Raw genomic sequence first — 56116 nt, 5'->3', positions numbered from 1 at the left:
GCACCGTCTACTACCGACCGGGCACCGCCGAGCAGGCCTCGGCGCAACGCCTGGCGGACGAGTTCGGCCTGCGGGTCGAACCGCGGTTCCAGGGGATACAGGACGCGAGCCCGGGCCTGATCGTGATCGTGACGCGCGACTTCAAGGGCGCCTAGGAACCGTTCCGCTCCCCAGCGACGGCGCGCCCCGGTTCTCCGGGGCGCGCCGTTCGTCTGTCGCCTGCCCCGTGCACGTTTCGTGCTGTCAGCGCGGCATGATCGCTGATTCCGTGCTCTCAGCGCGGGTCGCACAGCGCTCTCAGCACGAAACGTGCACTACCGGCCGGCGTCAGTCCGACGACCGTCGCGCCGCGTAGGCCTCCAGCTCGGCGACCTGGACCGGGTCCAGGCTCGGCGGGACGGTGCGGCGGGCCTTCTCCAGGTGCGCCGCGGTGACCTCCGCGGCGTCGAGGGACTCCCGCATGGCCGTCAGCGCCGCCTCGCGCAGGATCGCGGCGCAGTCCGCGGCCGAGTAGCCGTCGAGCTCCCCGGCGAGCGCGTCGAGGTCCACATCGGAGGCGAGCGGGGTGTTGCGGCTCGACGCGCGGAGGATGTCCGCGCGGGCCGCGGCGTCCGGCGGCGGCACGAACACCAGCCGCTCCAGACGACCGGGGCGCAGCAGCGCCGGATCGACCAGCTCGGGCCGGTTGGTCGCCCCCACCACGACGACGTCGCGCAGCGGGGTGGCCCCGTCCAGCTCGGTGAGCAGCGCCGCGACCACCCGGTCGGCCACACCGGAGTCCGTGGACCCGCCCCGCCGGGGCGCCAGCGCGTCGACCTCGTCGAGGAAGATCAGCGCGGGCGCGGCGTCCGCGGCCTTGCGGAACAGCTCCCGCACCGCCCGCTCGGACTCTCCCACGTACTTGTCCAGCAGCTCGGCGCCCTTCACCGAGAACACGTTGAGCTGCCCCGATCCCGCGAGGGCGCGCAGCAGGAAGGTCTTGCCACCGCCGGGCGGACCGTAGAGCAGCACGCCGCGCGGGGCCTGGACGCCGAGCCGCGCGAACGAGTCCGGGTAGCGCAGCGGCCAGAGCACGGCCTCGGTGAGCGCCTGCTTGACCTCGGTCATGTCGCCGACCTGGTCGAGGGTGAGGCCGCCGGTCTGCAGCGTGCCGGTCGAGGACATCGAGATCGGGCGGACGGAGCCGACGGCGTCGAGCAGGTCGCCGTTCTCGATCTTCGGGTCCTCGTGCTTGCGCAGGGCCGCGTTCACCGCGGCCTCCCGACGCACCGCGGCGAGGTCCGCCACCACGAACCCGGGCGTGCGGGCGGCGATCTCGGTGAGATCGACCTCCTCGGCCAACGGGACCTCCGCCAGCAGCCTGCGCAGCAGGTCGGCCCGCACGGCCTGGTCCGGCAGGCCGAGGCCCAGCTCACGGTCGACCAGCTCCGGCGCCCGCAGCCGGGGATCGACGTTCTCCGGCTCGGCGGTCGTCGCGACGAGGGCGAGGTTCGGGGTCCCCACCGCCTCCTTCAGCGAGTCCAGCACCAGCGTGGCGAGCGGCGGCGGCGTCGCGGCGGGGAGCAGGGCGTCGACGTCCGTGACCAGCAGGACCGTCGGTCGTCCGGCGGCGGCCTGGTCGCGGGCGGCGGCGAGTGACTCCTGCACGCGCGCGGCGGCCGAGGCAGGCTCGAGCGCGGCCGCCGCCGGCCCGGCCAGCTCCACGCACCGCGCCTCGACGGCGGCGGCCACGCTGCGGACCAGCGTCGCCTTCCCGACCCCCTCCGGCCCGGTCACCAGCACGCCCAGCCGGGGCGAGCCGCCCAGCCGGACCAACAGCTCCGGCCGCGAGAAGGTCAGCTCCAGCCACTCGACCAGGCGGCGGGCGGCGGCGGTGTTGCCGACCAGGGCGTCGAGCGGAAGGGGCGGTTCCTCGACGGCCTCGGGGGCGCTCGACCCCCAGGACGCCTGTGCGCTCGCGGCGCCGGTCGACCGCACAGCCGCACCCGCACTCGCTCCGACACCGAACGAGCCCTGCCCCTGAGCGGACCCCGCCCCCGAGACCGCGGCGCGACCCTGCGCGTCCGGACCGCCCCCGGGCGCGCCGACGCCGGAGGTGCGACCGCCCTGCGCCGTCGGGGAGTCGGCGGTGGTCGGCCCGTCCAGCCAGCCCACGATGGTCGTCGGCTGCACGGCGACCGGACCGGCGGGCTCCACCCGCGCCACCGTGACCAGCTCACTCGTCCATGCCCCGCCGATCGCCGCCGACAGCGCCCGGCGGGCCCGGGGCACGTCCGCGCCGGGCGGCGGAGCGATGTCCTGCGGGAGCAGGGACACCGCGTCCCCCGCGGTGAGCACCTTCCCGAGCAGCGCCAGCCGCGCGGTGGCGGGTGTGACCGTGGCCCGGACCAGCTGAGAGCCCGCGAGGACCACCCGCCGGGCGGACTGGACCGCGACCGGCCCGACGACGACCTCGGCCCCGTCCTTCAGGCCCACGTTGGACAGCGTGACGTCGTCCAGCAGGGCCTGCCCCGGGGACGCGGCGGCATCCCCGGCGACGGCGAGCGCTGTGGTGGCGCGGGACCCGGTCAGCGTGACGGCGTCCCAGCTGCGCAGGTGCAGGGCGTCGAGCACTTCGGGGTGCAACCGGACCACCCCGCGGCGGGCGTCGACGGCGGAGGTGGCGAGTCGGGCGACCAAGGTGATCACGGGCACCCGCCCACCGTATCGGCCGCCCGGATGTCCGACTCGCACGCCGAAACCGGGGAACCCGCGAGTCCGACCACAACCCGCGAGTCCGACACCGAAGCCCGCGAGTCCGACACCGGGGCGCGCGTGTGTGACGGCGGGTGGGGGCGGGCGCGGGTCAGCGGCGGCGCAGGCCCAGGCGGCGGCGGTCTCGGCTCGGGAGGCGACGGTTGGGGCCCAGCGGGCCCAGGGACCGGCTGGGGCGGGCGGGGCCGTGCTCCAGCTCGCCCTCGCCCCCGCGCCGACGCCCCATCCCCGCCATCCCGCGCGCGACGGCGGTGGCCCGCCCCGCGACCCGACGGCGCAGCGGGGGGCGCAGCCCCAGCCTGCGCGCCGAGCGGGCGGCCCGGGCCACGGCCCGGCGCTCCCGTACCGGCACGCCCCACGCCTCGGGATGCCGGGAGAGCCACAGGTAGCGGTAGACGGTGTACGGGATCAGCAGCAGGTAGCCGAGCGCGATCAGCGCCATGCCGAGGAAGGGTGCCGTGAGCAGGATGGCCGCGCCGAGACCGACCAGCACCAGCAGCGGCGCGATCCACCGCGGCCGCACCCGCGCCGTCTTGAACGACAGGGTGGGGATGCGGCTGACCATCAGGCCCGCGGTGAACAGCGCCCACAGCCCGACCGCCACCGGCGAGGACCACCATCCCGGCCCGAAGTGCAGGAACAGGTAGAGCGGCAGGCCCGCGGTGAGCGCCGCGGCGGGCGCCGGGACGCCGACGAAGAACTCCTTGGCGAACGGGGGCTGGTCCTCGTCGTCGATCAGGGTGTTGAAGCGGGCCAGTCGCAGCGCCATGCAGACCGCGAAGATCAGCGCCACGACCCAGCCGAGCCGGGTCCCCTCCAGCGCCCAGATGTAGAGGACGAGCGCGGGCGCCACCCCGAACGACACCAGGTCGGACAGCGAGTCCAGCTCCTGGCCGATCCGGGAGGAGGCATCGAGCAGGCGGGCGAGGCCGCCGTCCAGCGCGTCGCACAGCGCGGCACCGAACGCGGCCGCGATGCACAGCTCGAACCGCCCGGCCAGCGCGAAGTTGACCGCGGAGAGCCCCAGGCACAGCGCCAGGACGGTGACCGCGTTGGGCAGCAGCCGGATGCCGGCCTGGTAGGGGTTCACGACACCGCTCGCGACAGCACGGCCAGCGGGGTCTCGCCCCCGATGGTGCGCTGGCCGACCGCGACCTCGGGCGCGACGCCGGGGGGCAGGTAGGTGTCCACCCGCGAGCCGAAGCGGATCAGCCCGTAGGTCTCCCCCGCCGCGACCTCGTCCCCCGCCCGCACGTCGCAGACGATCCGCCGGGCGAGCAGGCCCGCGATCTGCACGACGCCGAGCGCATGCCCGGTCTGGGTCTCCAGGACCAGCGCGTTCCGCTCGTTGTCGGTGCTCGCCTTGTCCAGGTCCGCGGACAGGAAGACCCCGGGGACGTACCTCACCGAGCGGATCCGCCCGTGCATGGGGATGCGCTGCACGTGGACGTCCAGCACCGAGAGGAAGACGCTGACCCGGCTGACCGGCTCCCGGGGCAGGTCCAGCTCGGGCGGCGGCACGACCTCCTCGATCAGCGCGACGGTCCCGTCCGCCGGAGCCAGGACCGCGCCGACCCGCGGCGGCGGCACCCGCGTGGGCGCCCGGAAGAAGGCGGCGGTCGCGGCCGTGGCCAGCAGCCCGAGCCCGGTCCCGCGGCCGGTCAGCAGCCGGATCCCGGCCGCGGCCGCGGCGACGGAGGCGATGACGGGGCGGCCACCGGGATGGATCGGGGGCACCGAGTCGCGGACGAGCTTGGCGGCGTGCAGGACTGCCCCGTCGCCTTCAGAGGTCGCGGCCATGGTCGCGGGTCGGCTCCTCGTCCGCGCCCGGTCGGCGACCCCGGTCCCGACGGGTGCCGGGCGGGTCGGGCGCGTTGGCGCCACGCTACCGACAGTGGGTGACGGAACGGCCGGCGACCGCCGACTCATCCACAGGACGCAAAGGGCCGGGGCCACCATCCCCCGAGACGGTGACCCCGGCCTTGGAACCGCTCGTCCGCTCCCCAGCGACGGGCGGTAGGTCCTGTGCGTCGAAGGGTGGGTACCCCTTCTTCCTCAAAGTATCCCCAGCGCTCGACAGATCGTCCAGAACAATCAGTCCGGAACCCGATGATCTGCACCGATCGGCCGAACGCTCACTGGATAAGACGTCGAGACGGCCCAGAGTGTTGCACCCTGTGCATGTGACCCGTACCACTTTTCGAGTGACAGGGGCCCCGAGCAACCCCTAAAGGGGCGAGTCCAGCAACCAGACGTCGAGGACGTCCCCGACCGCCACCCGGGTCACGTCCTCCGGCACGACGAACAGACAGTCCGCCCTGGCCAGAGACGCGAGCATGTGCGAGGCGGGCGAGCCGACCTCGCCGACGGTCCCGTCCCGGGCGTCGAGGCTGCCGCGGCGGTACTGCCGCCTACCGGCCGGGGACGACAGCTCGTCCCGGGACCGGGCGGCCACGATGGCCCGATCGGGGTGCGGGTGCCCCATCGCGCGCCGCAGGACGGGCCGGACGAACACCTCGAAGGACACCTGGGAGCTGACCGGGTTGCCCGGCAACGTCACCACGGGGCAGGCGACCTCGCCGAACTCGACGATCCCGGCCCCCTGCGGCCCGCCGGGCTGCATGCCGACCTTGACGAACTCCACCCCGTGCCCGGTCAGCGCGTCCTTGACCACCTCGTAGGCCCCGGCGGACACCCCGCCCGAGGTCACGACCAGGTCGACGCCCGCGACGATCCGCTCGCCGAGGACCTTCCGGAACTGCTCGACGTCGTCCGGGACGAAGCGGAGCTGCTCGGCGGTGGCGCCCGCGTCCCGCGCCGCGGCGGCGAGCATCGCGCCGTTCGACTCGTAGATCTGCCCGGGCAGCAGTGGCTCCCCCGGCGCGACGAGCTCGGAACCGGTGGACAGCACCAGCACGTGCGGCGGGCGGCGGACCGGCAGCGTGGCCCGCCCGACGGCGGCCGCCACCCCGATCTGCGCCGCGGTGAGCACGGTGCCCGCGGCGAGCACCTCGTCACCCGCCCGGACGTCCTCCCCCACGGTCCGCAGGTGCCTGCCGACCTCCGGGGCCAGCCGGATCGCCACGGTCTCGGTGCCGCCGTCCGTCAGCTCGACGGGGACGATCGCGTCCGCGCCCTCCGGCATCGGCGCGCCGGTCATGATCCGCGCCGCGGTGCCCGGCGCCAGCGCGGGCACGTCCGTGCGGCCTGCCGGGATGTCGGTGGCGACGGGCAGCGTGACGGGCGAGCCCTCGGACGCGGCGGCCAGCTCGGCGGCCCGCACGGCGTACCCGTCCATCGCGGAGTTGTCGAAGGGCGGCAGCGAGATGGCGGCCGTGACCGCTTCGGCCAGCACCTTCCCGCGGGCCTCGGCCAGCGGGAGCTCGACGATCTCGGTCGGCCCGAGCAACGCCGCGACGACGGCCCGGTGTTCCTCCACTGTCCGCGGCATGACACCACCCTAGTCTCGGTTGCACTCGCCTACCCCGAGTGCTAAAAACGGCATTGGCACTCGCCTGTGGTGAGTGCCAGTTCGAGCCCGGTGAGATCGGCGCAGGGTTGCCGGTCGTCCGTCGCGGGCGCTGAGCTCGAGCAGACGAGTCATCCCAATCGGAGGACCACACCCCCATGGCGAAGCAGATCGCGTTCGACGAGGAGGCGCGCCGAGGGCTCGAGCGTGGCATGAACACCCTCGCCGACGCCGTCAAGGTGACGCTCGGCCCGCGTGGCCGCAACGTCGTCCTGGAGAAGAAGTGGGGCGCGCCCACCATCACGAACGATGGTGTGTCGATCGCCAAGGAGATCGAGCTCGAGGACCCCTGGGAGAAGATCGGGGCCGAGCTCGTCAAGGAAGTTGCGAAGAAGACCGACGACATCGCGGGTGACGGCACCACCACCGCGACCGTCCTCGCGCAGGCGCTGGTCCGCGAGGGTCTCCGCAACGTGGCCGCGGGTGCGAACCCGATGAGCCTCAAGCGCGGCATCGAGAAGGCCGTCGAGGCCGTCTCCCAGCAGCTGCTCAAGTCCGCCAAGGAGATCGAGACCAAGGAGCAGATCGCTGCCACGGCCTCCATCTCGGCCGCCGACCCGCAGATCGGCGAGCTCATCGCCGAGGCGATGGACAAGGTCGGCAAGGAGGGCGTGATCACGGTCGAGGAGAGCCAGACCTTCGGTCTGGAGCTCGAGCTGACCGAGGGCATGCGCTTCGACAAGGGCTACATCTCCCCGTACTTCGTGACCGACGCGGAGCGCATGGAGGTCGAGCTCGAGGACCCGTACGTGCTCCTCGTGTCGTCGAAGATCTCGACGGTGAAGGACCTGCTCCCGCTGCTGGAGAAGGTCATGCAGGGCGGCAAGCCGCTCGCGATCATCGCCGAGGACGTCGAGGGCGAGGCCCTGGCGACCCTGGTCGTCAACAAGATCCGTGGCACCTTCAAGTCCGTCGCCATCAAGGCGCCGGGCTTCGGTGACCGCCGCGAGGCCATGCTCACCGACATGGGCATCCTGACCGGTGGCGAGGTCATCTCGGAGAAGGTCGGCCTCAAGCTGGAGAACGCCGACCTGTCGCTGCTCGGCCGGGCGCGCAAGGTCGTCGTCACCAAGGACGAGACCACCATCGTCGACGGTGCGGGCGACGCCGACCAGATCGCCGGTCGCGTCAACCAGATCCGCGCGGAGATCGAGCGCACGGACTCGGACTACGACCGCGAGAAGCTGCAGGAGCGCCTGGCCAAGCTGGCAGGCGGTGTTGCGGTCATCAAGGCCGGAGCCGCGACCGAGGTCGAGCTCAAGGAGCGCAAGCACCGCATCGAGGACGCCGTTCGCAACGCGAAGGCGGCCGTCGAGGAGGGCATCGTCGCCGGTGGCGGCGTCGCGCTCATCCAGGCCGGTGCGGGCCTGTTCGAGGGCCTCGGCCTGGACGGCGACGAAGCGACCGGGGCGAACATCGTCAAGGTCGCGCTCGAGGCGCCGCTCAAGCAGATCGCCATCAACGCAGGCCTCGAGGGCGGCGTCGTCGCGGAGAAGGTGCGCAACCTCCCCGCGGGCGAGGGCCTCGACGCGGCCACCGGCGAGTACAAGGACCTGGTCAAGGCCGGCATCATCGACCCGGCCAAGGTCACCCGGTCCGCGCTGCAGAACGCGGCCTCCATCGCCGCGCTCTTCCTCACCACCGAGGCGGTCATCGCCGACAAGCCGGAGAAGAACGCCGCTCCGGCAGGCGACCCGACCGGCGGCATGGGCGGCATGGACTTCTGAGAGAAGCCTGCGTAACGAGGCATCTGTTCTGATCCACGCCTCCTCGCACTGCCTGAGAGGGGCGGTGGGCTCCGGCCCACCGCCCCTCTTCGCCGTCTGGAGTTCCGAGACCCGGCGCGGATGGTCGTCGGGCCGCCGGAGATCGAGGCCGCGCCCGGCGGGTGGGCCCACCACGACGACGCGCCCACCTCGCGCGGCCGGCGTAGCTGAACCCGCGGTCAGGGCGGCTCCGCGCTTCCTCCCGCCGGCCCGGGATCTCCAGGCCGCTAGCCCGAGATGACCAGGAACAGGGTCCAGCCCGCCGTCACCACCGTCGGGACCAGCGCGACCAGCACCGGCCGGACCCGCCGCGCCCGGCTCGTCGCGAACCAGAAGGCCACGGGCCAGCCGATCGCCAGCACCGCCACGACCACCCCGACGAGGATCCCGGCCAGGTTCTCCATGCCGAGGCCGAAGGCCAGCGCGATCAGCGCGAAGAAGGCGGGCCAGAGTGCGGCGAGGATCGTGGCGATCAAGCCGACGATCCGGGTGGCCAGCACGCTCGACGGCTGCGGCCGCCGCGCCGTCGGGAAGGTCAGGTAGGGCTGGGCCTGGTCCGGCGTCCGCGGGTAGGGGAACTGAACGCCGGGCAGGCCGGTCCAGGGATCACCCTGCCCGGGGTAGGGGGTGCCGAGGCCTGCGGGGGCGTCGAGATCGGCGCGGTACCGCGCCGCGGCGCCGTCGTGGTGCGGTGTCGTGGTCATGGCTCCACCGTAGGAACGCGCAGGTCAGCGCACAGTGGTGCTGCCACCACCCCACCCCGGCGCCACCACGTGAACCCGCCGGTGATCCGTCCTCGGGGAGCGCGGCGGTCGATCTCCGACCCGTCCGCTCCCCGGGTGTGGATCACGAGTGGGCGGTGGCGACCTGCTCGGCGCGGGCGCGGAGGGCGGTGACCAGTTCCGGAGGGTGCAGTGCCACGGCGTCGGGGGCGAGGGACCACACCACCCGCTCGGCGTGCCGGAGGTCGCCGAAGGCGGCCACGACGACCTCCCAGTCCCCGTCGGGCTCGACGGACGTCACGGTCCCCGCGGTCCGGACCAGTTCCTCCCGACGCTGCCCGCGCACCCGGATCCGCGCGGGCGTTCCCGGCATCCGGCGCCGGAACTCCGCGCGCCTGCGCTGCCAGAGCGCCTCCAGGTCGACGCCGGACGGGCGTTGCGCGGGCTCCGCGAGCTGCTCGGTCGCCTCGATCCGGGACACGCGGTAGGTGCGGTCGGCGCCGCCGTCGAGTGCGAGCAGGTACCAGTGTCCGGCCGCCTCGACCAGGCCGAGCGGGTCCACCGTCCGCCACCTCGGTTCCGCGGTCGCCGAGCCGTAGAGGATCCGCACCCGGATGCCCGCGAACACCGCACGCTGGATCGCCGCGAGCTCGCCGACGCCGGGTTCGGCGGCGTCCCGCAGCCAGCCGCCGCGCCGGACCAGCACGCGTCCGGCTGCGTCGGTGGCGGCGTCCCGAGCGGTCTCCGGCATCGCCGCGACCACTTTGCGGATCGCCGACGAGAACGCGCCGCCCAGGCCCAACGCATCGGACGTGCTGCGCGCCGGCGAGGTCAACAGGGCGACCGCCTCGTCCGGGGTCAGGCCGGTCAGGTCGGTCGAGAAGCCCGGGAGCAGCGCGAAGCCGCCGGTCCGGCCGCGCTCGGCGTAGACCGGGATGCCCGCCGCGGACAGCGCCTCGACGTCCCGTAGCACGGTGCGGGTGGAGACCTCGAGCTCCTTCGCCAGCGCGCGTGCCGTCATCAGGCCGCGATGGCGCAGCAGGAGGACGAGTGAGAGCAACCGGTCCGCACGCATTCGGAAAACATGACACAAGGTGTCGTGATTCGACGAGAGAGTTCCCCCATGACGACCACCGAGATCGACCCCCGCACCTCCTACGCCGGCGCCCTGGACTGGGCCGCGACCGTCGTCGACGGCGTCCGCCCGGACCAGCGCGGCCTCCCCACCCCGTGCCCGGAACTCGACGTCGACGGCCTGCTCCGCCACCTCGTCGCGACGGTCCACAAGATCGCCGCGATCGGCGACGGCGCCGACCCGACGACCCTGCCGTTCCAGGTGCCGACCGGGGACTGCCCCGCACTCGCCGCCGCTCGCGCCGAGATGGAACGGGTCTGGTCCGCCGACGACGCCCTCGCCCGCGAGGTCCGCGTCCCCTGGGGGACCGCGCCGGGCGCGGTGGCGCTGTGGGGCTACGTCAACGAGCTGCTCGTGCACACCTGGGACGTCGCCGTCGCGACCGGTCAGCACCCGGAGGCGCCCGCCGGGCTGGTCGAGCCGGTGCTGGGCGCGGCGCAGCGGCTCATCCCCGAGCAGCGCGACGGCTCCCCCTTCGCCCCCGCGGTCACCCCCCGCCCCGAGGCGGGCCCGACGGAGCGCCTGGCGAACTGGTCCGGCCACCGCTGGTGACGACGGCCGCGGTCCGACTCGAGAGCCGTGGCGTCGGACTCCTCGGAGGGTGGGAGTGGGGGACTCGCGAACTCTCCGCGAGTCCCCCACTTCCGGCGGGTGAGTCGGGACGTCAGCCCTGCTGGTGCGGGGCCTTGTACTCCGCCGCGTCGGGGGCCGTGAACAACGGCGCCACCTCCGTCAGGCCGCCCTCGGCGTTCTGGTCGACCTTGGCGATGTACACGCCGCGGGTCGGCGGGGCGCCCGGGGAGCTGTAGTCCAGGGGCGCGACCAGGTCCTCCGTCGTGACCGAGGTCAGCGACTTCAGCGCGGTCTGGATGCCGGCCCGCGACAGGTCACCGTTCTGGCAGGCCTTCTCCAGCACCGCCTGCCAGACCAGTCCCTCGACGTACCCGGCCTGCGCGCCCGCGTTCTCGGGGCTGGTCGGGTACTTCTGCTTGTACTCCGTGGCCACCTCGACCGCCTTGGGCGTCTTCGACGAGAACGGTGCGCTCGACGCCGCCACGTACAGCTTGTCCAGCGCCGCCGCGGCCGGGCTCTGCAGCAGGGCCGGGTCGAAGGTCGGGTTGTTGCCCAGCACCGGGACGTTCAGACCGAGGGCTGCGTTGTTCGCCATCGCGGACGCGGTCTGGCCGGGGGTCGTGGTCAGCACGATCGCCTTCACGCCCTGGCCCTTGAGCCCGGTGACGATGTTGGCCAGGTCGTTGTCCGTCGAGGTGATCTTGGCCTCGGCGATCGTCATGCCGTGCTTCTCGGCGTAGAACTTCGAGCCGCGCAGGCCGTTGCCGCCGTACTCGCCGTCGATGTAGATGTGCCCGATCGTGTCGCCCTGCTTGATCAGACCCTGCTGCTGCAGGTACGAGAGCCCGTCGATGATCTCGACGTCGTACGTGGTCCCGATCATCATGATGTTCGGGTTGCTCAGGATCTCCGACGACCACGACGCCGGGGCCGCGGACACGTTGTCGTCGATCAGGTTCTGCTTCAGCGCCGCCAGCACCGGGGAGCCCAGCAGCTGCACGATGCCGAGAATCTTCGGTTCCAGCTGCGGGTAGAGCGTCTTGGCGGTGTCCGCCTTGTACCCGTGGTCGACGATCTCGAGCGCCAGCTGGCGGCCGCAGATGCCGCCCGCGGCGTTGACGTCGGAGACCCAGAGCTCGTTGCCGCCGATCAGGGCGTCGCCGAGGTTCTTGAACACGCCGGTCCGGTCACCCATCACGCCCAGGGTGATCGTCGTGTCGGTGACGCCCTTGTCCGTCTTCACCCCGCCCGCGCCGCTCGACCCGCCGCCCGACCCGCTGTCGGCGGTGCTGCCGCACGCCGCGAGCAGCAGCGCCGACACCCCCACGAGGGCCGCCCGGCCCCAGTTCTTGATCATCATCGATCTCCTTGTCGGGAGGTGAGCCTGCGGCCGATCGCCGCCAGCCCGCCGGGTTCGAACAACACGACCAGCACGATCGCGGCGCCGTAGACGAACGCGCTGATCAGGACGGGGGACAGGGTCCCGATGGACCACCCGAACTCGGTGGCGCCGAGGGTGAGCAGCTGCGGCAGGCCGTTGACCACGACCGCACCGGCGACGGCCCCGGGGATCGAGCCGAGCCCGCCGATCAGCACCATGGCCAGGAAGCCGATGGCCACGGTGATCGAGTAGGTGCCGACGAACTCGTTCTCGTCCGGTTTGACCAGGTCCAGCCACAGGGCCGTCATCACCCCGGCCGTCCCGGCGAAGGCCGACGAGACGGTGAAGGCCTGGGCCTTCGCCCGCGTGACGTGCACACCCATGGCGGTGGCGGCGGCCTCGTTGTCCCGCACCGCCCGCCACGCCCGCCCGACGCGGCTGCGCACGGCCCCGCGGGCCAGCAGGTAGGCGCCCAGAGCGAGGACGAGGAACAGGTACCAGAGCCGCTGCTGCTTCTGGATCGCGACGCCCAGGACCGTCGGCGCAGGCTCGGTGTTGGCGAAGCGGAAGCCGAACAGGTCGAACGTGGGCGGCGGGCGGCCGGTCGAGGTGCCACCGGAGAACATGTCCAGCGACTGCCCCAGGTAGAGCCCCAGGAAGACCAGCGACAGCGACGCGACACCGAGGTAGATGCCGCGCAGCCGTCCCGCGACGGGCGCGAACGCCAGCCCCACGAGCGCGCAGATCGCGATGGCCCCGATCATCGCGACCAGCGGCGGCAGCCCGAGCCCGACGAGGTCGCCGGAGTCCCCCGAGTCCCCGGCCAGCACGGCGTAGCTCACCGCCCCGACCAGCAGGAAGAACGGGTGGGCCAACGACAGCTGCCCGGCCTGGCCGACCAGCAGCGTCAGCCCGACGGCCCCGACCACGCCGATCAGCACGTACTGCCCGGCCTTGAGGTAGGCGACCTCGGTGCCGGTGATCACCGGGAACAGCACCAGCACGATCAGCAGGAGCGCGACGCCTGCGATCTTCAGCCAGTTCCGGCGGGGCTTCGGGGTCGGCTGCAACTCGGACACGGGGGCCTCGACGACCGCGTTAGACACGACTGAGCTCCCTCGTCCCGAACAGTCCGTTGGGCCGGAACACCAGGATCACCAGCATCACCAGGAAGACCGCGCTCTTGGAGAACTCGAAGGACACGTACTGCGCGCAGAGCGCCTCGGTGAGCCCCACGACCAGGCCCCCGACGACCGCACCGACCGTCGAGTCCAGCCCGCCGAGGATCGCGGCGGGGAAGGCGATCAGGGCGATCGCGTGCGTGCCGCGCCCCAGCCCGGCCCCGGAGAAGTCCTGCGTGGCCATGAACAGCACCGCGACACCGGCGAGCGCGCCCGCGATCAGCCACGCCGTGGCGGTGACCCGTGCGCTGCGGATCCCCATCAGCGCGGCCGCCTCCTTGTTCTCCGCCTGGGCCCGCATCGCGACGCCCCAGGTGGAGAACCGGAAGGCCAGGAAGAACGCGGTGATCAGCACGATCCCGACGACCAGCGCGACGAGCTGGGTGCGGAACACCGTCAGCCCCGCGACCTGGATCGACTGGGCGTCGTACGGGTCCCCGATGAAGGGGATGTCCGCGCCGAGCCTGCGCACCACCTCCTCGGTGACGATCACGTCGACACCGATGGTGAGCAGCGCCAGGCTGTTGACGTCCGCGTTGCGCGCGTTGGCGACGAGCAGACGCTCGATCAGCAGCGCGGCGACCGCGGCGGAGACGATGCCCAGCGCCGCCGCCCCGACCCAGCCGAGCGTGTCCTTGGTGGCGTAGACGAAGTAGCCGCCGATCAGCACCAGCGAGCCGTGGGCGAAGTTCACCACCTCGGTCGCTTTGAAGATGATGACGAAGCCGAGCGCCAGCAGGGCGTAGACCGCGCCCTTGCCCAGTCCGTTGAGGACCAGCTGCAGGAACGTGTTCACTCCTCGTCCTCCCCGCCGGTCCCGAGGTAGGCCTTGATCACCTGGGGGTCGGACTGCACCTCCGCGGGCGGTCCGTCGGCGATCAACCGACCGAAGTCCAGCACGCTCACCCGGTCCGCGATGCCCATCACCAGTCCCATGTCGTGTTCCACCAGCAGCACGGAGATCCCCAGGGCGTCCCGCAGGTCGCGGATGGTCACGCCCATCTCGGCGGTCTCGGTCGCGTTCAGGCCCGCGGCGGGCTCGTCGAGCAGCAGGATCGTCGGCTCGACGGCGAGGGCGCGGGCGATGTCGACCCGTTTCGCGTCGCCGTAGGGCAGCGCCGCGACGGGGGTGTCGAGCCGGTCGGCGACGCCGAGGAACGCGCAGATCTCCTCGACCCGGGCCAGGTGCCTGCGCTCGGTCCGCACGGTGCGCGGCAGCCGCAGCCCGCCCGTCACGAACCCGCCCCGGGTCAGCACGTGCCTGCCCAGCATCACGTTGTCCCGCACCGTGCTGTGCGGGGAGAGCGCGATGTTCTGGAAGGACCGTCCGACGCCGAGGCCCGCCAGCTTGTGTGGCGAGGTCCCGGTCAGCTCGCGGTCGCCGAGCCGGACCCGGCCCTCGGTCGGCGTGTAGAGCCCGCTGATCACGTTGAAGCAGCTGGACTTGCCCGCGCCGTTCGGCCCGATCAGGGCGTGCACGGTGCCGGGGGCGACGGTGAACGACACCTCGGACAGGGCCGTGATCCCCCCGAACCGCAGGGTGACCGCCTCGACCGACAGCGCGACGACGCCCTCGCGGATGTCCGTGGCCGCGGTCATCCGACCCACCTCGACAGTGTCCGGCCGCGGCGGTGTTCCAGCGCCTCGGCCTGCTCCGCCTCGGCCTGCTCGGCGGACTCGGCGTGCCCGCCGAGGTAGAGGCGCTGGACGTCGTCGCTCGCGGCGAGCTCGGCGGCGCTGCCGGTCAGCGCGACCCGCCCCACCTCGAGCACGACCGCGGTGTCCGCGACGTCGAGGGCCATGGTGGCGTTCTGTTCCACCAGCACCACCGCGGTCCCCTGCGCGTGGATCTCGCCGATGATCCGCGCGATCCGGCCGACCATCTGCGGGGCCAGACCGAGCGACGGCTCGTCCAGCAGCAACAGCTCGGGTCCGCTCATCAGCGCGCGGCCGATCGCGAGCATCTGCTGTTCGCCGCCGGAGAGCAGCCCCGCCCGCTGGCCCGACCGTTCGCCCAGCACCGGGAACAGCTCCGCCACCCGTTCCCTTGCCCGGGCGCGGACCTCCGCCGACCGGGCGCCGAGACCGCCTGCGCGCAGGTTCTCCTCCACGGTCATCCGGGCGAACACCTGCCTGCCCTCCGGCACAGCGACGATCCCGTGGCGGACGATCCGAGCGGGATCGAGCCGGTCGATGCGCTCGTCCCGGAACCGGATCTCCCCACCGGCGACCGCCCCGCCGTGCAGTCCGAGGGTGCCGGAGACCGCGCGGAGCAGCGTGGACTTCCCGGCGCCGTTACCGCCGAGGACGGCGAGCACGCTGTCCGCCCCGACCTCCAGGTCGACGCCTTCCAGGGCCCGCACGGACCTGCCGTATCGGACATTCAGCCCGCGAACGCTCAGCACGCGCACATCGTGGTGGGGCTCACACTCCCCCTGCACCCCCACGTGGAGACCCCGATCACAACAATCCCGCCTCGCTCGCCTTGCCGATGGCCTCGACCCGGTTGCGCGCGCCGAGCTTGTGCAGCGCGGACTGCAGGTAGGTCTTCACGGTGTTCCTGGTCAGGCCGGTGGCCTCGGCGATCTCGGGGTTGGTGCGGCCCTGCGCCGCGAGCCGCAGCACCTCGTACTCGCGCCGCGTCAGGCCGCTGCGCTCCAGGGCGCTCGCCGCCGCCTCGCCCGCGGGCAGCATCCGCTGGTCGACGATCCGCTCCCCGCGCAGCACGGCTCGCAGGGCGGCGACGAGGTCGGTCGCGGCGGCATCCTTGACCAGACAACCGTGGGCGCCGGCGTCGAGCGCGGCCTGGATGCCGTGGTGGTCGCCGTGCGCGGTGAACACGACCACCCGCGCGGACGGACAGGCGGCCCGCAGCCCGGTGACGACCTCGGGCGCGAGCATGTCCGGCAGCCGCAGGTCCAGCAGGACGAGATCGGGGCGCAGCCCGGGAGCGCGCTCCAACGCCGTCCGGCCGGACTCCGCGGACCCCACCACGATCAGCGACGGGTCGCCCCGCAACAGCAGGGCCACACCGTCACGCACCACGGGATGGTCGTCGACGACCATCACCCGCGCGGGGCTCACGGCGCGGCCGGGAGCACGAGCCGCAGGGTGCAGCCGTCCTCGTCGTGCACGAGCCGGACGCTGCCGCCGAGCAGCGCGGCGCGGTTCGCGAGCATCTTGACCCCGAGCCCGGTCCCGGCGGCGGGCGGTGTCTCGCCCGCGCCGTCGTCCGCGACGGCGAGCTGGACCCCGCCGGACTCCTCGGGCGCCAGGCTGACGATCACCGTGCCCGCCCCGGCGTGCTTCTCCGCGTTGACCAGCCCCTCCCGCGCGACGGCGACGAGGATCGCGGTGCGCTCGGCGTCCAGAGGGGCGACCGGGCCGAGCTGGACGAACCGGCAGCTCACCCCGGTCCGCGCGGCGAAGCTGCGGCAGTGCTCGGCCAGCTCGACCGGCAGCGCGCGCTCCGGCGAGCTGTCCGACAACGCCAGCAGGGCCTCCCGCAGCGCACGGGAGGCCTCGGAGACGTCCGACTCGATCCGAGTGAGGCGGGCGGCCAGCAAGGGGTTGTCGGTGCGCAGGTCACGGACCTGCGCACCGATGGAGAAGAGCATCGCGCCGACCGAGTCGTGCAGGCTGGCCTGCATCCGACGGCGTTCGGCGGCGACGGCGCCGTCCGCCTGGGCCGCCGCGGCGTCGGCCAGCCGCAGGGCCGGGACCGCCTGCTCGGCGGCGCGGCGCAGGTCGTCGACGGCGGAGTCGCCGAAGGTCCCGGGCCCGTGCAGGCCCGCGTAGGCCACCGCGAGGGTGCAGCCGCGGTCCAGGATCGGCACCGCGATCATCGCGCCGAGCCGCTCGCGGCGGACCCGCTCGTCGTAGTCGTGGGTGATCGTCTCCGCGGAGACGTAGTCGCTGACCCGCACCGGCTCGCCGAGCGCGATGGCGCGGCCGCCGATCCCTCGGCCGTGCTCGACCGCGAGATCCTGCAGCGCATCCGTCCGGGTGCCCGCGGTCCAGCGGATCACGGTGCCGGTCCCGGAGCGTTCACCGAGGAAGCCGGTGTCCGCCCCGGCGGCCTCCTTGATCAGCCGGGCGGTGCCGCGCAGGGCCAGCACCCGGTCGAGAACCGAGAGCAGTCCCTCCCGCTCGGCCAGCAGCAGGTCGAGGAGATGGGCGTGCTCGGCGGCACGGTCGGTCGATCGCACCCGGGGACGATGTCACGAACCCAGTGATCGGCGACACACCCGTTTGCAGAGGGGTGTCTCTAGCCCTCGGGGGCCAGCAGCCAGGCCGCGACGTAGAGCACGACGCCGATCCCGGCACCGAGCACGGTCAGAGCGACCAGGCCGATCCGGATCAGGGCCGCGTCCACGCCGAGGCTCTCGGCGAGGCCGCCGCAGACACCGCCGATCATGCGGTCGGTGCGGCTGCGGTGGAGCCGGAACGCCGGGGCCGGGGCGGGCTCGAGGGTCCGGGGCTGCTCGATCGTCTGCTGTTCCATGACCACGAGCCTGCCCGCGCGGGGGGCCCGCGTCCTCCGGGCGGAACCCGGAACGGACCCCGGGATCAGCCCCGGGGACGTCGGGGTTCGGGGGTCCGGGGCGTGCCGTGCGGCCAGGCGGAGTCCGACTCGGCCGGGCGCGTGGGACGGGGCATCGGGTCCGCGGGGACCTGCCGGTCCCGCATGCGCACCATGCGTCCGACGAGCACAGCGACCAGCAGGGCGATGGCGACCCACGCCACCACCCCGACGGCGATCCATCCCCCGACGGACACTCTCGGCCTCCCGTAACGCTGTGACCACGAGTGTCCACGAACGCAGCGGCCTGCGCACCCAGGCATCGGAGTGAGCGCGTACCCCTTCTCGGGGACGCGCGGTCACCCTCCGATCAGTCGACCTCGGGTACGGCCGGTCCGAGTAGGTCGTCTGCGTCCACGATGCGGTACGCGTACCCCTGTTCGGCCAGGAAACGTTGACGGTGCGCCGCGTACTCGGTGTCCAGGGTGTCCCGGGACACGACCGAGTAGAAGTGCGCCTGCCGCCCGTCCCCCTTGGGCCGCAGCAGCCTGCCGAGCCGCTGGGCCTCCTCCTGCCGGGAACCGAACGTGCCGCTCACCTGGATCGCCACCGTGGCCTCGGGGAGGTCGATGGAGAAGTTCGCGACCTTGCTGACCACCAGGCGCTTGATCTCGCCCTTGCGGAAGGCGTCGAAGAGGGCCTCCCGCTCCTTGTTCCTGGTCGAACCCTGGATGACGGGGCTGTCGAGGGCCTCCCCCAGCTCGTCCAGCTGGTCGAGGTAGGCCCCGATGACCAGCGTGGGCTCGTCCGGATGGCGCTCCAGGATGGCCTTGACGACGGGCAGCTTGGTCCGCGCCGTGGAGGCCATCCGGTACCGCTCGTCCGGCTCCGAGGTGGCGTAGACGATCCGCTCGTTCTCGGTCAGCGTGACCCGGACCTCGGTGCACTCCGCGGGCGCGATCCAGCCCTGGTCCTCGATGTCCCGCCACGGCGCGTCGTACCGCTTGGGCCCGATCAGGGAGAAGACGTCCCCCTCCCGGCCGTCCTCGCGGACCAGGGTCGCGGTCAGCCCGAGGCGGCGGCGGGACTGCAGGTCCGCCGTCATCCGGAAGACGGGGGCGGGCAGCAGGTGCACCTCGTCGTAGACGACCAGGCCCCAGTCCCGGGAGTCGAACAGCTCCAGGTGCTTGTACTCGCCCTTGGTGCGCCGGGTGATCACCTGGTAGGTCGCGATGGTGACCGGGCGGATCTCCTTCTTCTCCCCGGAGTACTCGCCGATCTCCTCCTCGGTCAGGCTAGTGCGCGCGATCAGCTCGCGCTTCCACTGCCTGCCGCTCACCGTGTTGGTGACGAGGATCAGGGTGGTGGCCTTGGCCCGGGCCATCGCGGCCGCGCCGACCAGCGTCTTGCCCGCCCCGCAGGGCAGGACGACGACGCCGGAGCCGCCCGCCCAGAACCCCTCGACGGCCTGGGCCTGGTAGTCCCGCAGCTCCCAGCCGTCCTGGACGAGGTCGATGGCGTGCGCCTCGCCGTCCACGTACCCGGCGAGGTCCTCGGCGGGCCAGCCGACCTTGAGCAGCAGCTGCTTGAGGTTCCCGCGCTCCGACGGGTGCACGATCACGGTGTCCGGGTCGATCCGGGCGCCGAGCAGCGGGGCGATCTTCTTCTGGCGCAGCACCTCCTCCAGCACCGCGCGGTCCGTGGAGCTCATGACCAGGCCGTGGGCGGGGTGGTTGGCCAGCGTGAGGCGGCCGTAGCGGCCCATGGTGTCGACGACGTCCACCAGCAGCGGCTGCGGGACGGCGTAGCGGGAGAAGCGGACCAGCGCGTCGACGACCTGCTCGGCGTCGTGGCCCGCGGCGCGCGCGTTCCAGAGCGCGAGCGGGGTCACGCGGTAGGTGTGGACGTGCTCGGGAGCACGCTCGAGCTCGGCGAACGGGGCGATCGCCGTACGGGCGTCCGCCGCAGCGGGGTGGTCCACCTCGAGCAGCAGCGTCTTGTCGGACTGGACGATGAGTGGTCCGTCGGTCACGCAGGGGTCCCTTCTGGTTCCGGTCACGAGGAGCCGGACGGCTGTCCACGCACGGTGAGCGGTCGAGGTGGGCGCCACCCCGTCGGGGTGGGGGCGCGTCGCCCGTCCGGGGTGGTCGGAGAGCGACCTCCGACTATGCTTGCCCGGCACTGCCCGCAGCACGTACGTGTGCCGAGACGATCCTATCCCCGCCGCCCGGTCGGCGGCTCGTCACGGCGAGCGCGTGTCGCGGAAACCGCTGGACGAGCGGCGGACCGGCCCGGGGAACCGACGGTCCGGGCCGCCGGCACCCCGTCAGGAAGGCCCGAACGATCACCGCCGTGTGCACACCCGAACCGCCCCCGCGCTCCCCGCCCGCTCCCCCGCACCGCCCCCGATCTCGCCGAACACCCGTGCGAGCCGCTCGGCCACTGGTCGCTGGTGGCCCGCACCTCGGCTCGCACAACCGCACACGGGGCGCGAATCGTCGGTGGGGCGTGTCAAGGTCGGTCAGGTCGTCGCGAGCCACACCAGGGAGACGTTGACGTGACCAGCACCGAACGCGACCCCGCGTGGTCGGAGCGGCTGAACCCCCGCAACTGGAGCCTCGCCGCCAAGCTCGTGGCGGTGGGCCTCGTGCCCACGCTGTTGGCGCTGGTGCTGGGTGTGCTGCGGATCTCCGACCAGGCGGGCGTCGCCGCCCGGCTCGGCGAGGACAACCGGCTGCTCGACATCCGCCAGGGCGTGACCACCACGTCCCAGGCGCTGCAGGCCGAGCGGAACGCGGCGGTGCTGTTCGTGGCCGGAGGCCGCCAGGGCGACCGCGGGCCGCTGGACCAGGCCGTCGCCGCGAGCGACGGCGCGCTGGACGCGGTCCGGACCGGGCTGGCGGACCCCACCCTACTGGACGCGTCCGGTACCACCGCGTTGCAGAACGCCGAGGGCGGCTTCACCCAGCTCTCCGTGCTGCGCAGCGAGGTCGGCAACTCCCTCGTCCCGACGGACGCGGTCAACCAGCGCTACACCGCGATCATCCAGCGGGCGGGTGTGCTGGAGCGCGCGCTGGTGCGGCAGGCCGCGAGCGCGGACACCGCCGGGCTGGGGGACGCGGTCACCGCGACCTCGGAGGCCCGCGAGGCGCTCGCCCTGCAGCACACCACGATCGCGGGCGCCATCGTGTCGCGTGAGCTGCGCGAGGCGGACCGCATCACGGTCACGGGCACCGACGCGGCGTTCACCTCGGCCTTCGCCGACTACCAGGTGGCGCTCACCCCCGAGCAGCTCGGCCGGTACGGCAACTTCGCCACGAACGGCGCGAACGTCGAGCGCGAGCGGATGCGCACCGAGATCATGGCCACCCCGCCCGGGCGGCCCGTCGTGGCGGACCCCGCGGCGTGGGACGCGGCCTACGCCAGCTCGGTCGCGGTGGTGGACCGCTCGGCCGCGGGCGTCGGCGAGGAGCTGACGGCGTCCTCGGTGGCCGCGCAGGAGAGCGCGAGCAACCAGGCGGGCGTCAACTCCGTCGTGCTGATGCTGGGCGTGCTGCTCGGCATCGCGATCATCGTGCTGCTGGCCCGCACCCTGATCCGCTCGCTGCGCATCCTGCGGCGCTCCGCGCTGGACGTGGCGGAGCGCAAGCTGCCCGCCGCCGTCGAGAGCATGCGGAGCGGGCAGCCGCTGAACGCGATGGTCGAGCCGGTGCCGCTCACCGGGAGAGACGAGGTCGGCCAGGTGGCCAGGGCGTTCGACGCCGTGCACGGCCAGGCGATCCGGCTGGCCGCCGACCAGGCGGCCCTGCAGGCGAACGTGTCCAACATGTTCGTCAACCTCTCGCGCCGGTCGCAGGCGCTGGTCGAGCGCCAGCTGCAGCTGATCGAGCAGCTGGAGAGCAACGAGCAGGACCCGGACCAGCTGTCGAACCTCTTCCAGCTGGACCACCTGGCCACCCGTATGCGGCGCAACAGCGAGAACCTGCTGGTCCTCGCGGGCACCGACCTGGCGAAGCGGAACGTCGCGCCGGTCCCGGTGGTGGACGTGCTGCGGGCCGCGGTGTCCGAGATCGAGCAGTACCAGCGCGTCGTCGTGCAGCCGCCGCCCGTGGCCACCGTGGCCGGGCGCGCGGCGTCCGACCTCGTACACCTCATCGCCGAGCTGCTGGACAACGCCACCAACTTCTCCCCGCCGGACTCGCAGGTCGTCATGGCGACCACGCGGGCGAACGACGGGTCGCTGATCGTCGAGATCGCGGACCGCGGCGTCGGCATGGCCGACCACGAGCTGTCGGAGGCCAACCAGCGCCTCGGCCAGCCCGCGGCGGTGGACGTGTCCGCCTCGCGGCGGATGGGCCTGTTCGTGGTCGGTCGGCTGGCCAACCGGCACGGGCTGGGCATCCGGCTCGGCGGCGGCTCCGCGGGCGGCACCGGTGGCGGCCTCACGGCCACGGTCACCGTGCCGTCGGTGCTCGTGCCCTCGGCGGAGCCCGTCGACCGGCGACCCGCCCGGGCGGGCGCGGTCCCGGCCTCGGCCTACAGCGGCGCCCCGGCGGCGCCCGCCGCCTCGCCGAGCCTGCCCGCCCAGCGCCCCGGCTCGAACGGGCGCTCGCTGTCCTCGCTGGTCGCGGGGGACGACGGGCCGATGAGCCCGGCCCCCGCCTTCGGTGGCGGACGGCCCCCGGCCGCCCCGCCGCTCAACGGCAACGGGCTGCCCCAGCGGCGGCCGGGGCCGGTCCCCTCCGAGGACGAGCCCGAGGCCCGTCCCGCGGTGGACGGGTCCGAGGCCACCGCGGGGGACGTGCCGCGGCCCGCCGGGCCGGAGCGGGGCCCTTGGCCGGTGGAGAGCCTGCGCCGCCCGCCGAACGGCGGCGTCGTGCCGACCCGGCAGACGAACGGGTTCACCCCGGGCGAGGCGGGCCCGCTGCCCAAGCGGACCCCGCGCGGGGTCGACGGCAGCGCGCCGTCCGAGACGGGCACGTCCGGCAACACCACGTCCGGCACCTTCGGGGCGGCCGCCGGTGCGGCCGGTCTGATCGGCGCCGCGGGGGCGTCCGCGCTGCGGCGCTCCACGGACGGTCCGACCACCCCGGAGACCACGGAGCCCGGCGACAGCCGTTCCGGCGCCGACCAGGCCCCGGCCGCGGCCGAGGGCGGCGCCCGGGACCGCGCCCGCAACGCCGACGACCGGACGGACACCCACGGGCCCGCCGGACTCCCCGTCCGCAGCCCGTCGCGGGGCGGCCGCGGAGTGGCCCCTCAGGCGCCCACCGGTCCGGAGACCACCGAGACCTCGAAGACGGACGCACCTGCCGACGCTTCCGTGGGTACCGAAGCGGACACCCCCGCGACGGGCAGCGCGGTCGACGGCACCGCGGTCGACGGCACCGCGGTCGACGGCACCGCGGTCGACGGCACCGCGGTCGACGGCACCGCGGCCGACGGCACCGCAGCCGAGAGCACTGCGCTAGAGAGCACCGCGGTGGACGGTGGCGCTCCCGCGAGCGGCGCGGCGGACGATCTCCGCTCCCGCACCACGCAGGACACCTCGGCAGCGGACGCCGAGGACGAGGGTGAGGGCGACGCACCCGCGCGCCCGGCCGCGGACCGCTCCGCGCCGCGGCCGATGTTCCCCTCGGGGCTGCCCCGCCGCACCCCCACGGTCAACGGCGCGAGGTCGGCTGCCTCGTCCCCGCCCCGCCGCACTCCCGATACCGCCGCTCCCGAACAGGGCGGTTCGCCGACCCGGAGCCCGGCGGACCTGCCGGTGGCGGCCGAGACCGAGACGGGCGAGCCGACCACGGCCCTGCCCGTGGTGAACGGCACCGCGCCGGAGCAGGAGACGGTCGGCGGGTCCCCCACCGACGAGTCCTCCGCAGCCGGCGAGAACCCGGCCGGCGCTCCGCGGACCGAGGGAGTGGCGGCGCAGGACATCGCGGCCACCGAGTCCACGACGAGCCCGGTGGGCACATCCGCCGACTCGTCCTCCGGCGCCGACCGGGGCCGGGACGAGCAGTCGTCGACCGGGCGCGTCGAGGCCGGTGCCCTGGGGGCACTCGGTGGCGTCGCGCTCGGCGCCGCCGCACTGGGCGCCGACGGCCGGGGCACCGGGACCGAGAGCGACGCCTCCCGCTCGGACTCCGGGGACGGGCGGCAGGAGGGTCTGCCGCAGCGGCGCCCGCTGCCGAGCCGGGCGGCGGACCAGACGGTGGCGAGCAGACCGCCCGAGCAGGTCGGCGGGCTACCCAGGCGGGCCCCCGACACCCCGGCGGCCGATCTCCCGCACCGCGGTCCGGTGGCGCGCGAGGCCCCGCCCACGGGCCCCGCCGGGTTGCCGCAGCGCACCCCGCGGCGCCCCAAGCAGGCGGAGACCACCGGGACGGAGACCCTGTTCGCAGCCTCCACCCCGGGCGACTCCCAGACGACCGGTCAGCTCCGCCGCCCCGGCGGGTTCGCCTCCCGCAGGCCCACCCGCGGTGGCGCCCCGACCGCGCCGGGCGCGCTCGGTTCCACGGACCACACCGCGTCGGGCGACGCGGACGTCTCGGCCGAGGCCTTCGGCACGGGAGCCCCGGCGGAGCCGGGCGCAGGGACGAACGGCGCCGGTCTCTCCGCAGGCCAGGACGTGGGCCGACCCACCGACCGGAGTGCCGCCCGCGCCACCGGCCCGCAAGGGCCGAACGGCACCGGCTCCACGGGCGGACTGCAGGGCCTCGCAGGCCTCGCCGCCCAGCCCGCGAACGGCCAGGCCCCCAACGGCCTGCCTCGGAGGGAACCCGCCGAGGGCCTGCCCACGCGGGACCCACAGGGCGCCACCGGACTGCCCCCGAAGGACCCGCAAGGCTTCGCAGGATCGCCGACGAGGGACCCGCGCGGCCTGCCCGGCAGAGACGCGCAGGGCCCCCACGGCCTGCCGACCAGGAACCCGCAGGGCTCCCGCGGCCTGCCCCGGGACCCGCAGGGCCCCGACGGCCTGCCCGGCAGGGACCCACAGGGCTCCGCGGGCCTGCCCACCAGGAACCCGCAACGGGCCACCGGCGAGGCGCCCAGCGGCGAGCCGCAGGCCCCGAACGGCCTTCCCGGCCGGGAGCCGCAGGGCCGCCCCGGCCTGCCCGGGCGCGAGCCCCAGGGCCCGCCCCGCGCGGACCGGAGCCGCCCGGGTCTCGGCGGGCCGGGCGGGCTGTCGAGCCGGACCCCCGGCGCCGACCGGGGCGCCGTGCCAGCGCCCGCCGGCCGCCCCGAGACGGCCCGTCCCGAGCCCCAGGAGGCCCAGGGACCCCGGGACGACGCCGGGCTGCCCGGCAGCTCCGGGGCCGCCCCGGAGCCGAGCCGCGGCCCGTCCGGGTTCGATCTCGGCCAGACCACACCGATCTTCGAGGAGATCGCGTCGGCCTGGTTCCGGTCGAACGGGGACGTCCCGGTCCGCTGGGCCGAGGGCGGCGACGGCGGCGAGGGCGGCGCGGAACCGGCGGACCGCCAGGTCGCCGAGCCCGTGTTCGCCACCGCGGCGGACGAGGGCTGGCGGGTCGCCGACGCAACGGCCCAGGCCACGGCGGCGGAATCGGACGCCCAGGGCGAGACCACGGACGCGGGACTGCCCAAGCGCAGGCCCCGGGCGCGGCTCGTCCCGGGCAGCGCGGCAGGATCCGCGGTGCTGGCCCCGCCCTCGGGGCCCGCGCGCAACGCCGAGGCCATCCGGGGTCGGCTCGCCAGCTACCAGCAGGGTGTCCGGCAGGGGCGGGAGAGCAGGCTGCGGCGCCAGTCGTCCCCGGTGCCGGGTGCGAACGAGCAGCAGAACGAGGAGAACCGATGACCGGGCAGCAGCAGGCCCCCCAGGTTCAGCACTGTCCGACCGACGTCGAGGAGGGGGCGGCGTGACCGCACCACAGACCCAGCCCAGCCGATTCGGATGGCTGGTGACCAACTTCGCGGAGAAGGTCCCCGGGGTCGCGCACGCGATCGTGGTCTCCGCCGACGGGCTCCTGCTCACGGCGTCGGACCGGCTCCCCCGCGACCGCGCCGACCAACTGGCCGCCGTGGCGTCCGGGCTGGTCAGCCTGACCCAGGGCGCGGCGCGCTGCTTCGACGCGGGCGGCGTCGTGCAGACCGTCGTGGAGATGGACCGCGGGATCGTCCTGCTCATGTCCATCAGCGACGGCTCGTGCCTGGCCGTGCTGGCCTCGCCCAGCTGCGACATCGGCCTCATCGGCTACGAGATGACGCTGCTGGTCGACCGGGTCGGCCAGCTGCTCACCCCGGAGCTGCGCGCCGAGCTGCAGGGGTCCTTCGGGCCCTGAGCGGGCCCCGCGAGACCATGTGGTCCCCACTCAGTCCCCACGAAGTCCCCACGTAGTCCCCGCGTAGCCCCCGTCCATCCGTCCGACGAACGACCGGCGAGGCAGGTGAGATCTTCGATGACCAGCGGTCCCGACGACGCGTCGCGGCGTCCGCAGGAGCCGACGTTCGCGGACGTGATGAACGGGTTCAGCCTCGACGCGAAACGGCCCCGCAAGCGCAAGCGCTGGGGCAGACGTCGCGACGAGGAGGACCGGACGGGCACCGGCTCCGCGCCCGTGACCCCGCCCCCGTTCCCGGCCGCCCCCACGGGCGACACCGGGTTCGCGGGATCGGGCTACGGGGGCTACGAAACCGGCCCGATCGAGCCGATCCGTGACGATCCCCTGCCGCCCGTCGCGCCCTCCGGCGCGGCGGCCGTCCGGCCCTACGCCTGGACCCGCGGCAGGACCACGACCAACTTCGACCTCGCGATCGAGACCCTGGTCTCGACCAGCAGGCAGGGCCGGGACCAGCTCGGCCTGCTGCAGATGGAGCACCGCTCCGTCGCCGACCTCTGCGACCAGCCCCGGTCGGTCGCCGAGGTCGCCGCGCTGCTGTCCCTCCCGCTCGGCGTCGCCCGGGTCCTGCTCGGCGACATGGCCGGGCTCGGCGTGGTGACCGTGCACCAGACCGCGACCAGTACCGGCAACGAGCCGGACCTCGCACTGATGGAAAGGGTGTTGAGTGGACTCCGTCGGCTCTAGTTTCCCCGTCGGCGGGCCGCCGGTCACCCCGGCCATGTCCCGCCCGTCACCGTCCCCGGCCCGCCGTCCCGGCCCCGGCCCCACCACGATCTCGGCGAAGATCGTGGTCGCGGGTGGCTTCGGCGTCGGCAAGACGACGTTCGTGGGCTCGGTCTCGGAGATCGACCCGCTCACGACCGAGGCCGTGATGACCGAGGCGAGCGCAGGCCACGACGACCTGAGCGCCACCCCGAACAAGCAGACGACCACGGTCGCGATGGACTTCGGCCGCGTGTCACTGGACTCGGACCTGATCCTGTACCTGTTCGGCACGCCCGGGCAGCACCGGTTCTGGTTCATGTGGGACGACCTGGTCCGCGGGGCCATCGGCGCCGTCGTCCTGGTGGACACCCGCCGGCTGGCGGACTGCTTCTCGGCGATCGACTTCTTCGAGGACCGGGGCCTGCCCTACGTCGTGGGGCTCAACGCCTTCGACGGCGAGCAGCTCCACCGCGTGGAGGACGTGCGCGAGGCGATGTCGATCGACCCGTCGATCCCGATCATCACCTGCGACGCCCGGCACCGGGAGTCCACGAAGCAGGCCCTGATCGCCCTGGTCCAGCACGCCATGGCCGCCCGGATGGCCGCGGGCGCCCGCTGACCCGTCAGCCGTCGACGAGCGCGATCCGCGTGATGCGGTGGAGCGGGAGCCGGTAGGTCTCGCCGTCGACGGCGTCCCGGCCCTCGACGATCCCGCCGCCGACGGTGACCGGGGCGAGCACCCGCTCGCTCTGGACGCCGTGCCCGTCGACGAAGCCGATCCACACCTGGCGCCGGTCCCGCACGGCCTGCTGCAGCGTGGCGAGGGTGTGGCTGGAGCCCTGCGCCGACGGCGTCCTGCCCGCTCCCCGGCGGGCGTACGCCAGGGCGTCTCCCGCACGCATCTTGGCCACGACGGCGTCCAGCCGTTCGCCCGAGGGATCCGGCAGGGTGGCCCGCGCCCGCGGCCCGCGCGGGTCGGTGCGTGCCCCGCGCGGCCCGAGGTCGAGCACCCCGCCCGCGGCGTCCTCGGCAGCCGGGCTGAACCCGGCGGCGCGCAGCCCGTCGAGCACCTCGGCCAGCGGCGCGGTGCTCACGGCGACGGTCGGGGCGATGCGGCGCAGGTCCAGCGTCACGGTCTCGGGGTGGGCGAGGACCTCGGAGAGCAGCACCTCGTCGTCCGACCGCAGGAACGAGGAGGCGACGCCGCCCCGCAGCCTGCCGTGCCTGCGCCCGACGTCCTCGATCAGGTAGGTCAGCGCCTGCGGCACCGGTGTGGAGGACCGCTCGGCCAGCAGCTCGGCGACCTCGGCGGCCGAGCGGCCCGCGTCCAGGGCGCGGCGCACGCTCGCCTCGGTGAAGCGGTAGACGGTCGCCCCGCCCGCGGACTCCACGTCCGCCATCAGCCGCAGCTCCCGCGCCAGCCAGGGCACCAGCGGTCCCGGGGCGACGGCGGTGAGGTCGGCCTGCAGCAGGACCGTCTCGACGGGCTCGGGCAGCACCGCCCGCAGGGCGGCCACGACCGGGGCGGTGTCCGTGGTGGCCAGGAGCGCCCGGCCTGGCTCGGAGACCGCGTCCAGCGCCACGACGCCCAGCACGGTGCCCTCGGACAGGGCCCAGCGGACGATCTCGTCCCGCAGCCGTCCCCCGCGGCGCGGCGCGCGCCAGGCCAACAGCTCGGCGAGGTCCTCGGGCCCGGTGACGGCGGTGCCCGGCGGCAGCCCGGCGAGCGCCTCGAGGACCCGGCGGCGGTCCCGCGGGGCGAGCGGGCGGCGCAGGGTCTCCGACAGCGCGTTGATCGGGCGGTCCGCGTCGTCCCGACCGCCGACGAGCCCGGGCAGCCGCGGCAGGTCCAGCCAGGCGCGCGCGAGGGTGGTCCAGCGGTGCTCCGGGCCGCCCGCCGCCCAGACGTCCGCGGTGGTGGTGGGCATCCACTCGGCGTTCGGGGAGTCGTTCTCCGCCACGAGGTCCGCGGCCGCGGCGACCTCGATGATCAGTGCGGCGCCCGCCTCGTCCGTCTCCAGCTCGCGGGCGGCTCGACGCAGGTCCCGCACCCCGAGCCCGCCCGCGCGCAGCACCGGCGGCGGGGTGGCGCCCCAGGCATCGATCAGCCGCTCCACGCGCCGGAGGAGCTCGAGGGCGGCACCACCCGCGGTGCCGTCCACCTGCGTGACGGGCCACTGCCGGGTCCGCGGGACGGGTGGGGTGGCCACGATGGTCCCCATCGGCCGCTCGCCGCGCAGCGCGATTCCCACCTGTTGCGGCAGCTCGACGGTCTCGGAGTCGACCCGGATCAACAGGCCCTTCGCCAGCAGCTGCCCCACCGGGCCCGCGGGGTCCGCGGCCGAGCGGCTGCGCCCGATCGGCGGCCCGGCGACGAGTGCGGAGAGCACCCGGTGCTGGTCCTCCGGCAGGTCCTTCAGCAGGGCCCCGAGCTCGCTCGACGCGGCCGGGCCACCCGCCCGGCGCCCCAGGTTCCCCGGGAACGCGGGCACGACGTCCCTGGCGGCGGGCACGAGGCGGAGCTCGTCGTCCTCGCCCCAGGCCAGCGCCCGGGACCGCAGGACCGCCACGGCCCCGTCCAGGGCCTCCGCGGGCACGTCCGGGCCCAGCAGCGACGCCACCTCCCCCAGCTCGACGGCGGCGTGGTCGGCATCGGCGACCACCATCGCCTCGAGGACGGCGAGGGCGACCGTGTCCAGCTCGTCGCACGCGCGGTGCACCGAGGCCCGGACGCCCGCACGCGTCGCGAGGACGTTGAGGTCGGCGGGCGGCGGCACGGCGAGATCGGGCCGCAGGCGCAGCAGCCCGGCGAGCGTCTCGTCGTCCTGGGCGCGCAGCCAGTCGACCAACGGAAGGGTCATCCCCTCCACGGTAGGCCGTGTTCCGCGGACCTGCGGTCCCGGCCCGGGTGATCCCCGTCGTCGGCGGGCGGTCCGCACGGGTGGGAGGTCGCGGCCATCCGCGGGACACGGTCCGGGTCCGCATCAGGGATACTGGGGGCGCCCGAGAACACGACACTGTGGAGGACAGCCGTGGCGAAGCCGCTCAAGGCCGGCCGTATCGACCCTGCGTGGCCGGAGCTGCCCGAGGGCGAGCACCCGCTCACCGAGCTCCTCGGCACGGTGCAGGGGAACATGTCGCCGTTCGGGGACGTCGAGTTCCCGCTGGACGAGGTGCCCTACGAGCACCCCGTCACCGAGATCAACAAGTAGCGGTGACCGCAGGCCTGCTGCTCGCGGCCGGCGCCGGGCGCCGGATGGGCGGGCCGAAGGCCCTCGTGGAGCTCGGCGGCGAGCCACTCGTCCGCCGGGCCCTCCGCGTACTCGCGGAGGGCGGCTGCGAGCCGCTGACCGTCGTGCTGGGCGCGGAGGCCGACCGGGTCGCCCCGCTCGTCGGCGGCCTGGCCCGGATCGTCGTGGCGCGGGACTGGGCCGAGGGCATGGGCGCCTCGCTGCGGGCCGGGCTGGCCGGGCCGGATCCCGGGGCGGACGCCGTCGTGGTGCATCTGGTCGACCTGCCGGGGGTGACCTCCGAGGCCGTCGCGCGGCTGGCGGCGCACAGCTCCCCCACCGTGCTCGCCCGCGCGGCCTACGACGGCGTGCCCGCTCATCCCGTCCTGCTGGGCCGTGAGCACTGGCCCGCGGTCGCGGCCCGGGCCCGAGGTGACGCCGGCGCCAGGGGGTATCTGAAGGGCAACCCGGCGGTCGTCCTCGTCGAGTGCGGGGACGTCGCGTCCCCGGAGGATGTCGACACCCCGGAACAGCTCGCCCGCTACCGGTAGTCGAACGGCGCGCCGGGGACTCCCGACGCGCCGTCCTCGCAGGCCGTCAGACCGTGAGGATCTGTCCGGGCTTGATGATGTTCGGGTTGCCCGCGAGCGCCGGGTTCTTCGCCAGCAGGTCCTTCCAGTTCGCCATGCCGTGCGCGGCGGCGATCCTCCCGAGGGTGTCTCCGGGCTTCACGGTGTAGGAGCCGCCCGCGGGCGCGCTCAGGTACTGCCGAGCCGGGGACTGGACGGGCGCGGCGGCAGGCGCGGGCGCGTCCCGCAGGGTCACCGGCTGGCCGGTCAGCCCCATCTTCTTCGAGCAGCTGGGCCACGCGCCCCAGCCCTGGCCCGCCAGGACCTTCTCGGCCACGACGATCTGCTGCTCCCGGGTGGCCTGGTGCGGGACGGGCGCGAACGCCGCGCCGCCGAAGGCCCGCCAGGTCGACGGGGTGAACTGCAGCCCGCCCGAGAACCCGTTGCCGGTGTTGATCGCCCAGTTCCCGCTGCTCTCGCACTGGGCGAGCCGGTCCCAGGCCGAGTCGGTGGCGGCGCTCGCCGACGGCGCGACGGCCACCAGCGGGACACCGGCGACCGCACCGGCGATGGCGGTGCGGGCGATCGTGCGGCCTGCGGTGGACGGCTTGCGGTGCTTTCCACGATGAGGAGCCATGGCGCGTGTCTCTCCCGCGGCGCGTGCGGAGGCCACCGGAGGTATTCCGATGAGCGGCGATGGGTGGTCGCCTCTCCGTTCCCTGTCCCGCTCGTGCTTCGGGGACCGGATCCGCCGGACAGGGAGCGCGCTGCGGTTCCGGGGCTCGCGGGCAATGGGGGAGTCCCGCGGGCCGACGGGGACGGTACGGCCGAGCCGCGGCGAGCGAAAGCGGTGGCCCGAGCGTGTCCCAAGATCGACTTCAATCATCCCGTGATCTGTGGTAGATCGCGTTCTCGCAGGCCAGGCGCCCGTATAACGGGACGGATACGAACGGATCAGCAAACGACATGGTTGTTGTGCTGTGATTCAGATCACAGAGATCGGGGACCCTGAACGCGGCCTGCGTCACCCCCGACGTAGGGTTCCCGACGTGGAACTCACCCATGTCGACGCCGCGGGCGCGGCCCGGATGGTGGACGTGTCGGAGAAGACCGCGAGTGCCCGCACCGCGGTCGCCACGGGGGTCTTCCGGACCACCGCCGAGGTGCTCGACCTGCTGCGGCGGGACGGGCTGCCGAAGGGCGACGCGCTCGCCACGGCCCGGATCGCCGGGATCATGGGCGCCAAGCGCACGCCGGACCTCGTCCCGCTCTGCCACCCCATCGCCCTGTCCGGCGTCACGCTCGACCTCGAGCCGGGGGACGCGGAGGTCCGGATCACCGCGACCGTCCGCACCACGGACCGCACGGGCGTGGAGATGGAGGCCCTCACCGCCGTCGCGGTGGCCGGGCTGACGCTGCACGACATGGTCAAGGCCGTGGACCCGGCCGCCACGCTGGACGCCGTGCGCGTTGAGCGCAAGGAGGGCGGCAAGACCGGGCTGTGGCAGCGACACGAGGACGGCCCGGATGAGTAGGACGGCGCGCGTCGTGACCGCCTCCAACCGCGCCGCCCAGGGCGTCTACCCGGACCGCGGCGGCCCGATCATCGCGGAGTGGTTGCGCGCCAAGGGATACGACACCGAGGACCCCGCCGTGGTGCCGGACGGTGAACCGGTCGGCGAGGCGATCCGCGCGGCCGTCGAGTCCGGTGTGGACGTCGTGGTGACCACCGGCGGCACCGGGATCTCACCGACCGACGCCACCCCCGAGGTCACCCGGGCACTGCTGGACTACGAGGTCCCGGGCCTGGCGGACGCCATCCGGGCCCACGGGGCCCCGAAGGTCCCCACCGCCGTGCTGTCCCGCGGGGTGACCGGCGTGGCCGGGCGGACCCTCGTCGTCAACCTGCCGGGTTCGACGGGCGGGGTGCAGGACGGGCTGGCCGTGCTGGACCCGATCCTCGACCACGCCGTCGACCAGCTCCATGGAGGTGACCACACATGAAGGTGCTCCGCGCCCTCGTGACCGAGGACGTCCTGGACGTCGCCGAACACGCCCGCCTGGTGGACGATCCCGCCGCCGGAGCGGTGGTCACGTTCGCAGGCGTGGTCCGCGACCACGACGGCGGCAAGTCGGTGCGCGGCCTCGAGTACAGCGCGCACCCCACCGCGACGAGCGTGGTGGCCGAGGTCGCCGCGAGCGTCGCACGCCGGGCACGGGGCGTGCGCGCGATCGCGGTGAGCCATCGGGTCGGCACCCTGGCCATCGGCGACGTCGCGCTGGCCTGCGCGGTGGCCGCCGATCACCGTCAGGAGGCCTTCGCGACCTGCTCCGAACTCGTGGAGGAGGTCAAGAGGCTCCTGCCGGTGTGGAAGCACCAGGCCTTCGCCGACGGCACGGACGAGTGGGTCAACTCCACCTGACGTACCGCCCGTGCGGCACGGGCGCCCCGACGCGACGCCCGTGCCACTCGAGCATCAGACGCGGAGGGTCTGACCGACCGCCAGCACGTTCGGGTTGGCCAGGCCGTTCTGCTGGGCGATCTGCTGCCAGGTTTTGCCACTCCCGGCGGCGATCTTGCCGAGGGTGTCGCCCGCCTTCACGGTGTAGTTGCCACCCGCTGCCGCGGGAGCGGCCGCCGGAGCAGGCGCGGAGGCGCGGACCACGGAGGCCCCGCCACCGGTGTCGGCCGCGTTGCCACGGACGCCCGCCTTGCGCGAGCAGGAGGGCCAGGCGTTCCAGCCCTGCGCGGCCAGCACCCGCTCGGCGACGGCGATCTGCTCGGACTTGCTGGCCTGGTGGGCCATGCCCGTGCCGCCGTACGCGCGCCAGGTCGTGGCGTTGAACTGCAGGCCACCGTAGTAGCCGTTACCGGTGTTGATGGCCCAGTTGCCACCGCTCTCGCACTGCGCGAGGGCATCCCACGCGGAGACGGGGGCGGCGTTCGCGGTGCCCGAGAGGGCCAGCGGGATACCCGCGACCACGGCTCCGGCAACGGCGATGCGGGCGAGACTTCGACCGGTCTTCGACATGGTGGAGCTCCAGATATCGCGCGACGGAGTGGGGACTCCGTTGCTCGAGGAACCGGTCGGTGAGCCATGGGGAGTGCTCGTATGCCCACATCCGTGTCATTCACAGATCGCGACATTTCCGTTCCGGAAATACTTCCTCGCCCCGCCGCCTTCCTTTTCTCTCGACGGACCGGAAACCGCGCGACGGGGGCGCCTGCACGACGGTTCCGGATGCAGTGAAGCCGTTCCGGTGGAACAGCCGAACGAGGACGCTACGTTTCGAACAAGGGCTCCGGTCAAACCGATCATTGGTGACGTCCGTCACGGTAACGATACCGAGACCCGGCCGATATCTAGATATCCGCAGGTCAGCCCATTGAGATCACGGAAGTATCACGGCCCGATGAATGGAACCGATCCGGAAATATTGTCGGGTCGCTCACAAGATTCTTGCGACGCTCCGTGACCACCGAATGGCCCAGCGTGATGTTCGACCGTCCGGCCGCGACTGGCTGCGCCGGCGGCGATGGTCCATTCTGGTGATGTGAGCACTCCCGTCTCCTTCGACTCCCCGACCGCCCTCGCCGACGCGCTCCGGGCCACCGGGTACCTCGCGGACGACGGTCTGGCCACCGCCGCCTACCTCGCGCTGGCCATGGACCGCCCGCTGTTCTGCGAGGGCGAGCCGGGCACCGGCAAGACCGCGCTCGCCCAGGCCCTCGCGCAGGTACTGGGCGCCGAGCTGATCCGGCTGCAGTGCCACGAGGGCATCGACGCCTCCCAGGCCCTCTACGACTGGGACTTCCCCCGCCAGCTGCTGCACCTGCGCACGTTGGAGGCCGCGGCGCAGGGCACCTTCGACGCGGACGCGGTGGAGGCCTCCCTCTACGACGACCGGTTCCTGCTGGCCAGGCCCATCCTGCGGGCCCTGCGCACCAGCCCGTCGGTGCTGCTCGTGGACGAGATCGACCGCGCGGACGACGAGTTCGAGGCCTTCCTGCTGGAGGTTCTGTCCGAGCACGCGGTGACCATCCCGGAGATCGGCGAGATCAAGGCCGTCACGCCGCCGATCGTCGTGCTCACCTCCAACCGCACCCGCGAGGTGCACGACGCCCTCAAGCGCCGCTGCCTCTACCTGTGGCTGGACCACCCGGACGTCGCGCGGGAGATCGAGATCCTGCGCAGCAGGCTGCCCGGGGTGCCGGAGCGGCTCGCCGCCCAGGTGGCGCAGGCCGCGCACCGGCTGCGGCAGACCGACCTGATCAAGCCGCCCGGGGTCGCGGAGTCGTTGGACTGGGCGCGGGCGCTGCAGCTGGTGGGCGCGCGCAGCCTGGACGTCGACAGCGCCGCCCGGACCCTCGGCGCCGTGCTCAAGTACCGGGAGGACGCCGACCGCGTCCGGGACCGCCTCGAGTCGCTGCTGGCCAGCTAGATGCCCTCGCCCCTCCCCCCGGGCCTGCCGCCCCCGGCCGAGACCCTCGTCCGCGATCCCGACCCCTTCCCGGGGCTCGTCGGGTTCACCGCCGCGCTGCGCGCCGCGGGCGTCCCGATGACCACCGACCGGGTCGCCGCGTTCACCGAGGCGCTCGACACGCTGGACGTGACGGACCGGAAGCTCACCTATTGGGCAGGTCGTCTCACACTCTGCAGTGATCCGGACGACATCCGCCGCTACGACGCCGCGTTCGAGGCCTGGTTCGACCCGGCCCAGGGCCCGTCGACCTCGCCCCCGAGCGCGCCGCAGGCCCCGCCGCCGCGGCTGACCTCGCTGCTGCCCGCCCGCCAGGGCGGCGCGGCCGAGGACGACGAGGAGGAGCAGGACGAGGACATCGTCCGGGCCACGGCCACCGGCACCGAGGTGCTGCGCCACCGGGACCTCGGCGAGCTCTCCCCGCTGGAGCGCGAGCACCTGCGCAGGCTGCTGGCCCTGCTGCGCCCCGAGCCGCCCACCCGGCCCTCGCGCCGCCGCGGGCCGTCCCGGCACGGCGCCCCCGATCCCGGCCGCACCCTGCGCGCGGCCCTGCGCAACCACGGCGAGATCGGCACCCTGCTGCGCCGGGACGCCACCCGCCGTCCGCGCAAGGTCGTGCTGCTGCTGGACGTCTCCGGCTCCATGGAGCCCTACGCGGACGCCCTGCTCCGCTTCGCCCACGTCGTGGTGCGGCGCTCGCCGCGCAGCACCGAGGCGTTCACCCTCGGCACCCGGCTCACCCGGGTCACCCGCGAGCTGCGCCAGCGCGACCCCGAGCGGGCCCTGAGCGAGGCGAGCGAGGCCATCCCGGACTGGTCGGGCGGCACCCGGCTCGGCGAGGTCATCGGCGCCTTCGTCGACCGCTGGGGCAGGCGCGGGGCGGCGCGGCGGGCGATCGTCGTGATCTTCTCCGACGGCTGGGAGCGCGGCGACACCGACCTGCTCGGCACCCAGGTGGGCAGGCTCGCCCGGCTGGCCCACAAGGTCGTCTGGGTCAACCCGCACGCGGGCAAGGACGGTTACGCCCCGGTGCAGGGGGGAATAGTCGCCGTGCTTCCCTACTTGGACCATCTGCTCGCCGGGCACAGCCTGGAGACGTTGGAACGCCTGCTCGACGTCGTGCGGGCGGCATGATGGAGGTTCCCGATGCGTGATGTGGTCGACCAGCTCGAGGGCTGGTGGAAGAACGGGGACCGGGCCGCGCTGGCCACGGTGGTGGCCACCTTCCGGTCCGCGCCCCGGCAGCCCGGTGCGTCGATGCTCGTCGGGCCCGCCGGTGAGGCCGTCGGCAGCGTGTCCGGCGGCTGCGTCGAGGGTGCGGTCTACGAGCTCGGCCAGGAGATCCTGACCGAGAAGCGGCCCGTCCTGCAGCGCTACGGCGTGTCGGACGACGACGCGTTCGCCGTCGGGCTGACCTGCGGCGGCATCCTGGACGTCTATGTCGAGGAGGTCTCCCCCGAGGCCTATCCCGAGTTCGGCCGGATCGCCGAGGCCATCCGGGAGGAGACCCCGGTCGCCGTCGCGACGGTCGTCTCCGGGCCCGCGGACCGGCTCGGCAAGCGGCTGATCGTCTGGGAGGACCGGGTCGAGGGCGGCACCGGCTCGGCGCGGCTGGACGACGCCGTCGGGGACGACGCCCGCGGCCTGCTCGCCTCCGGGCGCAATGCCACGATCACCTACGGCGTGGACGGACAGCGCCGCGGCGAGGGCCTGATGGTGTTCGTCGAGTCCTTCGCCCCGCCGCCCCGCATGATCGTGTTCGGCGCGATCGACTTCGCCGCCGCCGTCGCGAAGATGGGCAACTTCCTGGGCTTCCGGGTCACCGTCTGCGACGCCCGTCCGGTCTTCGCCACGGCCAGCCGCTTCCCCGGCGCGAACGAGGTCGTCGTCGAGTGGCCGCACCGCTACCTGGAGAAGGAGGCGGCGGAGGGCCGGATCGACGGGCGCACGGTGCTGACCGTGCTCACCCACGACCCGAAGTTCGACGTCCCGCTGCTCGAGGTGGCCCTGCGGCTTCCGGAGGTGGCCTACATCGGCGCGATGGGCTCGCGGCGCACCCACGAGGACCGTCTCGAGCGGCTGCGCGAGCGCGGTCTCACCGAGGCCGAGATCGCCCGCATGTCCAGCCCCATCGGGCTGGACCTCGGCGCCCGCACCCCGGAGGAGACGGCGGTGTCGATCGCCGCCGAGATGATCGCGCAGCACTGGGGCGGGGCGGGCACCCGGCTCGCCGAGCGGGAGGGCCCCATCCACACCTGACCGTGCGCCGGGCCTGGCCGTTCGGACAGGTCGGCCCGTCCGACGGGGCGGTCCGCGGGCGGGTGTCGGTCCTCTAGCGTCGAGCCCACTCGACGGGGAGGTCCGCATGCACCGAGGACGCTGGTGATGCCGTCCGGAGGCCTCGTCCTGCCGTTCGACCCACGGGCGGATCGCCGCGGCCCGCGTAGCCTGGCTCACACAGTCGTGAACGAGGTGGCGGGGGGCGACGTGGCTCTCATCGACGGACCCGGAGTGGACGCCTGTCGTCGGGCGGGGGACACCGTGCTGGTCGACGAGTTCGACCGCGAACCCGACCTCACCGTCACCACCGGTGGCGGCTGTGGCGCGCCGCCGCCGTCGGGCAACCCCCGGGTCTCCAAGTTCCACGCCCCGGAGATCGTCTTCGGCCCGGACTCGCTGCGGGAGGCCGCGCACGCCGCGGCGCGGCTCGGCGGCAGGCGCCCGTTCGTCGTCACCGATCCCGGGGTGTTCGAGGCGGGATGGCCGAACGAGCTGCTGGCGGACCTGCGGGCGGCGGGTCTCGCCCCCCGGCTGTGGACGGACGTCACGCCGAACCCGAAGGACCACGAGATCGAGGCCGGCTACCACGAGTACGTGGCCTCGGGCTGCGACGTCGTGATGGGGCTGGGCGGCGGCTCGGTGATCGACGCGGCCAAGGGTGTGGCCCTGCTGGCCAGCAACGGCGGCCGGATCCTCGACTACGAGGGCATCGACCGGATCGCCAACCCGATCCCGCCGCTGATCATGATGCCGTCCACGAGCGGGACCGGGGCGGACGTCTCGCAGTTCTGCATCGTCACCGACACCCGGCGCCACACCAAGATCACGATCATGGGCCGGGCGCTGGTCCCGGACGTCTCGGTCATCGACCCGCGGCTGCTGGTCACCATGCCGGAGTGGCTCAACGCGGCCACCGGGCTGGACGCGCTGACCCACGGCATCGAGGCGTTCGTGTCGCTGGCCCACGGGCCGCTGACCGACCACCACGCGCTGCAGGCCGTCTCGCTGGTCAACGCCAACCTGGCGCACACGATGGTCAAGCCGGACGACCGCCGGGCACGGCAGGCGATGGCCCAGGCCGCGCTGGAGGCCGGGCTCGCCTTCACCAACGCGATCCTCGGCGCCACGCACGCCATGAGCCACCAGGTCGGCGGCATGCTCGACCTGCCGCACGGGGTGATCAACGGGGTGCTGCTGCCGCACGTCGTGCGGTTCAACGGCGCCACCACCCCGGAGCGGTTCGTGCCGATCGCCCAGGCCATGGGCCTCGCCGGGCACGGCGTGCCGGGCGACGAGGCGGTCGACATGGTCGCCGCGGAGATCCGCAAGCTCGGGGACGAGGTCGGGGTGCCCGGCGGGCTGGGCGCGATGGGCGTCAGCGAGGCGGACATCCCGCGGCTCGCCGTGCTGACCCTCGGCGACGCGTGCCTGACCACCAACCCGCGGCCCGCGGACGTCGACCAGGTCGAGGCGCTGTTCCGGGCCGCACTGTGACCGGTGCCGCCTGGCCGCCCAAGCGCACCGAGGCGCCGTCCGGGAGGTCGTGGCCGGGCCCGGATCTCGACGCGCTGACGGGCCTGCGGTCCGGCAAGCCGTCCTTCTACCCCGAGTACCGGGTCTCGGCCGTGCGGCTGCGCCGGGTGATCCTCGCGCTGGAGCGGATCTCGGCGGCGCTCATCCGCACGATGGAGGGCTCGGAGGCGCTGGTACGGGCCGTCGTCGACGCCGCGGCCGACCACCTCTCCGCGGACTGGGTGGCGTTCGCGCTGGTCGACGGCCGGTTGGCGGACGCCCGCCCGCGCCATCTCGTACTCGGCCCGGACGGCGTCGAGTGGTCGAACCTGGACCTCGTCCCCGCGGGCGTCCGCGCCCACGTGGAGGCGGTGCGCCGCGGCGCGGACCATCCCGAGCACGACCGCGAGTCCGCGCGGCGGCACCTGCACGTCCCCGTGCGGCTGGACGGTCGCACCGTCGGCGGGTTCGTCGCCTGGACCCCGCGGGAGCGGGAGGTCGACGACACCGACCAGTCGGTGATGCGGATCCTCGCAGGCCAGACGGCCTCGGCCCTGCAGAACTGCGCGCTGCTGGAACGGTCGGAGAAGCTGTACGCGCGCACCGCGCGTCAGGCGGAGGACCTCAAGGCGCGCAACGCCGAGCTCCAGTCCACCCAGGAACAGCTGGGAGCGGCGCGGCAGCGCGAGGTGCTCGACGGCGAACGGCACCGGATCGCCCGCGAGCTGCACGACTCGGTCACCCAGTACGCGCTCTCGGCGGGGATGCACATCGAGCTCGTGCGCGGCGAGGTGTCCGACCCGAAGCTGCTGGGGCACCTCGACACGGCCAAGGACCTGACCAAGCGCGCGGTGGAGCAGCTGCGCTCGGCGATCTACGCGCTGAGCCACCACGAGAGCGCCGACCGGGACCTGCCCGCGATGCTGCGCCAGCTCACCACCGTGCACATGCCGGACGAGCTGCGCATCGACGTCCGGATCGGCGGCGAGCCGGTGCCGCTGGAGCCCGAGCAGGAGCAGTCGCTGTTCCGGATCGCGGGCGAGGCGCTGTTCAACACGGCGATGCACGCGGACGCCTCGCGGGCGTCCATCCGGCTGGCCTACCGGCCGGACGCGGTGCGGCTCACCGTGTCCGACGACGGCCGCGGCCGCCCCGAGGAGATCCGGCGCAGCCTCAAGGCCTCGGCGCTGACCCCGTCGGGGGAGCACCGCGGCCTGGTGAACATGCAGACCAGGGCCGCGGAGATGGGCGGGACGGTGCAGTTCCGCCGGGCCCGGATGGGCGGGCTGGCCGTCCAGGTGGACGTGCCCGTGAGCGGGAAGGCGGTGGCTCGATGAGGACGGTCTCGACGGCGGAGGCGGCGCGGCTGCGGGAGGCGGTCCGGTCGTCCCCGCGGCCCGCGGTGCGCGGTGGACCGGGCGGCACGCCGCCGCGCGCGGTCCGGCCGGTGCGGATCGTGCTGGTCGACGACCACTCGATCATGCGCCAGGGGCTGCGCGCGGTGCTGGAGCGCGAGGAGGACCTGCACGTCGTCGGGGAGGCCGGGAACCCGAAGGACGCCGTCGCGGCGGTCGCCGCGACCCGCCCCCACGTCGTGCTGCTGGACCTCAAGCTGACCTCCGGCCCGCAGACGGACGGGTTGGACGTCTGCCGCGCCCTGTGCGCCGCCCACCCGGGCATCGGCGTGCTGGTGCTCACGACGTTCGCCGAGGACCGGCTCGTCGTCGAGGCCGTGCAGGCCGGGGCGCGCGGGTACGTGGTGAAGGACGTGGACACCACCGAGCTGGTGCGGGCGATCCGGGCGGTCTCCCGCGGCGAGTCCGCGTTCGACGCCCGCAGTGCCAGCGCCATGGTCCGCTCGCTCTCGGGCGGGGTGCCGGACCGGGAGCGGCTCACCGAGCGCGAGCTGGACGTCCTGCGCCTGCTCGCCCGCGGCCTGTCCAACCGCGCCATCGGCGCCGAGCTGTTCATCTCCGAGACCACGGTGAAGTTCCACGTGGGCAACCTGATGCGCAAGCTCATGGTCAGCCGCCGCGCCGAGGCCGTCTACGCCGCGACCAAGCTCGGTCTCCTCTGACCGTGACTCCGGTGGAGCGGGTGGTGCGCGGTGCCGGTCCGCTCGCGGGCCGCCCTGCTCCGCGAGTCCCCCACTCCCGCCACGCGAGTCGGACATCTCCGGCGGTCGGGAGCTGGTAGGAACCCGCCCCATGCGCGTGTATGCGGAGCGGCCCGGTCGGTTCGGCCTGCAGGCCCTGTCGGACCTCCTGGCCGTGGCCTGGACCGTCGGCTGGATCCAGCTCGCCACCACCACTCACGACCTGCTCCTGACCCTGCAGGCCCCCGGCCGCACCCTCGTCCAGGCGGGCGACTCGGTGTCCGGCGCCTTCGACGGGGCGGCGCGCGGGGTCGGGAACGTGCCCCTGGTCGGCGACCAGCTCTCCCAGGCCTTCGCCCCCGGCTCCGACGCGGGGCGCTCGCTGGTCACGGCCGGGCAGCAGCTCGTCGACACCGTCGGCGGGGTCGCGGTGGGCGCCGGGTTGCTGGTCGCCCTGATCGGGCTGCTCCCCGTGCTGACGGTCTGGCTGCCGCTGCGGGTCCGCTTCGCCCGCGCCGCGACCCACGCGGTCGCCGCCCGCGCCGCAGGCGGGGACCTGCTCGCGCTGCGCGCCCTCGTCACGCGGCGGCTGCCGGTCTCCGGCACCGATCCGGCCGCGCTGTGGCGCGCGGGCGACCCGGACGCCGTCGCCGCGCTGGCGGACGTCGAGCTGAGGGCGCTGGGGCTGCGGTCGCTGCGGCGCTGATCAGCGCACGGACAGGCGCACCGAGTCGGACATCGGGGGGCGGCCCGCGCCGCCGGACGGGTCGTCCTCGGACACGACCACGGTGTAGTCGCCGGGCGGGAGCGGGATCTCCAGCCGGAAGGGCGCGAAGGTCTGTCCCTCGGTGGTGCTCGTGACCCCCGCCCGGACGACCTCGCGCGCGTCGTCGCGGACCTCCCACAGCAGCGTGGCCTCGACCACGGCGGCCTCCCCGCTCAGCACGACCGGGCTCGCGACCCGCACGCCGTCGACCGGGTCGTCGATCTCCACCAGCGCGCGGACCCGGTAGGGGTCCGCGGCGGTGAGCGGCGCGTCGACGGGCTCGCCGAGCAGGCTCGACGCAGGCTCCCCACCGACCAACACCCGCACCGGATCGGTGCTGCCCGCCGCCGACTGCACGGTGTAGACGAGCTGCTGCAGGGCCAGACCGGCGGGCCCGGGCAGCGGTCCGGCGACCGCCAGGTCCACGGTCAGCACCCCGTTCCCGTGCGTGACGGGGCTGCGCAGCCGGACGCCCTCCGGCCAGTCGGTGCGATGGTCCGGATCGTCCGTGCGGCCCTCGAGGACGGCGGTCACCGCGGTGCCGACGTGATCGGGCGGCTCCCCGTCCGGGCCGCCGTCACGCAGGGCCCTGACCTCGCGGAACAGCCGGTCTCCCGCCGGCGTCCCGCCGACGAACCACACGGGGACGGCGCCCTTCGCGGGATCGGCGGGGACGGTCGTCGGCGCCGTGGGGGCGGGGGTGATGCGGTCCCGGGCGTCCCCGGTGCCCGCGCACCCGGCCAGCAGGAACGCGCCGACGGCCAGGAACGCCCACCTGCTCCGACCCCACATGGCCCCAGCATGTCCGACGGTGACGGACACGCCGGTCACGCCGCGCCGCCACCCCAGCCGAGACTCCACGGTCGGGTGACGCGATCGCTACGGAGCGTCAGACCTCGGTGATCGTGCGCGCATGACGCTGGGCGAGCTCGCGGTAGGTCCCCGGGTTGTTGCGCACCCACCACTCGGCCTCGGCCGTCAGCGGGCCCTTGGCCGATCCCGCGAGCCCCAGGACGAGCGTGCCCTCGGGGATCACCTTGTTCGGCGGGACCGTGGCGCCCGCGCCGACCAGGCTGCGGGCCCCGATCCGGGCGCCGTCCTGGATCGTGGCGCCGTTGCCGATCACGCACTCGGGCCCGATCACGCAGCCGTGGACCACGCAGAGGTGGCCGATCGTGGCGCCCGCGCCGATCTCGGTGACGGGATCGTCCCCGCCGTGGAGCACGCAGCCGTCCTGCACGTTCGCCCCCGCCCGCACGACGATGGGTCCGAAGTCCGCCCGGAGCACGGCGTTGTACCAGACCGACGCGCCCTCCTCGATCCGCACGTCCCCGACCAGGGTCGCGGTCGGCGCCACGAAGGCGGTGGGATGGACGGTGGGCGAGACACCCTCGAACGCGAACATCGGCACACCCCACCCTCTCATCCCCACGACTCCCCCGCCCCACCCCACGATCAAGCCCCCTCCCACGAGTGAGACACCACCGCCCGCGAGTCCGACTCGCAGGCCGCGGGGTCTCACTCACGGTCCGTGGGGCCTCTCCGGGTGGCGGCGGTCCCGTTCGCGGAGGGTGGGGTGTCTCAGTCGGTGGTGGGGCTGCTGGCCTGGGCCCAGAAGCGCTTCGGGATGCGGCCCGCGTGGCGGGCGGCGTAGCCCGCCTCCACCGCCAGCCGCATCGCCGTCGCCATCAGCTCCGGGTCCGCGGCGCGGGTGACGGCGGTGGCCAGCAGGACCGCGTCGCAGCCCAGCTCCATGGCCCGGGCGGCCTCGGAGGCCGTGCCGATGCCCGCGTCGAGCACGACCGGCACCCCCGCCTCGGCCACGATCATCTCGATGTTGTGCGGGTTGCGGATACCCAGCCCGGTCCCGATCGGCGACCCCAGCGGCATGACCGCCGCGCACCCGACCGCCTCCAGCTTGCGGGCGAGCACGGGGTCGTCGTTGGTGTAGGGCAGCACCGTGAACCCGGCGTCGACGAGCTGCTCCGCGGCGTCCAGCAGCTCGATGGGGTCCGGCAGGAGGGTCCGCTCGTCCGCGACGACCTCCAGCTTGAGCAGGTCCGTCTCCAGCGCCTCGCGGGCGAGCTCGGCGGTGAGCACCGCCTCGGCCGCGGTGCGACAGCCCGCCGTGTTGGGCAGCGCCTCGATCCCGAGCCGCCGCAGCAGGTCGAGCACGCCGGTGCCCGTCACCGCGTCGATCCGGCGCATCGCCACGGTGGTCAGCGTGGTGCCGGACGCGACCAGCGCCCGCTCCAGCACCTCCAGGTTGGCCGCCCCGCCGGTCCCGGTGATCAGCCGGCTCCCGATCTTGCGGCCCCCGACGACGAGCTCGCCCATGATCATCCTCCCTGCACCGCGGTCAGCACCTCGACCTCGGCGCCCTCGCTCAGCACGTGCGTGGCCCAGCTCCCGCGGCGCACGACCGCGCCGTCGACCGCCACCGCCACACCGCGGGCGGGGGCGTCGATCGCCGCGAGCGCGTCCGCCACCGTGGCCCCCGGCTCGACCGAGTGGGCGGTGCCGTTGATCCGGATCGTCATGTCGTCCTCCCGAATCGGCCGGGCTCGACGGCGGCGGGCACCGGTTCCCCGCGCAGCGCACCGACGACCAGCTCCGCGGTCAGCGGAGCCAGCAGGATGCCGTTGCGGCTGTGGCCCGTCGCGACGATCGTCCGTTCGTCCAGCCGCCCGATCAGCGGCACGTTGTCGGGGCTACCCGGCCGAAGGCCCGCCGCCACCTCGGTCAGCCCGTACTCGGCGATCCCGGGCACGATCCGCTCCGCGTCCCGCAGCAGGTCCCGGACCCCGCCGACGGTCGGTTCGGTGTCGAAGCCCTGTTCGGACTGCGTGGCGCCGACGACCAGCCCGTCCGGCCGCGGCACGAGGTAGACCGGCCGCCCGTCGACCAGCGCGCGGATCGTGCGGCCGGGCACCGGGAAGGCGCCGCGCCGGTGCGCGAGCCGCAGGATCTCACCCTTGACCGGCCGGACCAGGCCCGCCAGCGCCGGGTGCAACGCTGCGGAGTGCGCTCCGGCGCAGATCAGCAGTGTCTCGGCGGGCTCGCCTGCGTAGGCGCGGTCCTCCACCACGACACCCGCCTTCTCGGCGGCGACCCGCAGGGCGTCCAGCAGGGTGCGGTTGTCCACGGAGAGGTCGGCGGGCACCGAGAGGCCACCGCGGACGTCCGGGCCGAGGGCGGGTTCGAGCCTGCGCAGCTCACGGCCGGTGAGCCGGTCCACCGACCGACCCAGCCGCGCCAGGTGGTCCGCCAGGGCGTCCAGCTCCGCGCGGTCCCCCGTCCCGGTCGCCGCGACGACGGTGCCCGCCGTCTGCAGCCCCGGGTCCCGGCCCGCGGCGGCGAGCTCGGCGGCGAAGTCCGGCCAGCGCGCGACCGACTCCAGCCCCAGCTCGAGCAGCGCCTCCTCACCCGGCCACGCCTCGGTGACCGGCGCGAGCATGCCGCCCGCGACCCAGGACGAGCCCGCGGTGGGCGCCGGGTCCCACAGCGTCACCCGGTGACCCGCCTGCGCGGCCCGCCAGGCACAGGAGAGCCCGATGACGCCGCCCCCGGCGACGACGACTTCCTCCACGATCTCCTCCCTGCGCCGGCATGACCCGGATCAGGTTCGACGGTCGGGACCGGCCAGTCCCCTCTCAGCCCGCTCGCTCGCGGACTCCCGTGCCTTCCGTCCCGCAGCCTACGCTCCTCCGCCGGCGCCGCCCGCGCGTCACTAGGCTCGTCCCCCGTGCCCCGACTCGACCGCGAGACCGTGCTGACCCGCCTCGCCGACGCCCGGCTCTACCTCTGCACCGGCGCCCGGCGGGACACCGGCGACCTCGCCGAGTTCGCCGACGCCGCCCTGGCGGGCGGTGTCGACGTGATCCAGCTGCGGGACAAGGGCGCCGAGCCGCTGGAGGCGAAGCAGGAGCTCGCCGCCCTGGAGGTGCTCGCGGACGCCTGCGCCCGCCACGACCGGCTGCTCGCCGTCAACGACCGGGCGGACGTCGCGCTCGCCGCGGGCGCGGACGTCCTGCACCTCGGCCAGGACGACCTGCCCGTCGAGTGGGCCCGCCGGATCGTGGGCGACGACGTCGTGCTCGGCCGGTCCTCGCACTCCGCCACCGAGACCCTGAGCGCCGCCGACGAGCCGGGGATCGACTACTTCTGCGTCGGCCCCTGCTGGCCCACCCCGACCAAGCCCGGCCGCCCCGCCCCCGGCCTCGACCTGGTCCGGACCGTGGCCGACCGCGTCCCGGCCCGCCCCTGGTTCGCCATCGGCGGCATCGACGAGGGCAACCTGGACGAGGTCCTGGCCGCAGGCGCGACCCGGATCGTGGTGGTGCGCGCGATCACCGAGGCCGAGGACCCGAGGTCGGCGGCGGAATCCCTCCGCGCCAGGCTCGTCTGATCACCGCGTCAGCCAGGCGCGTGCCCGTGGCAGTGTGTCGACGCCGACGGTGCGCGTGACGTCCGCGGCCAGGTCGGCGATGGTCACGGCGCGCAGTGACTCGCGCCAGGCCCGGTCCGCGGCCCCCATCACCGCCGCGATCCCACAGGGTCGTGTGCACGCCTCCGGAGCCGCCGCGAGCGGGCCCCGCTGCCGCACCTCGGTGCACCGGAACGCCGGGTCCGCCCCGTCGATCGCCTCGACGACCTCCAGCACGCTGATCTCCGCCGCCGGGCGGGTCAGCGCGTAGCCCCCGGCCTGTCCCTGCGTGGAGCGTACGAGCCCCGCCCGGGACAAGGCCTGGAGCTGTTTGGCCAGGTAGGTGGCCGAGACGTCGTGGAACTCGGCGAGCCTGGCCGCGGGCACCGGCTCCCCGGACCCGCTCAGCACCACGCAGCAGTGCAGGCCCCATTCGACCCCGCCGGACATCTTCACCCGGCCAGCCTACTTGACTCGGACACCTTGTGTCCGAGTACATTCTCGGACACAAGTTATCCGAGTTGAGGGAGTGGTCATGCGGATCGTCGTCGCGGGCGGGACGGGACTGATCGGGTCGGCGCTGGTCGAGGCGCTGCGGGAAGCCGACCACGAGGCCGTGCCCGCCTCTCCGTCGACGGGGGTGGACACGCTGACCGGGGAAGGCGTGGCCGAGGCGCTGGCCGGGGCGGACGTGGTGGTGGACGTGACGAACCGGATGGAGTTCGAGCCCGCCGCGATCCTGGAGTTCTTCACCGCCTCGACCCGCACGCTGCTCGCCGCGGAACGGGCGGCCGGGGTGCGCCACCACGTCGTGCTCTCGATCGTGGGGACCGACCTGCTGCCGGACAGCGGCTACCTCGCGGCGAAGGCCGCGCAGGAGGAGCTGGTGCGGGGGTCGGGGGTGCCGTTCTCCATCGTGCGCGCCACGCAGTTCTTCGAGTTCCTGGGCATGATCGCGCAGGGCTCGGCGGTCGGCGACCGGATCGTGCTGCCGACCGCCGACCTGCAGCCCGTCGCCGCGCGGGATGTGTCCGCCGCGCTCGCGGACGTCGCGACCGCCCCGCCGCGCGGTGGCGTCCTGGACCTGGCGGGTCCGGAGCGCGCGCCCTTCGCCCGGTTCGTGCGGCCCGCCCTCGCCGCGCTCGGCGATGGTCGGCCCGTGGACGAGGACCCCGCCACGGGCTACTTCGGCGCCACCCTGGAGCGCGACGCCCTGGTCCCGCGGGGCGAGGCCCGGATCGGGGCCACCGACTTCGCGACCTGGCTGAGCGCGCAGGCCGCCCGCGTCTGACCGGGCCCCGACCCGGCGTCAGCCCGTGCTCGCGGCCCCACCGGCCGCGGAGCCACCGCCACCCTGGATCGCCCCGCTCTGCCCCGTGCCGTCCTGCCCCGCGCTGCCGGGGGCCCGACTGGTGGTCGTCGGTGTGGTGGAGCTCGTCGGGGCGGGGCTCGTGGTCGGGGACGCACCGCCGGTGCTCTCGGTGGACCCGTCCGTGGACTCGGGAGCCCGTTTCGTGGTCGTCGGGCTGACGGACTCGGTCGTCCCCGTGGTCTCGCCGTCCGGGGCCGCGGAACCGCCGGTCACGACCCGGCTGACCGACGTCCCGGACTCGCCCCCGGAGATCGGCGACCCCTTGATCCACTCCACCCCGGTGATCGCCAGCAGCCCGATCAGGAAGGCCGCGACCGTGCTCACCAGGGCGACGACGACGCGCTTGCGCGTCAGTCGGGCCCGCTTGGGTGCGCTGGGCAGGACCGGCGCGAGCATCGGCGAGCCCGTGCTCCCCCGCTGCAGCGGGATCGTGGCCAGCGGGTCGACCGGCTCGGCGAGGACCCGGGTGTCGCCCCGGCCGGGCAGCCGCACCTTCTGCAGCGCGATCTCCCGGGTGCGGTCCAGCGAGCGCTGGTACATCGTGGCTGCCAGGGTCGTCACGACCGACCCCAGCGCCGCCCCGGCCACGGTGCCCGCGGCCCCGAAGTAGGAGCCGAACACGGCCGACGTCGCCGCGGCGCCCGCACCGGCGAGGACCTTGTTGATCGTGAGGTCCTTCTTCTCCTTCTTCTCCGCCTCGGCGACGGTCGTCGCGACCGTGGGGCGGGCCGCGCCCGTCGACGTCCCGCCGGTCACCCGCCTCGGGTCGCTCACGTCCCCGAGGGGTCGCCGCGGCAGGACCGACCCGCCGGGCCGCTCGACGCCGGTCGTGCGGCGGGCGGGCCCGGTGCCGCCCGGGCCCGCTCCGGCCGACCGGGGGGCGTGCGAGCCGCCCTGACCACCACCCGGCCGCTGCGCGGCTCCGGAGCGGGGCGGACCGGCCTGGGGAGGCACGGACCCGGGGGTCGACGACGGGCGGTACGGCGGGCGGGGGTTCTGGGCCATGACTCCGTTCACATCATGCGGGGCGCGGGTGACTCTCTCCTCCGTATGAACGTGGTCGATCATGGGAACGCACCCGATGATCACCGGACGTGAGAGGGCTCACCCGTTCGTGGGGGAACCGTCCACGGTAGGGCCTCCGGCCGGCGCCGCGGGCACCCGGGGGTGCCGGATCCCCGGATGGTCCGCGGGCAGCGCCGAGCGCAGGGCGGGCCAGGACAGCACGACGGACAGCGCGACCAGCGCCGGGCTGAACGCGACCCGTGCCGCGCCGAGCGCGAACACCCACTCCGCCTGGTAGAGCGGCACGAACACCGCCACCCGCACCACGTACTGCGCCACCCAGACCCAGCTCGCCCGCTGGTAGCCCCGCATGAGGTCCGGATCGCGGCGCCACCGCGTCCGCTGCCCCAGCGCGGCGCCGACGATGACCCCGAGCAGCGGCCAGCGGATCACGATCGAGATCGCCCAGACCAGCGCGCTCGCCGCGTTCGAGAAGATCTGCACGAGGAAGAAGTCCTCGGCCCGTCCCGTGTACAGCGCGACCAGCGCCGCGACCGTGACCCCCAGCAGGCCGAACAGCACCGCGCGGGGCCTGCGGCCCTGTGTGAGCCGCCACACAGCCACGCCGACACCCGCCAGGATCGCCGCGCCCGCCGCGATCCCGACCGGCGACCACCACTGCAGCTGCCCGGCCGGCAACCAGACCAGCACGAACGCGACGACCGGCACGGATGCGTCCAGCGCGCCGCGCCGCCCGCCGAGGATCTCCCGCAGCGAGTCGCGCGCATCGGGGTCGTGGGGTCCGTCTGACACCCCCTTAGGGTGCCCTATCAGTCCGTGGAGATCACCACGCGTCTGGCGCAACCGCTAACGGATGGGTGATCCTGAACCGATCAGTAGATGACGGGGTGGTGGACGCCCGGCAACGAGTCCGCGAAGGAGGACGGTCATGAACAGGTGGAACAGCTTCGTCGCCATCGGCGACAGCTTCACCGAGGGCCTGGACGACCTCTGGGACGACGGCTCACCACGTGGCTGGGCGGACCGGCTCGCCGAGCGCCTGGCCGCGGGCCGTCCCGGCTTCACCTACGCCAACCTCGCGGTGCGCGGAAAGCTGCTGGACCAGATCGTCGCCGACCAGGTGCCGGTGGCCGAGGACATGCGCCCGGACCTGGTCTCCTTCTGCGCGGGCGGCAACGACATCATCGGCATCACCTCGGACCCGGACGACCTGGCCCAACGGGTGGACGCCGCGACCGCCCGGCTCAAGGCCACCGGCGCGGACATCATCATGTTCACCGGCTTCGACCTGCGCCGCATGCACATGCTGCTGCGCAGGCTGCGCGGCCGGGTCGCCACGTACAACGAGAACCTGCGCGCGATCGCGGACCGGTACGGCTGCCGGGTCGTGGACCTGTGGGGCATGGACGTGCTGGCCGACCCGCGCGCCTGGGCGAGCGACCGCCTCCACCTCACACCCGAGGCCCACGAGCGCGTGGCCCTGCGCGCCCTGGAGGTGCTGGGCGAGCCGGTGCCGGGCGACTGGCGCACGCCGTGGCCCGCCGCCGAGGCCCCCGACTGGCGCGCCCGGCAGGCCGAGGACCTCAGGTGGGTCCGCGAGCACGTCCTGCCCTACGCCCGCAAGCGCCTCCGCGGCGGCCACACCGGGGACGGCTACCTGCCCAAGCGCCCCAAGCTCACGGAGTTCTAGCGCACGGGGGTGAAGTCCCGCGCGCCGATGTACTCGGGGCGCCGCTTGGGCGCGTAGTACGGCTCCACGCAGGCGTTCTCCACACTGTTGAACACGATGAAGATGTTCGACCGCGGGTACGGGGTGATGTTGTCCCCGGAACCGTGCATGCAGTTGGAGTCGAAGAACGTCGCCGAGCCCGCCTTGCCGGTGAGCATCGCGATGCCGTGCCGGTTGGCCAGCGCGGTCAGGCTGTCCTCGTCCGGGGTGCCGATCTCCTGCTCCTTGAGCGAGGACCGGTAGTTGTCCTCCGGCGTCTCGCCGACGCAGGACACGAAGGTCCGGTGCGACCCCGGCATGATCATCAGACAGCCGTTGTACTCGAAGTTCTCGGTCAGCGAGATCGAGCAGCTCACCGCGCGGGGGGTGGGCATCCCGTCCTCGGCGTGCCAGGTCTCGAAGTCCGAGTGCCAGTAGAACCCGCCGCCGCCGAAGCCCGGCTTGTAGTTGATCCGGCTCTGGTGGACGTAGACGTCCCCGCCCAGGATCTGCCGCGCCCGGCCGACGACGCGCTCGTCCCGGACGAGCCGGGCGACGGCGTCGGAGATCTTGTGGACCTCGAAGATGGACCGGACCTCGTTCGACTTCTTCTCGACGATGCAGCGGTCGTCCTGCCGGACGAGCGGGTCGTGCGCCAGCCGGTCCAGCTCGGCCGCGTAGCCCGCGACCTCGTCCGGGTTGAGCAGCCCGGGCACCTGGCTGAAGCCGCGGACGGAGTGCCCGTGCAGTTCCTGCGCCCCGTACATCCCCGCACCGGACTCGCTGCCCCAGACGGTCGGCTCGACGCGCTCGATCAGCGCCGGCCGGGAGGACACCCGGGTGTAGTACCGGTCGTGGGTGGTGCTGGTGTGGCTGCTGCTGGGGGCGGTCATGCCTGCTCCTCTCGTCGGTAGGCGGAAGTGCGGTGGTACAGCGCTCCACCGCCGGACCCCCGTGGGGACCCGGCGGTGGTGCGGGCGTCAGGCCTGCCCGGCGGGCTCCGGGGGGAGCTCCAGCAGCGGGTAGACCCCGTTCTCGTCGTGCACCTCGGTACCGACGACCGGCGGGTTGAACACGCACACGCAGGTGATGTCGGTCTTCGGCCGCACCTGGTGCTTCTCGTGGCCGTCGAGCAGGTACATCGTGCCCGGGGCCAGCTCGTACGTCGTGTCGTTGACCTTGTCGTACAGCTCGCCCTCGCCCGAGACGATGTAGACGGCCTCGACGTGGTTGGCGTACCAGAAGTCGTTCACCGAGCCCGCGCGCAGCACGGTCTCGCCGACCGAGAAGCCCACGCGGTCGTGCGCGGTGACGATCCGGCGGGAGTACCAGCCGGGAGTGTCGACGTGGTTCCTGGTGTTCGTGACGTCGTCGATCCTGCGGACCTGCAACTCAAGCTCCAGACGTGACGGTCTTGACGCACTCGGCGACGACGGCCAGCCCCTCGTCGAGTTCGTCGTCGGTGATGGTCAGGGGGGCGAGGATCTTCATGACCTCGCTGTCCGGACCGGAGGTCTCCATCAGCAGTCCCCGCTCGAAGGCCGCGCTACACACCTTGGCCGCCTGCTCGTGGTGGGCGAACTGCAGCCCGCGCGCGAGCCCGCGGCCCTTGGCCGTCAGCTCGGTCGTGGTGGTGTCCGCGACGATCCGGTTGAACGCCTCCTCGACGCGCTCCCCCTTGCGGATGACGTCCCTCTCGAGGGTGTCGTCGCTCCAGAACCGATGGATGGCCTCGGTGCCGGTCACGAACGCCGGGTTGTGCCCGCGGAAGGTGCCGTTGTGCTCACCCGGGCCCCAGACGTCGTGCTCCGGCTTGATCAGCACGAGCGCCATGGGCAGCCCGTAGCCGGAGATGGACTTGGAGATGGTGACGATGTCCGGCTCGATGCCCGCGGTCTCGAAGGAGAAGAACGGACCGGTCCGACCGACGCCCATCTGGACGTCATCGACGATCAGCAGGATGTCGTGCCGCTTGCACAGGTCGGCGAGGCCCTGCAGCCACTCGATTCGGGCCGGGTTGATGCCGCCCTCGCCCTGCACGGTCTCCACGATCACGGCGGCCGGGTCGTTCAGCGACGAGCCGGAGTCGCTCAGCACCCGCTCGAACCACAGGAAGTCCGGGACCTTGCCGTCGAAGTAGTTGTCGAACGGCATCGGCGTGGAGTGCACCAGCGGGATGCCTGCACCGCCGCGCTTCATCGAGTTCCCGGTGACCGACAGCGCGCCGAGGGTCATGCCGTGGAAGGCGTTGGTGAAGTTGACCATCGCCTCCTTGCCGGTGATCTTCCGCGCGAGCTTCAGCGCGGACTCGACGGCGTTGGCGCCGGTCGGACCGGGGAACTGGACCTTGTAGTCCAGGTTCCGCGGCGCCAGGATCTTGTCCCGGAACGTGTCGAGGAACTCGCCCTTGGCCGTCGTGTACATGTCCAGGCCGTGCGTGATGCCGTCCCGGGTCAGGTACTCGATCAGCTTCTTCTTGAGCGGCTCGGGATTGTGGCCGTAGTTCAACGCCCCGGCACCCGCGAAGAAGTCGAGGTAGCGGTTGCCGTCGACGTCCCACAGTTCCGCGCCCTTCGCCGTGTCGAAGACGACGGGCCAGTTGCGGCAATAGGAGCGGACCTCGGATTCGACGTCCTCGAAGATGGTCATTCTCTACTCAGCGTCCTTCGTTCGGGATCGGGCCGATGCGATACAGGTTCTCGGGCTCATGTCCGTCGCCGAGCAGCTCGCCGGGGAACAGATCCGACCGGTGGATCGCGGTGGAGTTCCGGCGGGCGAACGCGGTGAACATCGCGATGGAGGCCTCGTTGTCCGGGGTCACCGTGGTCTCCATGAACGCGATGTCGGTGACCTGCGACCAGAGCGTGTCGAGCATCCGTCCGGCGACTCCGCGCCCGCGGGCGGCCTCGCCCACGGCCACCTGCCAGACGAGGAGCGTGTCCGGCGCCTCGGGCCTGCGGTAGCCGGTGATGAAGCCGACCACCTGGTCGTCCAGCCGGGCGACCACGGAGGTCGCGGCGAAGTCGCGGCACCAGATCAGGTAGGAGTAGCGGGAGTTGACGTCCAGCACCCCGGTCTCGGCTGCCAGCCGCCACATCGCGAGGCCGTCCTGCGGCGACGGGGCACCCACGGAGAGCACGGGTTCTGCGGTGACCTCTGCGGTAGCTGCCGTCATGGCCATCGAACGTAACAGGCATATTGCGTGATCGCAGGTATCCACCATTGTCGACAACATTTCGAGTGGATCTTTCGTGATCCGTCTCACGATGCCGTTTAACCCGCGCCGACCCGGGCATCCGGCGCAGCCCGGCCGTTTCCCCAGGTGTACCACCGAATTGCGGAGGCCACACGTCGGCGGAGTCCGGCACGCATCGTCACCGACGGCGACAGGTTGTCACGGAGCATGACCCTCGCCACGCCGTCGGGTCCTCCGACCCCGACACGCGGCGTGCCGACCCTCGGCGACGGGCGTCCGGCCGAACGGGGAGTCCGCGGCCCCGCTGGGCTCTCGCCCGCCCGATTCACCTGTGCGCAACATCGGTCCGATCATGAAACACAGAAGCGTTCCGGATGACACACGCCGGCAATCGAAGCCCCGTGAACTAGTGATCGAGCCCAGCACGGTCCGGCTCGAACATCCACCCCCGGAGTTCCCAGGAGCTGACAAGACCATGTCCCCGGAAGCACACCACCTGCGTTCCGTCCCCGATCCCGTCCGCGCCGAACTCGACGGCGCCCACCGCTCGGTCGTCGTCGTCGGCGGCGGCCAGGCGGGCCTGTCGGTCAGCCGCGTGCTCGCCGACCGCGGCATCGACCACCTGGTCCTCGAGTCGAAGACCGCCGGGCACGAGTGGGCGGACCGTCGCTGGGACTCCTTCTGCCTGGTCACGCCGAACTGGCAGTGCGCGCTGCCCGGCTTCGCCTACGACGGACCGGACCCGGACGGGTTCATGGTCCGCGAGGAGATCACCGAGTACCTGGAGAAGTTCGTCGCCTCCTTCGACCCGCCGCTGGTGGAGGGCGTGCGCGCCACCTCGCTGCGTGCCCGGGCAGGCGGCACCTTCCAGCTCGACACCGACCGCGGCACCCTGACCGCCGACCAGGTCGTCGTGGCGACCGGGCCGTACCAGGTCCCGCGCACCCCGCGGATGGCCGAGCGCCTGCCGGACTCCGTCGTGCAGCTGCACTCCTCGCAGTACCGCAACGCCGAGCAGCTGCCGGAGGGCGCGGTCCTGGTCGTGGGCACCGGCCAGTCCGGCTGCCAGATCGCCGAGGACCTGCACCTCGCGGGCCGGACCGTGCACCTCGCCACCGGAACCGCCCCTCGCGTCGCCCGGTTCTACCGCGGCCGCGACTGCGTCGCCTGGCTGTCGGACATGGGCACCTACACCAAGGGCATCGACGCGTTCGCCGACGCGGAAGCGGTGCGGCACAAGACGAACCACTACGTCACCGGGCGGGACGGCGGGCGGGACATCGACCTGCGCAGGTTCGCCCTGGAGGGCATGCGGCTGCACGGCAGGCTGCACCGGATCGGGGACGACGGTGCACTCCACTTCGGACCGGAGCTGCGGGCCAACCTCGACGGGGCGGACGCCGTCGCCGAGGGCATCAAGGACTCCATCGACGCCTACATCGAGGCCAACGGGATCGACGCGCCCGTCGAGGAGCGTCGCGCCCCGGTCTGGGCGCCGGAGCGGGACGCCGCGGAGACCGTCGCCGCCGAGGACGTCGTCGCGGTGATCTGGGCGACCGGCTACGGCCGAGACGACCGCTGGATCGAGCTGCCGATCTTCGACGGCCGCGGCTACCCCACCCACGAGCGCGGCGTCACGAGCCAGCCCGGCCTCTACTTCGTCGGGCTGCCGTGGCAGTACACCTGGGGCTCCGGGCGCTTCTCCGGCGTCGCGGCGGACGCGGAGTACCTCGTCGACCGCATCACCGAGACCCGCCGGGGCACCGTCGCGGACGGCCTGCACTGGCTCGCGGGCACCCCGTCCAGCACCTTCCCGTCCGACGACGACTGGGTCGCCCCCCGGTCGGCCAGCTGAGGAGGACACCATGACCAGGATCGCGACCGCCGCGGCCCCGTTCGACCGGGACCTGGAGGCGGGCTTCCACCGGATCGCCGCTCTGATCGACGAGGCGAAGCAGCGCGGCGCCGAGCTGCTCGCGCTGCCCGAGGCCGCCCTGGGCGGCTACGTCTCCGATCTGGGCGGATCGGCCACCCCGCCGCCCGCCTTCTCGGTCGACGGACCGGAGATCCGCAGGCTGGCCACTCTGGCAGGCGACCTCGTCGTCACCGCCGGGTTCTGCGAGCAGGGCACGGACGGCCACCGGTACAACGCCGCGGTCTGCGTGACCGGGGACGGTGTGCTCGGCACCTACCGGAAGGTCCACCAGCCGCTGCGGGAGGGCGCGACCTACGCCTCCGGCGACCGGTTCGAGGCCTTCGACACCCCCGTCGGTCGGATCGGCATGCAGATCTGCTGGGACAAGGGCTTCCCCGAGGCCGCCCGCGCACTGGCGCTCGACGGCGCACGGGTGATCGTCTCGATGTCGGCGTGGCCGCTCAGCGCCACCAACCGGCACCCGGACCCGCTGCGGGACCGGTGGGCGCGCCGGTTCGACCTGTTCGACCGCGCCCGAGCACTGGAGAACCAGGTGGTCTGGGTGGCCGCCAACCAGTCCGGCTCCTTCGGGTCCCTGGACTTCGTGGCGAACGCCAAGATCGTCGATCCCGGCGGCGAGATCGTGGCCGCGACCGGCTATGCCGAAGGCCTCGTGACGGCCGACTTCGACCTGCGGGCGGACATCGACGCCCATCGCGCGGGCATGGGCAACCTGCGCGACCGCCGCCCCGACCTGTACGGCGCCCTCACCCGACCGGCACTCCTGCCGGTCTGAACCAAGGAGAAGGAAAGAAGATGGCCGACCTGACCGATCTCGAGAAGCAGTCGCTCTCCGAGATCGCCCACCCGTCCCTGCCCGAGGGTTCGTCGATCTACGGCGGCACCAAGGTCTT

At 73.8% G+C, this 56116-nt stretch carries 53 protein-coding genes and 1 pseudogene (1 of these 54 cut by a window edge); 23 read left to right on the top strand and 31 right to left on the bottom strand.

Features of this window, described 5'->3' with window-relative positions; translation table 11 throughout:
- Window positions 1-155 carry the 3' portion of a LytR C-terminal domain-containing protein gene (locus ABD993_RS07060; RefSeq protein WP_345413917.1) on the top strand. The gene continues 424 nt to the left of window position 1, outside the view, so only the last 155 of its 579 coding nucleotides appear in the window; its start codon lies beyond the left edge, outside the window; the stop codon is at window positions 153-155.
- A gap of 172 nt (window positions 156-327) precedes the next feature.
- Here the strand turns inward: ABD993_RS07060 and ABD993_RS07055 are convergent, their stop codons facing one another.
- The 4 genes from ABD993_RS07055 to moeA form a co-directional block, all read right to left on the bottom strand.
- Window positions 328-2688: an AAA family ATPase gene (locus ABD993_RS07055; protein ID WP_425568908.1), complete on the bottom strand. Its 2361-nt coding sequence runs from the start codon at window positions 2686-2688 to the stop codon at window positions 328-330.
- A gap of 157 nt (window positions 2689-2845) precedes the next feature.
- Window positions 2846-3844 (bottom strand): CDP-alcohol phosphatidyltransferase family protein, encoded by a 999-nt coding sequence (locus ABD993_RS07050; RefSeq protein WP_345413913.1) that lies wholly within the window; start codon window positions 3842-3844, stop codon window positions 2846-2848.
- Entirely contained in the window at window positions 3841-4554 is a 714-nt protein-coding gene (locus tag ABD993_RS07045) for a phosphatidylserine decarboxylase (RefSeq protein ID WP_345413911.1), read from the bottom strand. The genes ABD993_RS07050 and ABD993_RS07045 overlap by 4 nt, the downstream gene beginning before the upstream one ends.
- Before the next feature lie 427 nt (window positions 4555-4981).
- Window positions 4982-6205: a molybdopterin molybdotransferase MoeA gene (gene moeA, locus ABD993_RS07040; protein WP_345413909.1), complete on the bottom strand. Its 1224-nt coding sequence runs from the start codon at window positions 6203-6205 to the stop codon at window positions 4982-4984.
- A gap of 176 nt (window positions 6206-6381) precedes the next feature.
- Here moeA and groL point away from each other — a divergent pair, with 176 nt between their 5' ends.
- Complete coding sequence (groL, locus tag ABD993_RS07035; protein WP_345413907.1) at window positions 6382-8010, top strand: chaperonin GroEL; 1629 nt, start codon at window positions 6382-6384, stop codon at window positions 8008-8010.
- A 266-nt stretch (window positions 8011-8276) separates the two neighbouring features.
- Here groL and ABD993_RS07030 read toward each other — a convergent pair whose 3' ends face one another.
- Window positions 8277-8753: a hypothetical protein gene (locus ABD993_RS07030; protein WP_345413905.1), complete on the bottom strand. Its 477-nt coding sequence runs from the start codon at window positions 8751-8753 to the stop codon at window positions 8277-8279.
- Between the two features lie 142 nt (window positions 8754-8895).
- Window positions 8896-9846, bottom strand: coding sequence for a helix-turn-helix transcriptional regulator (locus tag ABD993_RS07025; protein WP_345413903.1), 951 nt, complete (start codon window positions 9844-9846; stop codon window positions 8896-8898).
- 48 nt (window positions 9847-9894) lie between these two features.
- Here ABD993_RS07025 and ABD993_RS07020 point away from each other — a divergent pair, with 48 nt between their 5' ends.
- Window positions 9895-10458 (top strand): TIGR03086 family metal-binding protein, encoded by a 564-nt coding sequence (locus tag ABD993_RS07020; protein WP_345413901.1) that lies wholly within the window; start codon window positions 9895-9897, stop codon window positions 10456-10458.
- A gap of 112 nt (window positions 10459-10570) precedes the next feature.
- On the opposite strand, the gene ABD993_RS07015 is transcribed toward ABD993_RS07020, so the two are convergent.
- The 10 genes from ABD993_RS07015 to ABD993_RS06970 all read right to left on the bottom strand — a co-directional run bounded on the left by ABD993_RS07015 (window position 10571) and on the right by ABD993_RS06970 (window position 19595).
- Window positions 10571-11839, bottom strand: coding sequence for an ABC transporter substrate-binding protein (locus tag ABD993_RS07015; protein ID WP_345413899.1), 1269 nt, complete (start codon window positions 11837-11839; stop codon window positions 10571-10573).
- A complete protein-coding gene (locus ABD993_RS07010; protein ID WP_425568907.1) occupies window positions 11836-12939 on the bottom strand; it encodes a branched-chain amino acid ABC transporter permease in 1104 nt (367 codons plus the stop codon). Before ABD993_RS07010 ends, ABD993_RS07015 begins: the two co-directional genes overlap by 4 nt.
- Before the next feature lie 19 nt (window positions 12940-12958).
- Entirely contained in the window at window positions 12959-13837 is an 879-nt protein-coding gene (locus ABD993_RS07005; RefSeq protein WP_345413897.1) for a branched-chain amino acid ABC transporter permease, read from the bottom strand.
- Window positions 13834-14640 carry an ABC transporter ATP-binding protein gene (locus ABD993_RS07000; protein WP_345413895.1) on the bottom strand — a complete coding sequence of 269 codons (807 nt, stop codon included), beginning with the start codon at window positions 14638-14640 and terminating at the stop codon, window positions 13834-13836. The genes ABD993_RS07005 and ABD993_RS07000 overlap by 4 nt, the downstream gene beginning before the upstream one ends.
- Window positions 14637-15446: an ABC transporter ATP-binding protein gene (locus ABD993_RS06995; protein WP_345413893.1), complete on the bottom strand. Its 810-nt coding sequence runs from the start codon at window positions 15444-15446 to the stop codon at window positions 14637-14639. The genes ABD993_RS07000 and ABD993_RS06995 overlap by 4 nt, the downstream gene beginning before the upstream one ends.
- A gap of 55 nt (window positions 15447-15501) precedes the next feature.
- Window positions 15502-16107 (bottom strand): response regulator, encoded by a 606-nt coding sequence (locus ABD993_RS06990; RefSeq protein ID WP_345414006.1) that lies wholly within the window; start codon window positions 16105-16107, stop codon window positions 15502-15504.
- 14 nt (window positions 16108-16121) lie between these two features.
- Complete coding sequence (locus ABD993_RS06985) at window positions 16122-17249, bottom strand: GAF domain-containing sensor histidine kinase (protein ID WP_345413891.1); 1128 nt, start codon at window positions 17247-17249, stop codon at window positions 16122-16124.
- Window positions 17250-17308: 59 nt separating this feature from the next.
- Window positions 17309-17545: a PspC domain-containing protein gene (locus ABD993_RS06980; protein WP_345413889.1), complete on the bottom strand. Its 237-nt coding sequence runs from the start codon at window positions 17543-17545 to the stop codon at window positions 17309-17311.
- A gap of 65 nt (window positions 17546-17610) precedes the next feature.
- Window positions 17611-17820 (bottom strand): hypothetical protein, encoded by a 210-nt coding sequence (locus ABD993_RS06975; protein WP_345413887.1) that lies wholly within the window; start codon window positions 17818-17820, stop codon window positions 17611-17613.
- Window positions 17821-17933: 113 nt separating this feature from the next.
- A complete protein-coding gene (locus tag ABD993_RS06970; RefSeq protein ID WP_345413885.1) occupies window positions 17934-19595 on the bottom strand; it encodes a DNA repair helicase XPB in 1662 nt (553 codons plus the stop codon).
- A gap of 525 nt (window positions 19596-20120) precedes the next feature.
- On the opposite strand from ABD993_RS06970, the gene ABD993_RS06965 reads away from it, so the two are divergent.
- From ABD993_RS06965 to ABD993_RS06950, 4 genes are all read left to right on the top strand, one after another.
- The gene (locus ABD993_RS06965) at window positions 20121-25376 is read left to right on the top strand and encodes a sensor histidine kinase (protein ID WP_345413883.1); all 5256 of its coding nucleotides are present in this window, start codon (window positions 20121-20123) and stop codon (window positions 25374-25376) included.
- A 61-nt stretch (window positions 25377-25437) separates the two neighbouring features.
- Window positions 25438-25860: a roadblock/LC7 domain-containing protein gene (locus tag ABD993_RS06960; protein ID WP_037048693.1), complete on the top strand. Its 423-nt coding sequence runs from the start codon at window positions 25438-25440 to the stop codon at window positions 25858-25860.
- Window positions 25861-25977: 117 nt separating this feature from the next.
- Window positions 25978-26604, top strand: coding sequence for a DUF742 domain-containing protein (locus ABD993_RS06955; RefSeq protein ID WP_345413881.1), 627 nt, complete (start codon window positions 25978-25980; stop codon window positions 26602-26604).
- Between the two features lie 34 nt (window positions 26605-26638).
- On the top strand, window positions 26639-27244 hold the full coding sequence (locus ABD993_RS06950) for a GTP-binding protein (RefSeq protein WP_345414004.1): 606 nt from the start codon (window positions 26639-26641) through the stop codon (window positions 27242-27244).
- A 4-nt stretch (window positions 27245-27248) separates the two neighbouring features.
- Here the strand turns inward: ABD993_RS06950 and ABD993_RS06945 are convergent, their stop codons facing one another.
- Window positions 27249-29486 carry a helicase-associated domain-containing protein gene (locus ABD993_RS06945; RefSeq protein ID WP_345413879.1) on the bottom strand — a complete coding sequence of 746 codons (2238 nt, stop codon included), beginning with the start codon at window positions 29484-29486 and terminating at the stop codon, window positions 27249-27251.
- Between the two features lie 171 nt (window positions 29487-29657).
- Between ABD993_RS06945 and ABD993_RS06940 the strand changes: the two genes are divergently transcribed.
- On the top strand, window positions 29658-29837 hold the full coding sequence (locus tag ABD993_RS06940) for a hypothetical protein (protein WP_345413878.1): 180 nt from the start codon (window positions 29658-29660) through the stop codon (window positions 29835-29837).
- Window positions 29838-29839: 2 nt separating this feature from the next.
- Window positions 29840-30406, top strand: a complete 567-nt coding sequence (locus ABD993_RS06935) for a nucleotidyltransferase family protein (protein ID WP_345413876.1) — start codon at window positions 29840-29842, stop codon at window positions 30404-30406.
- Between the two features lie 46 nt (window positions 30407-30452).
- Here the strand turns inward: ABD993_RS06935 and ABD993_RS06930 are convergent, their stop codons facing one another.
- Window positions 30453-31061, bottom strand: coding sequence for a LysM peptidoglycan-binding domain-containing protein (locus ABD993_RS06930; protein WP_345413874.1), 609 nt, complete (start codon window positions 31059-31061; stop codon window positions 30453-30455).
- A 412-nt stretch (window positions 31062-31473) separates the two neighbouring features.
- Here ABD993_RS06930 and moaC point away from each other — a divergent pair, with 412 nt between their 5' ends.
- Window positions 31474-31959: a cyclic pyranopterin monophosphate synthase MoaC gene (gene moaC, locus ABD993_RS06925; RefSeq protein WP_345413872.1), complete on the top strand. Its 486-nt coding sequence runs from the start codon at window positions 31474-31476 to the stop codon at window positions 31957-31959.
- Window positions 31952-32847 (top strand): annotated as a pseudogene (locus ABD993_RS36635) (molybdenum cofactor biosynthesis protein MoaE). The gene moaC and the pseudogene ABD993_RS36635 overlap by 8 nt, the downstream one beginning before the upstream one ends.
- A 54-nt stretch (window positions 32848-32901) precedes the next feature.
- Here the strand turns inward: ABD993_RS36635 and ABD993_RS06910 are convergent.
- Complete coding sequence (locus tag ABD993_RS06910; protein WP_345413866.1) at window positions 32902-33456, bottom strand: LysM peptidoglycan-binding domain-containing protein; 555 nt, start codon at window positions 33454-33456, stop codon at window positions 32902-32904.
- A gap of 505 nt (window positions 33457-33961) precedes the next feature.
- Here ABD993_RS06910 and ABD993_RS06905 point away from each other — a divergent pair.
- The 7 genes from ABD993_RS06905 to ABD993_RS06875 all read left to right on the top strand — a co-directional run bounded on the left by ABD993_RS06905 (window position 33962) and on the right by ABD993_RS06875 (window position 41499).
- The gene (locus ABD993_RS06905) at window positions 33962-34867 is read left to right on the top strand and encodes an AAA family ATPase (protein WP_425568906.1); all 906 of its coding nucleotides are present in this window, start codon (window positions 33962-33964) and stop codon (window positions 34865-34867) included.
- Window positions 34868-36040: a vWA domain-containing protein gene (locus ABD993_RS06900; RefSeq protein ID WP_345413862.1), complete on the top strand. Its 1173-nt coding sequence runs from the start codon at window positions 34868-34870 to the stop codon at window positions 36038-36040.
- 12 nt (window positions 36041-36052) lie between these two features.
- Window positions 36053-37165, top strand: a complete 1113-nt coding sequence (locus ABD993_RS06895) for an XdhC family protein (protein WP_345413860.1) — start codon at window positions 36053-36055, stop codon at window positions 37163-37165.
- Between the two features lie 228 nt (window positions 37166-37393).
- Entirely contained in the window at window positions 37394-38680 is a 1287-nt protein-coding gene (locus tag ABD993_RS06890; protein WP_345413859.1) for an iron-containing alcohol dehydrogenase, read from the top strand.
- Window positions 38677-40035 carry a MadS family sensor histidine kinase gene (locus ABD993_RS06885; protein WP_345413857.1) on the top strand — a complete coding sequence of 453 codons (1359 nt, stop codon included), beginning with the start codon at window positions 38677-38679 and terminating at the stop codon, window positions 40033-40035. The genes ABD993_RS06890 and ABD993_RS06885 overlap by 4 nt, the downstream gene beginning before the upstream one ends.
- On the top strand, window positions 40032-40775 hold the full coding sequence (locus ABD993_RS06880; RefSeq protein WP_345413855.1) for a MadR family response regulator transcription factor: 744 nt from the start codon (window positions 40032-40034) through the stop codon (window positions 40773-40775). The genes ABD993_RS06885 and ABD993_RS06880 overlap by 4 nt, the downstream gene beginning before the upstream one ends.
- A 130-nt stretch (window positions 40776-40905) precedes the next feature.
- The gene (locus tag ABD993_RS06875) at window positions 40906-41499 is read left to right on the top strand and encodes a hypothetical protein (RefSeq protein WP_345413853.1); all 594 of its coding nucleotides are present in this window, start codon (window positions 40906-40908) and stop codon (window positions 41497-41499) included.
- Here ABD993_RS06875 and ABD993_RS06870 read toward each other — a convergent pair whose 3' ends face one another.
- The 5 genes from ABD993_RS06870 to thiO form a co-directional block, all read right to left on the bottom strand.
- The gene (locus tag ABD993_RS06870; RefSeq protein ID WP_345413851.1) at window positions 41500-42351 is read right to left on the bottom strand and encodes a Gmad2 immunoglobulin-like domain-containing protein; all 852 of its coding nucleotides are present in this window, start codon (window positions 42349-42351) and stop codon (window positions 41500-41502) included.
- A gap of 97 nt (window positions 42352-42448) precedes the next feature.
- Entirely contained in the window at window positions 42449-42970 is a 522-nt protein-coding gene (locus ABD993_RS06865) for a gamma carbonic anhydrase family protein (RefSeq protein ID WP_345414003.1), read from the bottom strand.
- Between the two features lie 170 nt (window positions 42971-43140).
- On the bottom strand, window positions 43141-43896 hold the full coding sequence (thiG, locus tag ABD993_RS06860; protein ID WP_345413849.1) for a thiazole synthase: 756 nt from the start codon (window positions 43894-43896) through the stop codon (window positions 43141-43143).
- 2 nt (window positions 43897-43898) lie between these two features.
- The gene (gene thiS, locus ABD993_RS06855) at window positions 43899-44099 is read right to left on the bottom strand and encodes a sulfur carrier protein ThiS (RefSeq protein WP_345413847.1); all 201 of its coding nucleotides are present in this window, start codon (window positions 44097-44099) and stop codon (window positions 43899-43901) included.
- A complete protein-coding gene (gene thiO, locus ABD993_RS06850; RefSeq protein WP_345413845.1) occupies window positions 44096-45148 on the bottom strand; it encodes a glycine oxidase ThiO in 1053 nt (350 codons plus the stop codon). The genes thiS and thiO overlap by 4 nt, the downstream gene beginning before the upstream one ends.
- Window positions 45149-45304: 156 nt before the next feature.
- On the opposite strand from thiO, the gene thiE reads away from it, so the two are divergent.
- Window positions 45305-45967, top strand: a complete 663-nt coding sequence (thiE, locus tag ABD993_RS06845; RefSeq protein ID WP_345413843.1) for a thiamine phosphate synthase — start codon at window positions 45305-45307, stop codon at window positions 45965-45967.
- On the opposite strand, the gene ABD993_RS06840 is transcribed toward thiE, so the two are convergent.
- Window positions 45968-46435: an RrF2 family transcriptional regulator gene (locus ABD993_RS06840; RefSeq protein ID WP_345414001.1), complete on the bottom strand. Its 468-nt coding sequence runs from the start codon at window positions 46433-46435 to the stop codon at window positions 45968-45970. It abuts the gene before it with no gap.
- 85 nt (window positions 46436-46520) lie between these two features.
- On the opposite strand from ABD993_RS06840, the gene ABD993_RS06835 reads away from it, so the two are divergent.
- Window positions 46521-47276, top strand: a complete 756-nt coding sequence (locus ABD993_RS06835) for an SDR family oxidoreductase (RefSeq protein WP_345413841.1) — start codon at window positions 46521-46523, stop codon at window positions 47274-47276.
- Window positions 47277-47294: 18 nt separating this feature from the next.
- Here ABD993_RS06835 and ABD993_RS06830 read toward each other — a convergent pair whose 3' ends face one another.
- Both ABD993_RS06830 and ABD993_RS06825 read right to left on the bottom strand, forming a co-directional pair.
- A complete protein-coding gene (locus ABD993_RS06830) occupies window positions 47295-48362 on the bottom strand; it encodes a hypothetical protein (protein WP_345413840.1) in 1068 nt (355 codons plus the stop codon).
- Between the two features lie 99 nt (window positions 48363-48461).
- On the bottom strand, window positions 48462-49175 hold the full coding sequence (locus tag ABD993_RS06825; RefSeq protein ID WP_345413838.1) for a DUF3159 domain-containing protein: 714 nt from the start codon (window positions 49173-49175) through the stop codon (window positions 48462-48464).
- Window positions 49176-49311: 136 nt separating this feature from the next.
- Between ABD993_RS06825 and ABD993_RS06820 the strand changes: the two genes are divergently transcribed.
- Window positions 49312-50073, top strand: a complete 762-nt coding sequence (locus tag ABD993_RS06820) for an SGNH/GDSL hydrolase family protein (protein WP_345413837.1) — start codon at window positions 49312-49314, stop codon at window positions 50071-50073.
- Here ABD993_RS06820 and thpD read toward each other — a convergent pair.
- The 4 genes from thpD to ectA all read right to left on the bottom strand — a co-directional run bounded on the left by thpD (window position 50070) and on the right by ectA (window position 53266).
- Window positions 50070-50984 carry an ectoine hydroxylase gene (gene thpD, locus ABD993_RS06815; protein WP_345413835.1) on the bottom strand — a complete coding sequence of 305 codons (915 nt, stop codon included), beginning with the start codon at window positions 50982-50984 and terminating at the stop codon, window positions 50070-50072. The two genes, ABD993_RS06820 and thpD, sit on opposite strands and share 4 nt — an antisense overlap.
- A gap of 87 nt (window positions 50985-51071) precedes the next feature.
- Window positions 51072-51482: an ectoine synthase gene (locus ABD993_RS06810; RefSeq protein WP_345413833.1), complete on the bottom strand. Its 411-nt coding sequence runs from the start codon at window positions 51480-51482 to the stop codon at window positions 51072-51074.
- A gap of 1 nt (window position 51483) precedes the next feature.
- Window positions 51484-52740: a diaminobutyrate--2-oxoglutarate transaminase gene (ectB, locus tag ABD993_RS06805; protein WP_345413831.1), complete on the bottom strand. Its 1257-nt coding sequence runs from the start codon at window positions 52738-52740 to the stop codon at window positions 51484-51486.
- Between the two features lie 7 nt (window positions 52741-52747).
- On the bottom strand, window positions 52748-53266 hold the full coding sequence (gene ectA, locus ABD993_RS06800; protein WP_345413830.1) for a diaminobutyrate acetyltransferase: 519 nt from the start codon (window positions 53264-53266) through the stop codon (window positions 52748-52750).
- Between the two features lie 496 nt (window positions 53267-53762).
- Between ectA and ABD993_RS06795 the strand changes: the two genes are divergently transcribed.
- Window positions 53763-55142, top strand: coding sequence for an MSMEG_0569 family flavin-dependent oxidoreductase (locus ABD993_RS06795; protein WP_345413828.1), 1380 nt, complete (start codon window positions 53763-53765; stop codon window positions 55140-55142).
- Between the two features lie 10 nt (window positions 55143-55152).
- A complete protein-coding gene (locus ABD993_RS06790; protein WP_345413826.1) occupies window positions 55153-55998 on the top strand; it encodes a carbon-nitrogen hydrolase family protein in 846 nt (281 codons plus the stop codon).
- The last annotated feature ends 118 nt before the right edge of the window (window positions 55999-56116 follow it).

This window comes from Pseudonocardia xishanensis (assembly GCF_039541715.1).
Lineage (GTDB): Bacteria > Actinomycetota > Actinomycetes > Mycobacteriales > Pseudonocardiaceae > Pseudonocardia > Pseudonocardia xishanensis.
The sequence above is the reverse complement of the archived record's forward strand: the minus strand, read 5'-3'. Positions and strand labels throughout refer to the sequence as shown.

What these genes read in the sequence shown, in the direction of transcription:
- ABD993_RS07045 (WP_345413911.1), bottom strand. Translation starts at nt 4,554, where the DNA reads ATGGCCGCGACCTCTGAAGGCGACGGGGCAGTCCTGCACGCCGCCAAG.
- moeA (WP_345413909.1), bottom strand. Translation starts at nt 6,205, where the DNA reads ATGCCGCGGACAGTGGAGGAACACCGGGCCGTCGTCGCGGCGTTGCTC.
- groL (WP_345413907.1), top strand. Translation starts at nt 6,382, where the DNA reads ATGGCGAAGCAGATCGCGTTCGACGAGGAGGCGCGCCGAGGGCTCGAG.
- ABD993_RS07030 (WP_345413905.1), bottom strand. Translation starts at nt 8,753, where the DNA reads ATGACCACGACACCGCACCACGACGGCGCCGCGGCGCGGTACCGCGCC.
- ABD993_RS07025 (WP_345413903.1), bottom strand. Translation starts at nt 9,846, where the DNA reads ATGCGTGCGGACCGGTTGCTCTCACTCGTCCTCCTGCTGCGCCATCGC.
- ABD993_RS07020 (WP_345413901.1), top strand. Translation starts at nt 9,895, where the DNA reads ATGACGACCACCGAGATCGACCCCCGCACCTCCTACGCCGGCGCCCTG.
- ABD993_RS07015 (WP_345413899.1), bottom strand. Translation starts at nt 11,839, where the DNA reads ATGATGATCAAGAACTGGGGCCGGGCGGCCCTCGTGGGGGTGTCGGCG.
- ABD993_RS07000 (WP_345413895.1), bottom strand. Translation starts at nt 14,640, where the DNA reads ATGACCGCGGCCACGGACATCCGCGAGGGCGTCGTCGCGCTGTCGGTC.
- ABD993_RS06990 (WP_345414006.1), bottom strand. Translation starts at nt 16,107, where the DNA reads ATGGTCGTCGACGACCATCCCGTGGTGCGTGACGGTGTGGCCCTGCTG.
- ABD993_RS06980 (WP_345413889.1), bottom strand. Translation starts at nt 17,545, where the DNA reads ATGGAACAGCAGACGATCGAGCAGCCCCGGACCCTCGAGCCCGCCCCG.
- ABD993_RS06955 (WP_345413881.1), top strand. Translation starts at nt 25,978, where the DNA reads ATGACCAGCGGTCCCGACGACGCGTCGCGGCGTCCGCAGGAGCCGACG.
- ABD993_RS06950 (WP_345414004.1), top strand. Translation starts at nt 26,639, where the DNA reads ATGTCCCGCCCGTCACCGTCCCCGGCCCGCCGTCCCGGCCCCGGCCCC.
- ABD993_RS06945 (WP_345413879.1), bottom strand. Translation starts at nt 29,486, where the DNA reads ATGACCCTTCCGTTGGTCGACTGGCTGCGCGCCCAGGACGACGAGACG.
- ABD993_RS06930 (WP_345413874.1), bottom strand. Translation starts at nt 31,061, where the DNA reads ATGGCTCCTCATCGTGGAAAGCACCGCAAGCCGTCCACCGCAGGCCGC.
- ABD993_RS06910 (WP_345413866.1), bottom strand. Translation starts at nt 33,456, where the DNA reads ATGTCGAAGACCGGTCGAAGTCTCGCCCGCATCGCCGTTGCCGGAGCC.
- ABD993_RS06905 (WP_425568906.1), top strand. Translation starts at nt 33,962, where the DNA reads ATGGTCCATTCTGGTGATGTGAGCACTCCCGTCTCCTTCGACTCCCCG.
- ABD993_RS06900 (WP_345413862.1), top strand. Translation starts at nt 34,868, where the DNA reads ATGCCCTCGCCCCTCCCCCCGGGCCTGCCGCCCCCGGCCGAGACCCTC.
- ABD993_RS06895 (WP_345413860.1), top strand. Translation starts at nt 36,053, where the DNA reads ATGCGTGATGTGGTCGACCAGCTCGAGGGCTGGTGGAAGAACGGGGAC.
- ABD993_RS06880 (WP_345413855.1), top strand. Translation starts at nt 40,032, where the DNA reads ATGAGGACGGTCTCGACGGCGGAGGCGGCGCGGCTGCGGGAGGCGGTC.
- ABD993_RS06875 (WP_345413853.1), top strand. Translation starts at nt 40,906, where the DNA reads ATGCGCGTGTATGCGGAGCGGCCCGGTCGGTTCGGCCTGCAGGCCCTG.
- ABD993_RS06870 (WP_345413851.1), bottom strand. Translation starts at nt 42,351, where the DNA reads ATGTGGGGTCGGAGCAGGTGGGCGTTCCTGGCCGTCGGCGCGTTCCTG.
- thiG (WP_345413849.1), bottom strand. Translation starts at nt 43,896, where the DNA reads ATGGGCGAGCTCGTCGTCGGGGGCCGCAAGATCGGGAGCCGGCTGATC.
- thiS (WP_345413847.1), bottom strand. Translation starts at nt 44,099, where the DNA reads ATGACGATCCGGATCAACGGCACCGCCCACTCGGTCGAGCCGGGGGCC.
- ABD993_RS06840 (WP_345414001.1), bottom strand. Translation starts at nt 46,435, where the DNA reads ATGTCCGGCGGGGTCGAATGGGGCCTGCACTGCTGCGTGGTGCTGAGC.
- ABD993_RS06835 (WP_345413841.1), top strand. Translation starts at nt 46,521, where the DNA reads ATGCGGATCGTCGTCGCGGGCGGGACGGGACTGATCGGGTCGGCGCTG.
- ABD993_RS06830 (WP_345413840.1), bottom strand. Translation starts at nt 48,362, where the DNA reads ATGGCCCAGAACCCCCGCCCGCCGTACCGCCCGTCGTCGACCCCCGGG.
- ABD993_RS06820 (WP_345413837.1), top strand. Translation starts at nt 49,312, where the DNA reads ATGAACAGGTGGAACAGCTTCGTCGCCATCGGCGACAGCTTCACCGAG.
- thpD (WP_345413835.1), bottom strand. Translation starts at nt 50,984, where the DNA reads ATGACCGCCCCCAGCAGCAGCCACACCAGCACCACCCACGACCGGTAC.
- ectB (WP_345413831.1), bottom strand. Translation starts at nt 52,740, where the DNA reads ATGACCATCTTCGAGGACGTCGAATCCGAGGTCCGCTCCTATTGCCGC.
- ectA (WP_345413830.1), bottom strand. Translation starts at nt 53,266, where the DNA reads ATGACGGCAGCTACCGCAGAGGTCACCGCAGAACCCGTGCTCTCCGTG.
- ABD993_RS06795 (WP_345413828.1), top strand. Translation starts at nt 53,763, where the DNA reads ATGTCCCCGGAAGCACACCACCTGCGTTCCGTCCCCGATCCCGTCCGC.
- ABD993_RS06790 (WP_345413826.1), top strand. Translation starts at nt 55,153, where the DNA reads ATGACCAGGATCGCGACCGCCGCGGCCCCGTTCGACCGGGACCTGGAG.